We start from the raw sequence: 57,671 nt of genomic DNA on the forward strand, positions 1-57,671 counted from the left end.
TCGGCGGCGGTGTCCAGGATCTGGAGGGCAGTGCCCGCGTCCAGGTCGGCGCTGGAGAGCAGATGACGGATCATGCGCCGAGCCCCCGTCCGGCCGCGACCCGCAGGCGGCGCGTCGCCGCGCCCCGCGGGCTCACTGGTCGCCCCCGTAGAGCCGGACCTCGTCCACGCCGTCGGGCTCCGCCAGGGTGACCCGGACACTCTCCGCGAGGGCGGTCGGGATGTTCTTGCCCACGTAGTCGGCGCGGATGGGCAGCTGCCGGTGCCCGCGATCGACCAGGACGGCGAGCTGGACCGACGCTGGACGGCCGACGTCGTTCAGCGCGTCGAGCGCCGCCCGCACGGTTCGGCCGGAGAAGAGGACATCGTCGACGAGGACGACTCGCCGGCCGTCGATGCCGCCGGCGGGAACGTCGGTGGGGCCGACCGCACGGGTGCCGTGCTGACGCAGGTCGTCCCGGTAGAGGGTGATGTCGAGCACACCGACCGGGACATCCACCCCCTCAAAGGCGCTGATCCGGGCGGCGAGCCGCCGGGCGAGCGGCACTCCCCGGGTAGGGATACCGAGCAGCACGGTCTGCTGGGCGCCCTGGGTCTTCTCGAGGATCTGGTGGGCGATGCGGTCCACCACGCGCTGCACGTCGGCGCTGGTGAGTATCACCTTCACCGAGGGTTGTCGGGTGGTCGGCGAATGGGCAGCCGGTGGGTACGCCACGGCAGACCTCCTTCCCCGCCTCACGGGACGGGTCGTTAAAGGATGTCGGAGTGACCGGCGCGAACCGCGAACGGACCGGGCCGGGGCTTCGGGCAACGTTACCAGTGGTCACCGTCTCGACCGTGGCCGGCCGAGAATCCGACGACAGAACGGCGAAATTAGGACAACTCCCCCAGGATGAACCAGGAAAGTTCACGACCACTTGACCGGCTGTCGCAATCCCCGTACCGTCACGCTCCGTAGCGATCGACGGGAGAACCCCGAGCAGCACTGGGAGTGTCCGAATGCCCTCTGAGTACGCCAAGTCGCTGGGCGCCCGCCTGCGCTCCATTCGCCAGCAGCAGGGCCTGTCCCTGCAGGGTGTAGAGGAAAAGTCCAACGGACGGTGGAAGGCCGTCGTGGTTGGCTCGTACGAGCGCGGTGACCGAGCCGTCACCGTGTCCCGCCTCGCCGAGCTGGCCGACTTCTACCGTGTTCCCGTCTCCGAGCTACTGCCCGACGGCAGTGGCGTCCGCCACGAGCCCACCAGCAAGATCGTGCTGGACCTCGAGCGGCTCTACGACGAGGCCTCTGAGGACCTCGCCTACGTCGCCCGGTACGCCCGCGCGATCCAGCAGCAGCGCGGCGACTACAACGGCCGGGTGCTGTCGATCCGCGCCGACGACCTGCGCGCCCTGGCGATCGTCTACGACGCCTCGCCGTCCGGCCTGATCGAGCGGTTGAACGAGCACGGCGTCCTCGTCGCCGACCCCCGGGCGTTCTTCGCCTCCTGAGTAGCACCACCATCGAAAGGGCCCGTGCCGGTCGGCACGGGCCCTTTCGACTATCCGGTCTCGCTGCCGGCCATCTCGTTCTCGAGCCAGCGCCCCGGGTGGCGGCTACCGGGTGGTGTACTCCGCGATCCGGCCGAGGATGCCGTTGAGGAACCGCGGTGAATCATCGGTCGACATCTGCCGGGCCAGCTCCACCGCCTCGCTGATCGCCACCGCGTCATCGATCTCGTCCACGTAGAGCAGCTCGTAGACCGCGATCCGGGCGAGGTTCCGATCGACGGTCGGCATCCGGTCCAGCGTCCACCCCTCGGCGTAGCTGGCGATCAGCTCGTCAACCCGGTCCAGGTGGGCAGCAACCCCCTCAACCAGGCCAACCGCGTATCCCAGATGCTCCGGTCGGGGCTTCTCGATCCGCTCCACGTAGCCGGCGAGCACCTCGACCGGTGGACGGCCCCGCAGGTCCGCCTCGAAGAGCACGTCCAGCGCCCGTTTACGCGCCTTGCGACGCGCCGGCATCTGCTGCTTGGGCCCCTCGGCCATCAGGCGCGGCCGAGGTAACGGCCGTCGCGGGTGTCGACCTTGATCTTCTCGCCGGTGGTGATGAAGAGCGGCACCTGCACGGTCGCGCCGGTCTCGACCGTGGCCGGCTTGCTACCACCGGTCGAACGGTCTCCCTGGAGGCCCGGCTCGGTATATGTGATCTCGAGCACCACGCTGGTCGGCAGCTCCACGTAGAGCGGCACCCCCTCGTGGGTGGCGACAGTCGCCTCGGCCTCGGGCAGCAGGTAGTTCGCGGCCTCGCCGACCGTGTCGCCGAGCACATTGATCTGGTCGAACGTCTCCAGGTCCATGAAGACGAAGTCCTCGCCGTCGGCGTACAGGTACTGCATCGTACGCTTGTCGACGGTCGCGGTCTCGACCTTGGTGCCCGCATTGAAGGTCTTGTCGACCACCTTGCCGGAGAGCACGTTCTTCAGCGTGGTGCGCACGAACGCACCACCCTTTCCGGGCTTGACGTGCTGGAACTCGACGACGGCCCAGAGCTCACCGTCGAGGTTGAGTACCATGCCGTTTTTCAGGTCGTTGGTGGTGGCCATTTCCTGCCTTGATCATAAGGTGGCGGACAGACCCAGCAAGTCTACTAGGCCGCGTTTGGACAGGCTCGCCCGAGCAAGCCACAGCTCCGCCGACGATCAGCGGGCCCGGGCCGCCAGGTGGTGCAGCGCCAGGCGGTAGCCGTCCACACCCAGCCCACAGATCACCCCGGTCGCCACCGCCGAGACCACCGAGTGGTGCCGGAACGCCTCCCGAGCGTGGATGTTGGAGAGGTGCACCTCGACCAATGGGGCGCGCAGCAGGGCGCAGGCGTCCCGTACCGCGATCGAGTAGTGCGACCAGGCGGCGGGGTTGAGCACCACGCAAGCGCCCAGGTCAGCAGCTTCGTGCAGCCAGCCAAGCAACTCATGCTCAGCGTCGGTCTGCCGGATGACCACCTCCAGCCCCAACTCTCGCCCGGTCTGCTGGCACAGCTCAACCAGGTCGGCGTAGGTGGTGGTGCCGTAGACCTCCGGTTGCCGGGTGCCCAGGCGGCCCAGATTGGGCCCGTTGAGCACGTACACCCTCATTCGGCAATCTCCTCGTAGGCGGCGTACAGCAGCTCGTCGGAGGGTGCCTCGAGAATCGTCGGGCGGGCGAGTCCGGCCAACACCACGAAGCGCAGGATGCTACCGCGCGCCTTCTTGTCCACCCGCATCGTGGCGAGCAGGTCCGGCCAGGCATCCGCCCGATATCCGGTGGGCAGGCCGAGCGCGTCCACCACCGCCCGGTGCCGCTGCGCGGTCCGCGCGTCCAGCCGACCTTCGAGCTGGGCCAGGGTCGCCGCGTAGACCAGCCCCACCGCGACCGCGTGGCCGTGCCGCCAGCGGTAGCCCTCCACCTTCTCGATGGCATGCGCCAAAGTGTGCCCGTAGTTCAGTATCTCCCGGGCCCCCGACTCGCGAAGGTCACCCGCGACGACCTGTGCCTTGACCTGGATCGCCCGCTCGATCAACTCCCGGAGCACCGGCCCCGCCGGGTCAACGGCGACGGCGGGCTCCCGCTCGATCAGCTCCAGGATCACCGGGTCGGCGATGAAGCCACACTTGACCACCTCCGCCATCCCCGCGGCCAGGTCGACCGGGGAGAGGCTGTCCAGCGCGGTCAGGTCACAGATCACCCCGGCCGGCGGGTGGAAGGCACCGACCAGGTTCTTACCGGCGGAGGTGTTGATCCCGGTCTTGCCGCCCACCGCCGCGTCAACCATGCCCAGCAGCGACGTCGCCACCGGCACCCAGCGGACCCCACGCAGCCAACAGGCCGCGACGAAGCCAGCCAAGTCGGTAACCGCGCCGCCGCCCACCCCAACGACGGCGTCGGCGCGGGTGAAGCCCGCCGCACCGAGCCGTTCCCAACAGCTGGCGGCGACCTCGATGTGCTTGCCCGCCTCCGCGTCCGGCACCTCGACCAGCAGCGGCGTCACCCCGGCGGCCCGAGTCCGCTCCGCCAGCTGCTCGGCCCGGCCCTGCATCGGCGGCGCGAACAGCACGGCCAGCTGCTGCGCGCCCGGCAGCAACTGTGGCGGGTCAAACAGGTCCCGCCCCACCAGTACGTCGTACGGTCGGTCACCACCAACCACGATCCGGGTTATCTCGTCCATCGCGCGCAGCCTAGCTGAGCCGGCCGGGCCGACGGCGACGACGGGCAGCGCGTCCCGCAGCGCGGAACCGTTGCCCGCCTGGGCTGACCCACGGCGCCCGTCAGGAGGGAAGCAGCGCGGCGACCTCGGCTGCGAGCTGCTCCGGCGTCCGACCGTCCGTCACCACCGTCGCCGTCGCCACCGCCGCGTAGTGCGGCCGGCGCTGCTCCAGCAGATGTTTGAGGGTGGCCCGGGGGTTGACCGCGAGCAGCGGCCGCCCCGCACCGAGCCCGACCCGGCGTACCGCGTCGGGCAGCTCCACCGACAGGTACACGACGGTCTGGCCAACCAGCGCGGACCGGGTCTGTTCGGCGAGCACGGCGCCACCGCCGAGGGCAAGCACGCCGGGTGCGGCGGCGAGCGCCGTCGCCACCGCCGCCCGTTCGAGGGTACGGAAGTGCGCCTCTCCCTCGTCGATGAAGATCTCCGAGATCGGCTTGCCCGCCATCGCCTCAATGTCGAGATCGGTGTCCCGGAACTCCACTCCAAGCAAGTCAGCGAGCGCCCGCCCGACGGTGGTCTTACCGGAACCGGGTGCGCCGACCAGGACGCAGACCGGCGCCATCAGCGGACAACCAACGCGTCGAGGTAGCCGGCGAGGTTTCGGCGCTGCTCGGCCACTGAGTCACCGCCGAGCTTCTCCACCGCCGCCTCGGCCAGCACCAGCGCCACCATCGCCTCGGCGACGACCCCCGCGGCCGGCACCGCGCACACGTCCGAACGCTGGTTGATCGCGGTGGCCGGCTCGCCGGAGGTGATATCCACCGTCGACAGCGCGCGGTTCAGGGAGGAGATCGGCTTCATCGCGGCCCGCACCCGCAACGGCTCACCGGTGGTGATGCCCCCTTCCAGGCCGCCGGCCCGGTCGGTGACGCGCCGGACCCCGGTCGCGGTGGGGATGATCTCGTCGTGCGCGACGGAACCCCGGGAACGCGCCTGCTGCCAGCCGTCGCCGATCTCCACCCCCTTGATCGCCTGAATCGACATCAGCGCGGTGGCCAGCCGGGCGTCCAGTTTCCGATCCCACTGGACGTGGCTGCCGAGCCCCGGGGGCACCCCGTAGGCCAGCACCTCGACCACGCCGCCAAGCGTGTCGGCGTCCTTCTTCGCCGCGTCGACCTCGGCGACCATCCGGCCGCTCGCCTCCGGGTCCAGACAACGCAGCGGATCCGCGTCGATCCGCTCGGCGTCGGCCGGGCTGGGTCGCAGTCCCGGCTTCGTGGCGACTGTCCCCAGCTCCACGACGTGCGAGACGATCTCGATGCCCAGTGCCTGCCGGAGCAGGGCCTTGGCAACAGTGCCGACGGCGACCCGGGCCGCCGTCTCTCGGGCGCTGGCCCGCTCGAGGATCGGGCGGGCATCGGTGTGCCCGTACTTCTGCATGCCGGCGAGGTCGGCATGCCCCGGTCGGGGACGGGTCAGCGGCGCGTTGCGGGCCTGCCCGGCCAGCTCCGCCGAGTCGACCGGGTCGGGGGCCATCACCGTGCGCCACTTGGGCCACTCGGAGTTGCCGATCCGGATCGCCACCGGACTGCCCAAGGTCACCCCGTGCCGCAGCCCACCAATGATCTCGACCTCGTCCTGCTCGAACGCCATCCGGGCACCACGCCCGTAGCCGAGTCGACGCCGGGCCAGCTCACCAGCGATCTCCTCGGTGGTCACCTCGACCCCGGCCGGTACCCCCTCGAGCAACGCGACGAGAGCGGGACCGTGCGATTCCCCTGCAGTCAACCAGCGCAACACAACGGCCAGTCTGGCACGTCTGGTCGGCGCTACGTGCCACACCCGCCCCGTTCCGCCCAGCGGACACGACTGTCCGCGAGCCGGTCACGATCACGCCGTTGGCGGCGAATCCGTACGATCATGGCGGCCTCCCGGAAGTCTGGTCGACAACGACGTGGTTTCGACCCACCCCGGAGGCTCCGGTGCTGCTCCTCGCGTTCGCAGCCGTGCTGCTGCTGGCCGTCCTCCTCTCCAGCCTCGCGCACCGCAGCATCCTCTCCACCGCCGTGCTCTTCCTCCTGGCCGGCTTCCTCCTCGGTCCAGACACCACCGGTGTCCTGGAGATCACCGCCGACAGCGAGATCGTCGCCGGCCTCGCCGAGCTGGCGCTCTTCACCGTGCTCTTCACCGACGGCATGCGAGTCGGCTTCGCCGACCTGCGCTCGGCGTGGCGGCTACCCGGGCGGGCGCTCGGCTGGGGGCTGCCGCTGACCCTGGGGATCACCGCCGTGTTGGCGCACTACGTGGCCGGGCTCGACTGGCCGGAGGCACTACTGATCGGGGCGGTCCTCGCCCCCACCGACCCGGTCTTCGCCGCCGCGCTGGTCGGCAACGTGGGCGTTCCGCGCCGACTGCGGCACCTGCTCAACGTCGAATCCGGCATCAACGACGGCCTTGCGTTGCCGTTCGTCATCCTCTTCCTCGCAGTTGTCGAGGGCTCCGACGACCTGCACCTCGACGAGTTGGGCATCGAGCTACTCCTGGGCCTGGTGATCGGGGTGGCGGTGCCATGGCTGGCCCTGCGGCTGGAGAAGGGGCGGTACTTCTCCGCCTCCACCCAGTACGAGCCCCTCAACGGCGTGGCGATCGGCCTGTTGGTACTCGCGCTGGGGCTGATCACCCACGCCAACCTGTTCCTCGCCGCGTTCGCCGCCGGCATCACCGTGGCCACCTTCGGCGAACGACAGCGGGAGAGCTTCGAACACTTCGGCGAGCTGATCGCCGAAGTGTTCAAGCTCGCCGCACTGCTGGTGTTCGGCGCCCTGATCTCGGTGCAGTTCCTCAGTGAAATCAACTGGACCGGCTGGCTCTTCGCGGTGTTGGCCATCGTGGTAGCCCGCCCGCTCGCGCTCGCGGTGTCGTTCCTCGGCTCGAAGCTGAGCCGCACCGAGCAGTTCGCCGCCATGTGGTTCGGCCCAAAGGGTTTCGCCTCGGTGGTCTACGGTCTGCTCGTGCTCCAGGCCGGCATCGCCGCAGGAGACCAGGTATTCCACCTGGTGGCGCTGACCGTCGTGTTGTCGATCCTGGCGCACTCGTCAACTGACGTCCTCGTGGCCCGGATCTTCGACCCGGCGATGACCCCCCAGTGGTACGAGCGGCTGCGGGCGGCCTCCGCCGATCGGCGGGAACGCCGCGGCGACGGGGATCAGCCGCCCTGAGTCCGCTTCGCGGGATTCCGGGACGGCTACCGGAATGATCGGAGCTTTCGTCCACCAGAGCCCAGAGCACAGCCCGCTGTCAATCGGCACATGACAGGGACCTCATCGCGCCAAGATATCTCCGCGTTATTAGGTCCTGCACGAGCCGACCCACAGGACCAGCCATTCGCGCAGGGAGTGAATCTGGCCGCGAAAATGCACGCACCTCGAAATACACCTGGCCCCCGGCACCCCGACGAACCAGAAATGCCTCCTCGCCGCACTCCGGGTGCCCCGACAACGTACCGTAGGCGAACCCCGCACCCAAGCCCCCAGCAGGACATCTATACCCGACTCCGGTCTCATCGTCCCATACCTTCGCAGAGCCAGAACTCTGCGGCCGTTCTCCGAGTACCCCGGCCACAGAAACGATGCCTGCACCGCGACTAGCGAAACAGGCACCGCTACTGCAATCAGCTATCCGCAAAGCTACGAAGCACCCGGCGTAAAAGTTCTTCTTTGTCGAGACTTAGATTCGTCAGAAGCCGCGCGGCAGCACCGCCTTCTTGTAGCGCTGCCGCGAGGAGATGAGATGTCCCAGCGTCGTGGTGTCCGCATTCCCGAGCGATGCTGGTTGCCTGGTCCATATTGCGAACCGCCGCAGTACTCCACAGCGGGTCTCCGGGTCTACCGGTATCCCAGAATCGAGTAGCGGACTCGCTGACAGGTAGCGTCTCTCGCTCTACCTCGGCAAGCAATTCGGCCACCGACTGCGCCCTTGTAAAGTCGAAGCCGGCTTCGATCAACAGTCGGCCACCCTGATTGTGTGGCAGGAATGGTGTCCGCAACCGCTCACCGACGGCCCCCAGTTGTACGTCGAGATTTACGATCGCCAGCAACACGGAGCTACTCTGGACAACGTCGTGCCCGACAAGAACTGTCTGGCGCATCACCTCACGTTCCAAGCATGCCAGGATAGGACCGCCCCACCTGGCTTCCCGGCTCGTAAAGCGGGCCACCAGCGCCGGAATCCAGCGCACCAGCCAAGGCCCACGACTCTGGGCAGCCCCGGCCACCCGCATCGCATCGATCAGCGGAACGAAGGGCGCGGGCTCAACGCCGAGATCGGCAGCTCCGATCTGCCGCCGAACGGCTGCCACAGTTACACCGACACGTTCGGTGAGCGCGGTGACCGACGGTTCGGCCGGGTCGAGTAGCCCGAGCAGTAGGTGTGGTACGTCGAGTCGGCTCACCCCGGCTGCCCGGGCCAAGTCGGTAGACCGGACCAATGCCGCGCCAACCGACCCCGACCACACCGGCACGATGTCGCACGCGGGAGCCGGGTTGGCACGGCGCACCCACCAGCTGGCTTCTCTTAACACCCCGGCATATCCAGCTCCGCTGGACCCGGCTGCAACTGTGGCTTCCTGATCCTCGCGCATCGGTATCGCCGTGCGAGCCTCGGCGATTTTCGGGCCCAGAAGTCGGGCGGCCCGGTCGTCGTTACGTGCAGCTGCCACGAGCAGTTGGCTGGGCACCACCACTCTACGGCCATCGGTCAACGCGTAGTAGTAGGCGGCTCTAAGCACGTCGGCGACCTCCGCGCCCACGCCGACAGGCGGATAGGCATCCTCGGGCATCATGAGTACTTGCCCCTCGGGAAGCAACGCCACCTCGTTACTGCACCGAACACAAATCCTGCTGTAAATGCAATCGCCTTACTCCTATAACCACCATAGCGTACGTTACTCATCGCGGTATATAAGGCTCTTCCGCAATCCAAACCACGCTTAACCCGCTCGTTGGAGGAATAAACCTTTGCCTTGCCAACCGCCCACCAGTAGGCCCGCCACAGGTACCTTCCCGGTCTAGTAGCCAGGTACTTGAGTGCAGGCTTCCCGTCGCGCCCTTCGTTTGGCGCCAAACGAAGAAGGTGAGTCCACTAGACGAAATCTCAATGAATGAAGTGCCATCGAACGAACTCCTTATCTACTACGTCAACAGGGGTTGCTGCTCTCACGGCTGGTATGGGATGAGTGGGTGGGTCTGTGACCTAGATTCCCCGGCCGCGCTTGTGCAGCGTGCGCAGCACCGCGTCCGCCCGGACCACCCGCCCGGCCACCGCGAGCGCCAGGTAGGCCCGTGGCTCGCGCGGATTGAACCGGAGGGTGCGGTGGGCCCAGCTCAGCGCGCCCTGGCGGTCACCGGACGCGGCGCGCGCGAAGGCGATCTGCCCCGCCACCCGGGCCGCACCGGCCGGCTGGGTGCCGAACTCCGGGTAGCGCTCCAGCAGCCACTGCAACGCCTCCGAGATGGTGTCCCAGCGCTGCGCGAAGTACGACCGTTTGTGCCAACGCACCAGCACCAGCGGGGTGCGCAGATTGACCAACGGTGCGCTGCGGGCGGCCCGCAGCAGAAACTCGTAGTCCTCCGCGTAGCTGCCCGGAATCTCCTCGTCGACCAGCCCGAAGCCGTCGTGGAGAGCTGCGGCGCGGATGAGGAACGTCGACGGGTGCAGCTCGGTCATCCGATCCCGCAGCAGGTCGGCGAAGGTGATCCGGTCACGGGACAACGACCGATCAACGGTGTGTCCGTCGTAGCTCACGCGGATGCCACACGAGACGAACTCGGCGCCCGGAGTGGTGGTGAGCGCCGCAACCTGTGCCGACAGCTTGTCGGGCAGCCACTCGTCGTCGTCGTCGCAGAAGGCGATCAACTCGCCGGTGGCGGCCAGGGTGCCGGTGTTGCGGGCACCCGCGAGGCCGGGAGTCCGGCCGTTCTCGGTGATCCGGACCAGTCGACCCGGTCGGGACAGCTCGGTCAGGGTCGGATCCGGCTCCGAACGGTCGTACACGACGACCACCTCGAGCTCACCCGGATAGTCCTGGTCGAGGATGGTGCGGACCGCGGCCCGCAGCAACTCCGGGCGGTCCCGGGTGGGCACCACGGCACTCACCTTCGGCAGTGCGGTCACCTGCGGCAGTGCGGTCATCCTCGCGCTCCACTCCGGGGCGACCGTGACCACGGCCGCCACCATCCTCGTCGGCCGTTCGCCGCGACCACCAGGTCTTCCACGATCTCCCCGACCCGGGCCACGGCGGCCGCCCGCGCCCGGGCCGAATCGGGGTCGGCCCGGACGACGAACCGGGACGGCTCGGCCAGGCCAGCGGTGAGCGCCGCCACCAGCGCCGCCCGGGTCTCGCACACCACCACCAGGCCCGCCGCCCCGAGTCGCCGCGCGAACCGCAGCTGGTGGTCGTCAACGTGCTCGCCGTGGGACGGATCCCGGGGGACCACGATCGGCACCCGGCCATGCCGCCGCGCCTCCAGGATGGTGGCCGGGCCGCCGTGACAGATCACGAGGTCGGCCGCGGAGATCGCCGTTTGAAGCTCAGCGTGCCCCAGGAAGGGAACCGCCCCGGGAACGTCGTCCGCTCCGGTGTGACCATGTTGGACGGACAGCACTACTCGATCGGAGACTGTGGGTTGCCAACTCCGAAGCCAATCGACCAGCCGGTCAAACGGGTGCTTGTCGGTACCGACCATGACCAACACCTGCGCCCGACCGACACCAGACCGATTCCGTTGCCGGGGAACACGACCGAACTCGGACCCCACCGGCGCTACGACTCGCTCCGTACTCACCGAATCCCCCCTCCACCCGGGTTGACGAAACCTGGCATCGCGCGTCGTCGCGCCGCCCGCACTCTCCACGCTCACAGCAGCGGCCCCACCACAGTCGCCTCCGGGTAGTGCCGACGTTGCTCCTCCCACTGCACAAGCATCGCGGACAGGAACGGGCGACACAGGCGCGCGGTCAGGGTCGGGGTGTCGATCCGGTCGTACACCTCGACATAGACGGTGGGAATTCGCCGCAGCCAGGCGAACACCACGAACGGCACCGCAACCCCGGCTCCAGTCGTCACCACCGCCGCCACCCGACGCCGCCGCAGCACCCGCACCGCCAGGAGCGCGTTGCGCACCAGGTTGGGCACATTGCGGGTGGTCGGGTGGTGCGCCGAGACAACCTCTTCCCCCGCGAGCTGGGAGAGCGCGTCCGGGGTGTCGAAGGTTACCCAGCAGCGGTGCCAGCGCTCGTACCAGGAGCGCAGCGCCAGCAGCTGGGCCAAGTGCCCACCGCTCGATCCGACGAGCAGCAGGACCGGGGAGTCACCGCGACCCTCGGGGTACGTCTCCATGCAAGCTTCACCGTTCACTTTCTTTTGCATACGGCTCCATGCAAGCCTCATCGACTCTTTTCGCCTCAGATGCGATCGATGATGTGCGAAAGCAGATCACGTATCGCGCCGTGGGGGCATCGGGCAACCGGGCTGTCACCGGTGGTCCCGCTGCCCGAAAAGCTCCAGCAGAGCGGGGTGCAGCGCGGGGTTCCAACCCGCCCCGGCGTTGGCCAGGCGCCAGGTCCGCAACCACAGCTCCAGCAGGTACGTGTCAGCCACCAGACGCTGCCCGGCCCGGTCCAGGCCGAGCGCGTCGCCGTACCGTCGAAGTTGGAGGTCAACAGCGTCGGCCGCGACGGCGGCGGAGGAACCCCGCAGCACCAGGGCCCGCTGGAACGCGTCGTGCGCCAGGTCGAAGCCGAGCGGGACGTCCGGGGCGCTGTGCTCCCAGTCCCAGGCGACCAGCCGGCCGGCATCCCGACCAAGGTTCCACGGAACCCAGTCGCCATGCCAGTGCCCGAACTCGACCCGGGTCTCCCCGTGCCGCGAAGCGAGCCCGGCCACCGCCGCGACCACCCGGGTATCGGCCGGCATCGTGGCGGCGGCCCGGTGCGCGGTCCGGGTGAGGCGGGCCAGAAAGCTCGATCCGGCCAGTGGCCGACGCCGGGCGGGCGGGTGGCCCCGGCGAGCCACCGCGAGCACCGCGGCGACCTCGGGCTCGGCGGTGCTGGACAGCCCGCGGACCGCGGGCGGCAGCGGCTCCACCAACGCGACGGAGCGACCGGCCCACCGAAGCTCGGCCAGCAGTCGCGGCGCCACCGGGTGCTCCGGCACCCGAGCCAGCGCGGGAAGTTCCCGCAGGGCCGCCGCCTCAGTGGTCACCAGGGCCCGGGTGGCATCGTTCCAGCCGATCTTCGCGAAGCCCAGCGGACGACCTTCCGGGGCGAACAGTTGCAGCGTCGGCTTGTGGTTCGGATCCGGCGGTCGCACCCCACACGCCGCGTACGCGGGTCCCCAGCCCTGCAGGGCGGCGAGTCGGTGCACGAGCAGCGCCTCGTCCGCGGCGACCGCGTCGGCCGCTTCGGGCAGCGACACTGTCAGGACCGAGAACCGGGCCAACTCCAGCCCACCGAGCCGGGCGAACCCACCGAGAGCCGCCCGCGCCGCCCGCACCCGGGGCGGTCGCAGCGCGTTGTACGCCAACAGCGACGCAGCCGTTGCCCGCTTGGAGCCCAGCGGCAACAGAAACCGGGCCCGCTCCACAGAGGGCACAATCGCGTACCGCGCTACTGCCCGGTGCCCGGTCGGCGGCCGGCCGTCCACGGTGAGCCCGACCCGCTCAACACCGAAGACCGCCCGGGTGACCCAGCCCAACCCGTCAGTACGGGTACGCGGGTCGGCGGAGGCAGTGACCGATTCAGTCATGCGGCGCCGTCCGGCCAGTCGAAGTCCATTCCGAGCCGCTGCCGCAGCGCGTCGTTGTAGGGGCGGTAGTAGGCCGTCAGCTCCGCCTGAAGCTCCGGCTCCAGCGGCGCGGAGCGACGGTCGTTGTAGACCCGGAAACTCGCCAGGTCGTACGCCGGCAGCCCGAGGAAGGAGAGGGTACGGCCGTACGTTGACCGGGCGTCTCGATAGAGATCTTCGCTGCGTAGGAAGAGGAACTGCGTACGGTCGAACCGGTCCAGCCACGGCTCAAGGTGCTCGAGGTAGCGGCCCCGGGCCCGGTAGGTGTACCAGTCGTACGCCTCGCTGACGTACTCCGGCTCGGCAACCAGCCGCTCCCGCTCCCCCGCGGTGCGCTCCTGCTCGGCGCCGAGGGCGGCGGCGAAGTCCAGCGGCTCGATGCCGTGGGTGCGCCGCTCCTTCCAGTGCGAGTAGGCACGCTGCACCGGATCCCGCAGCAGCACGACCAGCTTGACCGATGGCATGAGCGCGGCGACCCGCTCGGCGGCGAGCGGGTGGAACATGTACAGCGGGGCGGCTTCACCGGCCCGGACTGGGCCCCCGTGCCGCCGCTGGAGCGCCGCCCGGTGACGGGTCGTCGGGAAGTGCGATCGGTACCACGCCTCGCCGCGCCGCCAGTGCTCCTCGAAGTAGTGCGTGGCCTTCGTGTTCCAGGCCGGGAAGAGCCGCGGCACCAACGGATGCTGGATCAGATAGTTCCACAGTGACGTGGTCCCACCCCGTTTGGTACCGATGACGAGGAAATCTGGCAGCGGCCGTCGGTCACTGGTCTGCACGCCGTAGCCGACGAGGGAGTCCCGTACTCGCTCGGTCACCTGAGTCGGCACGAGCTGCTTCACTCGATCACGCATCGCCGGCACGACGCACCTCACCTTTCCTTCTGCTCTGGTATGCCGGAGTCGGCCGGGACGGCCGGCTCCCGCTCACGGAGTTGCCTCAGGCTCGCCCGGAGTTCGGGCCATACTCGGGACAACGTCCCGGCACCACCAACGGCCAGCACCGCCACCGCCACCAGCAGGCCGGGAATGCCCCGCCCCCCGACCAGCACGCCCACCCCGGCGGCCACGCCCACCCCGGCGGCGGTGATCGCCGCCACGCGCAGCATCGCCGCGTCCAGCAGCGGATGCCGCACCACGAGCCAGGCGCACGTCGCGGCGGTGAGGTTCTCGGTGAGGATGCCCGCGGCCCAGGCCATCGCCGCGCCGGTGGCGCCGTGCCCGGGGATCAACACCAGGCCGAGCGAGACCGTCACCAGCAGCCCACCCAGAGTGGCGGCCAGGTGTAGGCCACTGCGGCCCCCCATCAGCAGCAGGCTCTGCACGTTGCCCGCTCCGGTACGCAGCAGCATCGCCAACGCGAGCACGGTCATCGCGGTGGCTCCGGCGGTGAAGCCGGGCCCGAACAGCTCCAGGAAGGCCACCCCGAAGACGGCGAGCAGCAGGTACACCGGCCAGGAGAGCACCAGCCCCCAGGTGGTCAGCTGCCGGTGCACGGCCGCCGCGAGGGCCGTCTGGCCCGCACCGAGCAGCCGGGACAACCGGGGGGCCACCGTCACCCGCAGCCCCTGCATGGCGAGCTGGCCAGCCAGGACGTACCGGCCGACAGCGCCGAACACCCCGGCCTCCGCCGCCCCGGCGAGCGCCGACGTCAACAGCACCCCGATCCACAGGTTGCCGGCGTCGATGGCGGCCGAGACGGCCCGGGGCAGCGCGAACCGCCAGAAGGTCAACCAGTCCCGCTGTCCGGGGCGAAGCCGGGCGCCCCGCCCGATGCGCAGCGGCCCCGCGACCAGGGCCAGGCAGACCAGCAGGGCGAGTGCGGCCGGAACCAGCCAGGCGGACACTCCGGCCACCAGGCCACCGCCGACCAGGACAGCGGCGCCGACCAGGACCGGCCGGGCCACCGGCAGAAGAAAGAACTGCACCGACACGTACGCCCGAATCGGCCGGAGACACCGCAGGGCGGCGAGTAGCAGCGTCAGAAGGACAACCACCGGAACGGCGGCGAAGCTCACCGCCAGCAGTTCGGGCCCGGCGGCCGGGCCGAATACCCGGGGTGCCAGTGAGTCGGCGGCGAAGAAACCGGCCAGCGCGACCACGGCGGCGACCACGAACGGTGGGAGTAGAGCCACCGGCAGCAACCGGGCGGCGTCCCCCCGCCCCCCGGCCGCGCGGCGGCGCGGCAGCGCCCACAGCAGACCGGTCTCGGCGCCCAGCGTGCACACGGCGGTGGCCACTGTGATCACTCCGATCGCGGCGAAGAAGACGCCGGAGCCGGTGGGGCCGTAGCCGCGGGTGATCACCACTGCGAGAAGAAAGCCGAAGAGACCGCTGGTGGCGGCGCCGAGCAGCCCAGCGATCCCGCTGCGCGCACTATCCCGGCGCTCCGCGTCGTCCGGCCGGTCAGACGACGCCGCCGCAGCGGTGGCGGCGGTCATTCGGCTACCCCCGGTAGGGCCGTCGGCAGCCGCAGGGGCTGCCCTTGTGCCGATCCAGCAGGGCCGGGATTCAGCACGGGTGTGGTCCGTCGGGCCAGTTCGCCTTCGGTACGTGCCATGGCGAAGGCGATCGCGTAGAAGGCGATGGCGAGGTTCTGATTGGCCATGCCGTAAAAGGGGATCTGCACCAGACACACCACCGGAACGATCGCCAGCCACTGCCCCGCCGGCGAGGCCGCCCGGGCACAGCAGCGGGCAGTCACGACGAACCAGGCCAGAAAGCACAGCAAAGCAGGGATCCCATGGCTGAACAGCACCATCCACAACTGCCCCTGGGAGCCGATCGGCGCCTGGGCCGAGACCGTATCGACGTTCACCGGAGCGCCATGGCCGAGCCACGGCGAGTCCCCGACCCGCCCGAGCACCGCACGGTAGAGGGCGAACCGGTCGGTGTTGGTGTCGCTGCTCCCCACCCGGTCCCCGATCAGCTCAGTGACCGGGATGAACACGGTGGCCAGGAGACCCACTAGCAACACGCCGACAATCGAGGTGGCGATCCGGGTGTTGCCGTGCCGAGCGGCCCGGACGCCAAGCACCAGCAGGCCAACACCGAGGCTGAGGAACATCGCTCGGTTCAACGTGAGAAACGCCGGTGCCAGGGAGAGCGGCAACGACCCGAGCAGCAGCCAGCGCAGTACCCCGCGCCGCCGCATCATGATCACCGCGACCACGCAGGGCAGCAATATCGCGTACGCGCTGCCGTAGTTATTGGTGTACGCGTACGGCGCCGCGGGACGGTAGATCGGGTTCAGTGACCGGGCGCTGTACTCGGCGGTGGAGAGGTGAACCATGTCGTAGACGAACGGTTCGGTGGCGATACCGCCGGGCAGCAGGGCCTCCACCGGGGTGGTCATGCCGAGCCGGGGTGCGAGCACGCTCAGCCAGCCCAACGCCACCAACCCGAGCCAGAACGCGCAGAGGGGCAGGAGCACCCCACTGCCTCCGGCCCGCTCCCGGGCCACCACGTAGACATAGACGCCGACCACCAGGGCTGTGGCGTAGAAGCCCAGCCGCAGCCCGAAGGTCAACACCGAGCTAGGCGACCCCAGCTGGGTAGCGCTGACCAGGACGACGGCGAGGAAGAGCAGCCAGATCCCAGCGCCCGGCGGCAGCGGAACCCGACCCCGGACCAGCAGCAGGGCCAGCAGCACGGCGCCCAGCAGCGGCCAGCCCAGGTAGAACGCGCCGGCCAGCCACCAGATCGGCACCAGGCCGAACATCACCGCCAGCGGCCAGATCGGTAGCCGCGGTGGTAGTGGCGACGGTGCGGGCGACGGAAGAACCTCAGTGGCCCCGTCCCTGGCCAGCTCGCTCGTCGCCGGGGTCCCGCCCACGGACACGGTCAACCCCGACCGCGGTGGGTGAGGACGAAGCCGAGGGGGGTCACGCCGGCCGCTCGCAGCCGCTCCGCCAACCGACGTAGGTCGCCCTGCCGGGTCCGGTCCTGCTCGACCACCACCACCGCGGCGCCCTGGCGGGCCGCCGCGACGCCCCGCTCATCGGCCTCGGCCGGTGGAGCGTTGAACAGCACCACCCCGCTGGCAGCCCGCTGCCGCCAGGTGCCGAACCGGATAGTGCCGGCGCCCGCCACGACCGTGTCGGTAGGCTCTCCGACCGCGCTCTTTCCGCTGCTCGGCGTGGTGGATGCGATTCGGGGCAGCGAGATCGTGCCATCCGGATCGTTGGGTGCCGGGCGGTTAGCGGCAGTGGGGTTGCCGGCCGCGGTCGCCTGGCGGGGAAGACTGGTCGGGCGAGGGGATGGCCGCCGGACAACGATCTGCTCGGTGACCTCATCAACAGAGGCCGGCCGCGGGCCCTGGCGCTGCTGCGGCACCACCGGCCGGGCGGAGGGCGCCGTTGCCGGCAGGCACGCCACGCCAGCCAGCACTTCGCTGCGCAACCGTCCCAGGCGACCGGTGTCATCGGCGAGGTACACCTCCCGGCCGGTCGCCGCGAGCGCCACCGCCAGCCCGGCGCTCATCGCGGTCTGATCCCCCCGGGTGGTCAACAACACGATCCGAGCCGGTTCGCGAGTCCGCCCGGCGATGGCCATCGCCACGTACCGCATATCGGCGTCCATGGCGTGCCGTGAGCCGCGCGGCTTCGGGCCGCGGGCGGTGCCGAGCAGGGGCAGGCCGGTAGCGTCCCGGCCGTCGTCAACCGATCGGATGCGCCGATCCACCGACTCCCATCCGTAGGCCAACACGACGCCGAGTAGCACACCGCCCAGCAATCCCGCGAACAGATGGAGCAGTCGGTTACCACCCGAGGGGACCAGGTTCGTCTCCGCCTCGCGGGTAACCCAACCGGGATTGACATCGACCGCCGCGATCTCGGTCCGGGCCGACCTGAGCTGCACCAGTTGATTGTTCACACCGGACAGTTCAGCCACCGCCGCATCCGCCTCGCCCTCCTGCGCACTGGCGATCCGACTTTGCAGCGCCGCCTGCTGGTCCTGCACCTCGCTGATGCTCTCGTCGTACGAGCGCAGGATGTCCGCCCGCTGCTGCTCGTACATGGTGCGGCGGACGTCGAGGTAGGCCGCGGCGGCGAGGTTGACCCCCGCCACCGCGTCCTGGGGTGAGTTCGCGGTGAATCGGAAGCGCAGGATCTGGCCCCCGGTCGGCACCTCGAGCTCGAGGGCGTCCTGCACGTCACGCTGGTCCCGGCCGGTGGCGTCCACCAGCCGCCGTACCACCTCGGTCCCGGTGGCGATGCCGCGCTCCACGTTCATGTTCACCGCACGGTCGGCCGACGCGCCGCTCGGCGTGAAGGCGTCGGTGACGACCGGTCGGACCGCCACCACGGCGTCGGCGGTCACCGCGCCCGGCACCAGCAGCACGTAGCCGATTGCGGCGAGCAGCCCGAACACGGCGGTGCCGGCCAACACCCGGATCCGATGCAGCGGCACGCGAAGCAGGTCGGTCAGGGTGACCGTTCGACCCGGTGTCCCCCCACCAGAAGCAGCGTTGGCGTCCAAGCCGCCACCAGCAACACTAGTCATTAAATTTCTTCACTATCTGTTGCGGATTTCCGATAACCACCACCCGGGGCGGGACATCCGTCCGGACCACCGTGGCGGCGCCCACGACACTGTCCTGGCCGATCCGCACCCCCTTCAGCACGAGTGCGTGTGCGCCAACCCAGACGTTGTCCGCTATGACGATCGGGGCTTTGGCACGGGGAGAGGGCGGGTCGTGTCGCACCTCGGGCCGCAGATTGTGGAAGTCGTTGTCCCGCACCTCACAGTCCGACAAGAGGCAACGGTCACCGACCGTAACCGAGGTCCAGACGCCGATCCAGGTCGCATTCAACAGACAATCGGCACCGATGTGGACCTCGCCCGGACCAGCGAACCGCACCAGCTTGTTGATCCGAGTCCGGTCACCGATGTGCACCCGCACGCCACGGCGTAGCCGGACCCGCCCACGGATCTCCACATCCCGGCCAAGACTCAGCCCCGGATAACGCAACCGGTACCAGCCGCGCTTCAACGCAAACACGGCTTTTACCCCAATTCCACGGCGGATATCTCTCAACGACCCCTCCCCACGTCAGGGGACGACAGCATAAGTCACCGCCAGCCAACGCGAATCATCCACCATAATCGACGGTACTCGATTGCCTTACTGTACGGCGAAGAACAGCCGCGGAGTGGACCACGTCAGCTCCGGGCTCGCGGTCGCAAGTAGGACACTTTCCGCGCCGTCCACCACCGGTTCTACCGCCGGCCGGAAGGGGACGCTGCGCAGGTTCCCGTCGGTGTTTCCGTGCACGATCTTGCCGTCCACCCAGGCCATACCCCGCACCGTCGACCAGTTGACCCCGGTAGTGGGCAGCGTGAACTCGGTGGCACCGAGGTAGTTCCCGTCCGTCTCGAAGTATCGGTAGTAGAGATCGTCGGCGCCGAGCCGGGTGTAGTAGAGGCGGCCGTCGAGAAAGAAGGCTCCACTCAGGTCCCCCGCGTCGAACCAGTCGTTGTACCCAGACGACTCCCAGGGGACGCCGACCACGCCCCCGGGGAACATGGAGATGTCAATCCGGCTGCCGGTCGGGGCGTCGGCGACGGTGCGTGCCCAGTAGATCCGGTCACTCATTCCCCAGGTCGCCCCGGCGCCGGTGTAGTTCGGCTGGCTGACCGTGGTCGGTGAACCGATGCCCGTACCGTCGAACGGGACCCGGGCCAGTTCGCCCTCCCCGGTACCCAGGTAGAGATTGCCGCTGGCCGCGGTCGGCGGGTTCTTCGGGGTGATCGTCCGACCACCGGAGCGGGGAAACATCCCGAGCCGGCCGTGGTACTCACTCCCCATGCCATCGGAGTTGTGCCCGAAGTGCAACCCGTCCTCGCCTCGCCAGAGCACCGGGACGGTGGTGCCCCACGAGCTGGCGCCAGGGGGCAGCGACGAGCCACCGCTGCGACGGGGATTCCAGTTCACCGGCATCCCGGTGGCCGGGGTGACGGCAGCGATACCGAGTCGATCAACGGCACCGTCGCCGGCCTTGTCGCTCCCGTTCGGGTTGTTCAGCCAGCGAAAGTGCCCCCCGAGATAGATGACGTTATCGGCCACCTCGACCGAGGTAATGGTGTCGTTACCGGTGTATTGCACCCACGTGCCAAGCTGACCACTGCCGCGGGCCGCGGTCTCGAACCGCACCAGCGCGTCGCAGTACGCGGCCGGCCAGCCCGACCCGCCGTTGGTGCCGACGACGAACCAACTGCCAGAACCACCGAACCTCACATCCTGTACATAGTGGACGAAGACGTCGGGTCGGCGGCAGGGCGCCACGAACTTCTCCGAGCTCCAGTCGAGAACACTCGGCGTACCCGAGAGGTCGACCAACACCATCTGGTTCCGCGACAGGCCATTGACTTCCATGAAATTACCGCCGGCCACGAGAGTGCCCCCGTCCGGCGAGACATCAATGGTCCAGACGTACGAGTTGGTGTCGTGTCGCCCCACGGTGGCGTTGATGGCGAAAGTCGAGTCGATCGCTCCCGTGCTGGCATGCAGTCGGGCCAGCCCGGCGTGCGCAGTGCCGTTCACCCAGTTGAAGGCGCCCGCCAGATAGAGCCAGTCGCCGTGCAGCACCATATCCCGCACGTTGCCACCATCGGAGCGGCCCACCCAGCTGTCGACGGTGGCGCCGGTGCTCGGGTCGAGCGCCACCAGATTCCGTCGGGCCACCCCGTTGGCGTTCCGGAAGGCCCCACCGACGATCAACATGTCGTTCGGGCCGGCGATCAACGAGTTGACCGCACCGTCGAGCACCGGCAGGAAGGTCGTCGAGATCGCCCCGGTGACCTTGTCATAGCCAAACAGGTAGCGCTGACTGACCCATGCCGCAGTCGGGTCCTGCCGGATCTGGGTGAAGGTGCCCCCGACGTACACCGTCGAGCCGATCTCCGCGAACGCGCGGGCCTCGCCGTCGCGGGCGTGCGGTGTCTCATCGACCGGATCGCTCGACACCAGGATCTGCGGCTCGGGCACCGGCGGGACGGTGGCAGCCGCCGCAGACGGTACGAGCATTGCTGCGACGACGGTTACCGAACAGATCACGGCCGTTCGAACAGGGCGAGTCAAAGTCCGCCAACGAAGCGAGAACCCAGGCACGCGACACCTCCCCAAGGTGAGAACTCGCGTAGCCTGCCTTGCCCACCTCAGAAGGAATATCCACCGATTGGTTGATATTTGACCAACTGTCGGCCGTGCCTAGCGGTCTGACCATGCTCGGCAGCCCCTGCTCGGCGCGCACGTCACCGCCGGTCCACCCCAGTGACACGCGACGAGTCGCCGCTACGGAATCAGCCAGCCCGAGCCGCGGTCAGCGCGGCGGCCATCGCCGCACGCGGCGCCGGCACCCCGGTGAACTGCTCGAACTGGCCAACTGCCTGGGCCAGCAGCAGATCGAGACCCGAGCAGACCCGGCAGCCGGCAGCCTGCGCGGCGGCCGCGAGCGGGGTCGGCCAAGGGTCGTAAAGGGCATCGAAGAGCACAGTGGAGGGCCGCCACGCCACCGCCGCGGCGAGCGGGTCGGCGACCCCGGCCGGCACGGTCGAAATCACCACGTCGGCGGCGCAGGCCGCGACAGCGTCAGCCCACGGAACACCGGTCAGCGAACCCCCCACCGCCGCAGCCACCGGACGCAGATCGGCGATGGCGGCCTTCCGCCGGGCCACCACGGTCACCGTCCGAGCCCGCAGCGCCGCCGCCGCGGCCACCGCCGCCCGGGCGGTACCACCGGCGCCGAGCACCGTCAGCGTCGACTCCGGGGCAACCCCGGCCGCGGTCAGCACCTCCACCATGCCGGCGACATCGGTGTTGTCCGCGTGCCAGGAGCCGTCCGGCTGGCGTACCAGGGTGTTGGCCGCGCCCACCGCGGCCGCGACCGGCGACGCCGTCGCGGCCACCGCAAGCGCCGTCTCCTTGCCCGGCATGGTGACCGAGAGCCCCGCCCACTCCGGCCCCAGGCCGGCGACCAGGGAGGGCAGCTGCGCCTGGGCACACCGAAAGCGGGTATACGCCCAGTCGTCCAGGCCGACCGCGGCGTAGCCAGCGTTGTGGATCACCGGAGAGAGGGAGTGCGCGATCGGGTCGCCGACCACCGCCGCCCGCACGCGCTCAGATGACACCCGCCTCCCTCGCCTTGGCCTCGTTGCGCAGCTGCTCCTCGTAGGTTTCCGCGAAGGCGGACTCCCCCTCCTTGTTGATCGCGACGAAGAAGAGCCACTTTCCCGGCGGCGGATCCATGGCGCCTTCCATCGCCAACTGGCCCGGGTTGTTGATCGGCGTGGGGATCAGACCCTTGAGCTGACGGCTGTACGGGCTCTCCGTATCGAGCAGCTCATCCCGCGTCATCTCGGCCGAGGTTTTGGTCTCCTTGCCGGTCAACTCCAGGTGGTAGTTGACCGTGACGTCCATCTGCAGGCAGTTACACGGGAAGTCGCCGTAAACCCGGTTGTAGGCGACGCGGGCGACCTTGCCGAGGTCCTCCGGAGTACCCGCTTCGGCTTGGGCGAGCGACGCGACGATCAGCGCCTCGTACGGCGCGATCTGACGTTCGTTCTGCACCCGGTCGACGAACTCCAACTCCTCGGCGACAGCGAGGAACCGCTCCACCATCAACGCGAGAATCGACTCAGCCGTGGGGTCCGGGGGAAACTCGTAGGTGTCGGGGAAGAGAAAGCCCTCGATTGACGGCTTGACCGTCCGGTCATCCGTCCGCTTGAACCACCACTCCGGGACCCCGAGCGCGAGCGGATCCTTCGCCGCCGCCTCGAATTCCTCAGCCGGGATCTCGGTCTCTTCGGCGAGCAGCTTGTAGATGTTCTTCGCCGTCCGCCCCTCGGGGACAGTGACCCCGTTAACAATCCGATTCTTCGGGTCCAGCATCGCGGCCACGGCGTACTCGCCACTCATCTGCTTACGCAATTCGTACTGGCCGGGCTGAATGCTCTTGCTCTGGCTGTTATCCTCCGCCGCATTGATGAACGCCTTGGTGCTCTTGATGACCCCGGCCTCGTAAAGTGTGACCGCGATAGCGGCGATCGGGGCCCCCTCTGGGATCTCGACCGTCACCGCCTCAGTCCCGGCGCCATCGTAGTCGGGCGTGCCGAGAAAATTCTGAATCCGGTCAAAGCCGTAGAACGCGCCACCGCCGAGGCCACCGAGCAGAGTCAGGGTCAGCAGCAGGGCCAACACGGTCTTGCCGCGCCCGCCGCCTGAGCCGCGCCTGCCGCCTGAGCCGCGCTCTCGCTGGCGCTGACGCTTACGCACGTAGCCGCGCCGATGCCGGCCCTTCTCTCCCCGATCGGTGTCGAACTCAGGGTCCAGATCCTCGATCATTGCATCCGCCTCCGCTGCGCATCGAGCCAGCTCTGCAGGATTTCCACCGCGGCCGCCTGGTCCACCACCGCCCGCTGCCGCCGCCCCCGAACGCCACGCTCAGCAAGCCTACGACTTGCCACCACCGTCGACATCCGCTCGTCGGCGAGCGTCACCGGCACAGGCGAAATCACCTCGACCAAACGGCCGACATAGGCCTGCACGTGTACGGCGGCGGGGCCCTGCCGACCGGCGAGATTCACCGGCAGGCCAACCACCACCTCGACCGCCTCATGTTCGGTCACCAGCGCGGCCAGCTCGGCCATGTCGCTGGGGGTCGCCTCCGGCGCGGCGGTGCGATCCCGGGCGAGGGTGACCAGCGGGGTAGCCAGGACGCCGTGTGGGTCGGACCGAGCCACACCAACCCGAACCTGTCCGACATCCACCCCGAGGCGTACGCCCCGGGACCACTGCGTCACGAATGGTCACCTCCTTGGGAGAACGAACGGGCTGCACCTGCGGCACCGGGTATCCCCCGGCACCCTACGCCCCAGCGATGGCATTCTCGACAGTCCGGAGCAACCCCGGCGCCTCCGCCGCCGGCAGGCCGCCCCCCTGGGCCAACTCGGGGCTGCCCCCACCCCGCCCGGCGAAGGCTACCTTGACCAGATCCGCCGCCGACAGCCCCTGACTCCGGGCGGCTGGGTTGACCGCCACCACCAGCGAAGCCTTGCCGTTCGCCCGGGCCGCCACCGCGACCACCGCGGGACGCGCCGGGTCAATCCGGCTTCGGATCTCCAGCGCGAGGGTCCGCACATCATTGCCGGCCGCGCCCTCGGGCGCCTCGGTCCCGACGTACGCCACCCCACGTACCTCGCTCGCCTGGGCGGCGAGGGCTGCCGCGCCACCGAGTACCAGCTGCGCGCGCAGCTTCTCCAACTCCTTCTCGGCGTCACGCAGCTGGGTAACGGTCTGCTCCACCCGCTCCGCGACCTGGTCGGATGGCACCCGGTACAGCTCGGCGAGGCGGGCCACGAGCAGGTGCTCGCGGGCAAGGAAGTTGAACGCGTCAATCCCGACCAACGCCTCGACCCGGCGAACTCCGGATCCGATCGATGACTCAGAGAGAATCTTCACCAGGCCGAGCTGGCCAGAGCGACCCACGTGGGTACCACCGCACAGCTCTCGCGCGTAGTCACCGACCTCGACGACTCGTACCTGCTCGCCGTACTTCTCGCCGAAGAGCGCCATCGCACCGATCCGCCGCGCCTCGGCCAGCGAAGTGACGAACGCACGCACCTCCAGGTCGGCCAGGAGCGCCTCGTTGACCTGCTGTTCCACATCCCGCAAGACGCTCGGCGCCACCCCGGTCGGGGTGTTGAAGTCGAAGCGGAGCCGCCCCGGTGCATTCAGCGAGCCGGCCTGGGTGGCGGACTCACCGAGGAAGTTGCGCATGGTCTGGTGCACGAGGTGAGTCGCGGTGTGCGACCGGGAAATCGCCCGCCGGCGATCGGTGTCGATCTCGGCGAAGCCGGTCTCGCCCACACGCACCTCGCCCCGCAGCACCCGGGCCCGGTGGACGATCAACCCCGGCACCGGCTGCTGTACGTCGAGGACCTCCACCTGCCCTCCACCGACGGTGATCACACCGAGATCCGGCTGCTGACCACCACCCTCGGCGTAGAACGGGGTGGTGTCGAGGACCAGCTCGACCGTCTCGCCCTCCACCGCCGCGGCGTGCGGGCTGGCCGCGCCGAGCACCGCCCGCACCGTCGACTCGCGGGAAACCTCCTGGTAGCCGGTGAAGGTGACCGGGCCACCCTCATCCAGCACCGTCCGGTACGCGGACAGGTCCACGTGCCCCGTCTTGCGGGCCTGCGCGTCGGCCTTAGCCCGCGCCCGCTGGTCGGCCATCAGCCGACGGAAGCCCTCGGCATCGACCTGCAGACCCTGCTCGCTGGCGATCTCCAGAGTCAGGTCGATCGGGAAGCCGTACGTGTCGTGCAGCTGAAACGCCTTCGCGCCGGAGATCGCCCGCCGGCCCGCGGTGCGGGTCTCAGCGATGGCGGTGTCCAGGATCGTGGTGCCGGCGCGCAGCGTGGACAGGAACGCGTCCTCCTCCGCGTACGCGTAGTCGGCGATCCGGCCGAAGTCCGTCGCCAGTTCCGGGTACGACGGGGCCATGCAGTCGCGAGCCACCGGCAGCAGCTCGGGCATCGCCCGTTCCTGCCAGCCCAACAGCCGAATCGAGCGGATCGCCCGGCGCATGATGCGGCGCAGCACGTAGCCCCGCCCCTCATTACTCGGGGTTACCCCGTCCCCGATCAGCATCAGTGCGGTGCGGACATGGTCGGCAACGACCCGCAACCGGACATCGTCCGGGTGTGACTCGCTAGCGACCTGACTGGAGTGCGCGCCATACCGCTTGCCGGTCAGCTCGGCAGCTTTGGCCAGGATCGGCCGTACCTCGTCGATCTCGTAGAGGTTGTCCACGCCCTGGAGGATGGAGGCCATCCGCTCCAGGCCCATCCCGGTGTCGATATTCTTCGCCGGCAGGTCGCCGAGGATCGGGTAGTCCTCCTTGCCGATGCCCGGCCCCCGCTCGAACTGCATGAAGACGAGGTTCCAGAACTCCACGTAGCGGTCCTCGTCCACCGCCGGGCCACCCTCCGGGCCGTACGCGGGACCGCGGTCGTAGAACAGCTCGGAGCACGGCCCGCACGGGCCGGGGATGCCCATCGACCAGAAGTTGTCGGCCTTGCCGCGACGTACGATCCGATCCGCCGGCACCCCGACGGACCGCCAGATCCCGAACGCCTCATCGTCGTCGTGGTAGACCGTCGGCCAGATCCGCTCCGGGTCGAGTCCGAGCCCCCCGGCGCCAACCGGCTTGGTGGACAGATCCCAGGCCAGCCGGATCGCCTCGTCCTTGAAGTAGTCCCCGAACGAGAAGTTGCCGTTCATCTGGAAGAACGTGCCGTGCCGGCTGGTCTTGCCCACCTCGTCGATATCCGGCGTACGGAGGCACTTCTGCACGCTGACGGCCCGCTTGTAGGGCGCGGTCTGCTGCCCCAGAAAGTAGGGGACGAACTGCATCATGCCGGCGGCGACGAACAGTAGGTTCGGGTCGCTGATCGCGGGCAGCGGAGCGGACGGCACCACGGTGTGACCATTCGCCTCGAAGTGCGCGAGGTACCGCCGCCTGATCTCCGCCGTCTTCATCGCTGGTGCTCCTCCGGGAAAGTCTCTCGGTCGCCGGTGAGCGGATATCCCCGCAGGTCGGCGACAGTGTCGTCGAACGCCTCGCCGCGGGCGAAGGCCTCGTGAATCTCCTGCTCGCGCTCGGCCATTCCGATCCGGACGTCCGACACGAAGCTACGTACCGACTCGGCCAGGCCGCCAGCGGATTCGGATAGCCCGCCGGCGATCCCGGCCGGCGTGTAGGCCTGGGCCGTCCGGGTGGCCTTGCGGACCACCAGCACGCCTACGGCCAGCCCGATGCCCAGCCAGAACAACCGCCTCATGCTCTCCCCCTCCTGCGCACCCGGCGCTGCTCAGCGGCGACCGCGCCGGCGGCCTCGCTGTTGCTGCTTGATGGTGTCCCGCACCTCACGTTCGGTCTCCGCATGCCGGCGGGCGGCCGTGGCCCGGCGCACGCCGTAGCCGAAGGCAGCCACTTTGACCAGCGGGCTCGCAGCGGCAGCGGAGACGATCGTGGCAAGGTTGGCGACGTTGGCGGTGATGTTCTGCGCGTGGTTGGTCATGGTATCGACCTTGGCGAGCTGGAGGTTCACCCCGTCCAACGAAGTCTGCACCTGATCCAACGCGGTGTTGACGTTCTTCACCGTGGTATTGACCTCACTGAGCAGCGGCGCTGTCCGGTCATTGACGTCATTGATCATCCGGGTGGCCGCGTCAACCGTGTGCCGCAGCCGCAGGATCGGCAACACCAGGATCAACACCAGCATCGCGAACGCGATCGCCGCGATCAGCGCCGCGACTTCACCAAGGTCCACGCCTGTCCTCCTCAAGCCGAATCAACGGGCACCGGACGTTTCCGAGCAAGCCACCATCGTCCCTACGCCCGTGCCGCCTGCCCCCGGCCGCTGGTCGACCGGGGGCAGGCGGGCCTGCCAGCCCAGACCCTACCGTCCGTGATGGAGACCGCCTCAGGATGGTGAGGGGGTCAGTTCACCAAGCGGGTCCTGGGACAAGGTCGGGAAGGGGTCCTCCCCGGTGAGCGACGGGTCGGTGCTCGGCTGCGGTCGCGTACGGTCATCGTCGATGGCGTTTCGCACCTTTACTGACACCAACGAGCCGGTGCACTCCTGCGCCTGGGTCGACGGATCCGGGGACGGCACGAGCGCCGGCTCACCGTCGACCGGTGGCGGCACACAGGCTGGCTCGCGTACCCACAGATCGAGGGTCAGCTCATCCCGCTGCCAGCAGGTGTAGCTGCCCTTCGCCGGTTGCTCGGGGCAGCGGTCGACCTGCCACGGCCGCCAGCCATCCCCGCGCAGCGACGCCTCGTAGGCCTGGGCAGTCTCCTCCGGAGAACGTTCCGACGCCACGGTGCGCTCGCGCAGTCGACAGTCCAGCAGACACCAAGGACTGCCACTGACATCGTCAACCGTCTCGGTCGCGGCCCAGCTAGGAACCGCCAACTGGTCGAGGGTGTCGAAGACCGGGTCACGGTTCAGCGTCTGCAGCCCGAAGACGGCCGGGACAACACCGAGCAGCACGATGATGGCCAGCGCCAGGGCTCCGGTCCGGAGCCGTTGCTGCGGTTGCCGGCGCAGGTACGAGCGGGCTCCGCCGGCCCTGTCCGGTGCCGTGGTGTCGGCTCCCGGTGGTTCTGCCCAGCCATGCGACGACCCGTCCGGCGCGGTGTCCAACGACGCAGGCGGGACGCCCGGAGGCGTGGCCCGGGCCGGCTCTCGAGGTGGCGGCAGCGCGCGACCCGACGGTCGCTCGTCCACGCTGGGACGGGGGCCGATAGGCCGGGCCGTCCCCGCCGCGGGTCGCGGACCGGCTGGCGCTTCGCCGGGCCGGCCGATGCCGGGCGGCGCCGCCATCCCGGGTGGAACGCCCGGGTCAACGCCGGGCCGGGCTACGCCGGGGGCCGGAGCTCCGCCCACAGATGGACTTGGTGTGCCGGCCCGGCGCGGGGCGACTGTGCCCGACGGCGGCCTGGCGGCGGCCCGTGGCGGCGGTTGATCTGGATGGCCCGGACGGACAACGCCCGCGCCGGACGGGGGCGGCTCACCGACAGCGCCGCTCGCGGCGGCGGACGGGCGGGGCCGCTCGGCAGCCGGTCCAGCGGGCGGGTGTGGCCGCGCGGGGCCAGCCTCCCCCGGGTGTGGACTGGCGGAGTGGGCGCCGCGCGGGCTGCCGGCGGGTCCGGGCCGCGCTCGCCCGGCGGCGGGACCGTCCCGGGGTGGTTCGGGTGCCGAACGCGGACCGTCCGTGGGTACTCGGCCGTCGGCGGACGGCACGCTACGCGGGGCTACCGGCGAACCTGGGGGGACCGCCGGTTGATTCAGGGAACGCAGCGTGGGATCGGTCTGATGGGGCGTACGGCCGGCCTGTCGTAGCCAGTCGGCGGGCCGCTTCGGTCGAGCTCGCCGCCCCTCGCTGGTGGCCGGGTCGGCGCTGTCGGTTCGCGGGCCCGGGATGTCGGTGTTCACCACGGGCGTGGCCCGCCCCGGGCCGCCCTCGGGGGCGGACGGGCGGCCCCGCGGTACCACGGTGTCCTCCTCCGGCGTCTCCCGTCGGCCATGCCGGCCGGCGCCACCGGGTGGCGGGGCGGCACGGTGGCCGGGCGGCCTGCCGCCCTCAGCTGCCGCACGGTGTCCACCTGCGACGGGCGGGATTCCACCGGTCGGCTCGTCGGCCCGACCGGGGACCGCCGGCGGGGTGCCCGGAACGCCCATCGACTCACCGGCGCTACGTCGTCCGCCCTGGCCGGCCGATGGAGCGCGGCCCGGGTGGGGTGCAGCGGTGGCCGGAGGGCGGGCCGGCGCTGCCGGGCGACCCTGGCCGACCTCGGAGGTAGGCGGGCCTCCCTGCCCATGGGCCCGCAGGGCCGCTGGGCCAGGAGGAGCGGGAGGCACAGAAGGGGCCGCGGACCCAGGAAGGGTGGGAGGCCCAGAAGGAGCGGGCCGCCGGTCAGCATCGGAACGCGGACGGGGTGCCTCGGGCACATCTCGCCGCACGGGCGGTACCGCCCCAGCGCCGCTCGGCCCTAGGTCGGCGCCGGACCGCTGCGGCGGCGTGGCCGGGCCGGGCCCGCCCTCCGGACCCAGCTCCGCCCGCTGTGCCTTGGCCGTACGCAGGTCGTCGATCCAGCCGAACTCCTCGCCACTGACCGGCTCCCCGGCCGCGGCCTCGGCCTTCCCCCGCCCCCAGCGGCGCCCCTTGCGCCGCTGGTCGGCGCTCTCCTCGGGCTGGTCCGCCCCTCGCGACCTCACTGCTGCCCCTCCTCAGTGGCGTCCACGCCACCCTCGTACGCCGCGTCGTCACCCGGTCTTTCGGGTTGGCGGCCGTTGCCCGCCTCAATGCCGCAAGGCGCCGCCGTCGGCCGACGGTCAGCCACCGGCGCCGGCCGGCGAATGATCCGGCGCAGCAGCGGCAGCCGGTCGGCGACGGCTCGCTCGGCCCCGTGCTGGCTGGGCTGGTAGTAGTCGGTGCCGACGAGGTCGTCGGGCACGTACTGCTGGTTGACCACACCCCGCCGGTCGTCGTGGGGATAGCGGTAGCCGGTGCCATGGCCGAGCCCCTTGGCGCCGGAATAGTGCGCGTCCCGTAGTCCACGCGGCACCGCCCCGCCCCGGCCGGCCCGGACATCGGCGAGGGCCGCCCCGATAGCGGTGGTCGCCGAGTTCGACTTCGGGGCCGTGGTCAGGTGGATCACCGCCTGGGCGAGGTTGAGCTGGGCCTCCGGCAGGCCGACGTACTCCACCGCGTGGGCGGCGGCGGTGGCCACGCCGAGCGCACCCGGATCAGCCATGCCGACGTCCTCGCTCGCGAAGATGACCATCCGTCGGGCGATGAACCGCGGGTCCTCGCCGGCGACCAGCATCCGGGCCAGCCAGTGCAGCGCCGCGTCCACGTCGGAGCCACGCATGCTCTTGATGAAGGCGCTGGTCACGTCGTAGTGGCTGTCGCCGTCGCGGTCGTAGCGGACGGCGGCACTGTCCACCGCCTGCTCGGCGGTGGACAGGTCGATGCGGCTGGCGCCGACCGCGGTGGCGGAGGCGGCCGCGGCCTCCAGGGCGGTGAGCGCCTTGCGGACATCACCGGCGGCGAGCCGAACCAGATGCTCCTCGGCGTCGGGGGCGAGAGCGGGCGTGCCACCCAGGCCGCGACCGTCGGCGACCGCACGACGGAGCAGACTGCGCACCGCGTCGTCGTCCAGCGGCTGCAGGGTGAGGAGCACACACCGAGACAACAGCGGCGAGATGACGGAGAAGTATGGGTTCTCGGTCGTCGCCGCCAGCAGCGTGACGGTACGGTCCTCGACCGCGGCGAGGAGCGAATCCTGTTGGGTCTTACTGAACCGATGCACCTCATCGATAAAGAGCACGGTCTGCGGTCCACCGGTGCGACGCTGCCGACGGGCGGCCTCGATGACGGCACGGACGTCCTTCACCCCGGCGTTCAGCGCCGACATCGCCACGAAGCGACGATCGGTGGCCCCAGCAACCAGGTGCGCAATGGTGGTCTTCCCGCTGCCGGGTGGTCCCCAGAGGATCACCGACATCGGTGCGGCCCCGGAGACGAGTTGGTGTAGCGGTGCACCGGGGGCACGCAGGTGGTCCTGGCCGATCAGCTCGTCGAGCCCGGTCGGGCGCATCCGGACGGCCAGCGGCGCATCCTCCCCGACCGGCGTGAACCCAGCCATGCCGGCAGTACCCGCGGGCGCGACCGCCGCGGCGGCGGGCTCGCCGAAGGAGAAGAGGGCGTCGGGATCCATCACGGGAACAGTACCGGGCGCGGCTGGGGTCAACAGAATCAGCGCCGCCGGGCGGAGCTGACCTGTCCCTTGCGGTCCGGCCTGTGCCACCGGCCGCGCGGTGCGGCCGGTGGCACAGTCATCAACGCCGAGCCGCGCCCGCACCGGCGCCGGTGGTCGGGTCACCATCGCGAGCCGGGGGCACGCCGGGCTGCCCGCTGACCGGTGCCGAGGGCTCGGGCGAGGCGGCGGCCGTCGGCGCACCGACCGGGGCGGGAGAACCATCGCGGCTCGCCCGCCAGGCGGGCAGGTACAGCGGCGCGGCGATCGCGAGCACGACCGCGCCGATCAGCATCGCGACGCTGACGCCGGCCCGGTCCGCGACCAGGCCGAGCAGGATCCCTCCAGCGGCACCGGCGGGCATGGCCACCATCGAGTTCAAGGAGACCACACTGGTTCGGTACGGCCCGTCGACCTGCCGGTGCACCAGCCCCATGTGCAACGGGTTCGAGGCACCGTGCACGACGTAGCACACGACGAAGGCGACCAGCACGCCGACCGGACCGGCGAGCAGCGCCATCCCGACCACGGTGATGCCCTGCGCGATCCGCAGCAGCGCCGCGGCGGGCGCGGCGCCCAGCCTCCGGGTGAGCAGCGGGGTCGCCGCCGCGCCGCCGGCATTCGCGAGCCAGGCCACCATGGTTGCCGGGCCGAGCAGTGCCCCGGCTCGTTCGGAGTCGCCGAGCACCTCGGCGAGCCGGACCGGCAGGAGAGCCTCAAAAGTAACCATGCCGAAGCCCCAGAAGAGCTCGACCGAGAGCAGGGCGAGCAGCACGCGGGAGCGGCGCAGCAGCCCCATCGCCTGGCCGATCATCCGGGGGGCCTCCGCGATCGACTCGCGCAACGCCGACGACCCGGAGGTGGTACGACGCTCGCGCATCAGCGCGAGCAGGGCCACCAGCCCGACGATCTGCAGCACCACGATGGCCACGATCGGCATGGTCAACGCGCTGAACGGGCCGACCGGGCCGAACGCGACCAGCCCGCCACTGAGCAGAGCACCGGCCGCCATGGCGATGCCGATGGCCGTCCCGCCCTGGCTCAGGCCCCGCTCGTACTCGGCATCGGGGTCGGCGGCGAGGGTGCTGTCCACGAACCAGGATTCGAGCGGGCCGCTGTCCAGCGCCCGATAGACCCCCTGCAACGCCCACACCACTACCAGGAGGGCGAACGAGTCGGCCACGACGAAGAGCGCCACGGAGGCGAGGTTGACCACCGCGGCGAGCACCAGCACCGGCCGGCGCCCCACGGCGTCGGCGAGCCCGGCGGTCGGCAACTCGAGCGCGAGGACGAGGACACCCTGGGCCGCGAAGGCCATGCCGATCTCGGCGAGGGTGAGGCCCCGCTCCTGCATCAGCAGGACGAAGACCGGGACCAGCAGGCCGACCGGCAGCCAGCGCAGGCTGACCAGGATGAGAAAGCGGTTGCGGACCTGTTGGATCGAGAGGGTGGCCATCACGCCTCCTTCGGTAGCGGGTAGGCGGCGAGGTAGACCTGGACCTGCTCGGCGCCGGGCTCCGGCGGGTCGGCCGCTTCTCGGTAGCGCTCCAGGACCTGCCAGAGTTCGTCGTTGAGCGCCTTCAGCCGGTCCACCGGGAGGGTCAGGAAGGCGTCACCCATCCCGAAGGCGTCCCGCCACTCCGACGACCACTGGCTCTGTGCCTCGTACCACCGCTGCGCATGCTCGGTCAGCAGGCGCACCTGGTGGCCCTGGATCCACTCCATGGCGGCGCGGGCATCCGGGTCGTCGTCGAAGTCGGTGGGCTCGAAGTCGCTGACCTCGTGCGCGGCCCGCCACCAACGCTGCCGACCGGCGCCCCGGTCGGGGTCCTCGGCGACCAGCCCCACGTCGGCGAGCTGACGCAGGTGGTAGCTGGTGGCACCGGTGTTGGTGTCAAGCAGTTCGGCCAGCATGGTGGCGGTCGCCGAGCCCTGCGCCCGCAGCGCCCCGAGGAGCCGAATCCGCAGGGGGTGCGCCAGCACCCGCACCTGCCGGTGGTCGATATGCACCGCGCGGGGCGTCGGCCCGGCCCGTTCCCGGTCATCAGTCATGCTTGCACACTATCTTTGCATAGTTTCTATGCACAACCTCTGCACAAGAATTATGCATAAAATTTGTGCAACGACTTCAGGTTCGACTGCCCCACGCCACCCAGCTCGACCCGGCACCGAACACGACAGCGGCGGCCCGGCAAAGCCGAGCCGCCACTGGAATGGCCAACGAGGGGCGGTCAGGTGGGGTCGGCCACCGGAGCAGCCGGACCGGCGGTGCCGGCCTGCGCCCGCGCCTCGGGCTTCGGCCGGGCGTCCACGCCCGCCTCCAGGCGCTGCGCCGCGGTGATCGGGGTCGGCGCCGCGGTCAACGGGTCGAACCCGCCACGGGTCTTCGGGAAGGCGATGACCTCACGGATCGAGTCGGCGCCGGCGAGCAGCATGCAGACCCGGTCCCAACCAAAGGCGATCCCGCCGTGCGGCGGAGCGCCGTACTTGAAGGCCTCCAGCAGGAAGCCGAACTTGTCCTGCGCCTGCTCGGGGGTGATACCGAGCAGGTCGAAGACCCGCTGCTGCACGCCCTCGCGGTGGATACGGATCGAGCCGCCGCCGATCTCGTTTCCGTTGCAGACAATGTCGTACGCGTACGCCAGCGCCCGGTCCGGCGCCTCCTCGAAGCGGTCCACCCACTCGGCGTTCGGCGCGGTGAACGGATGATGCACCGCGGTCCAGCCGCTCTCTCCGCCCTCCTCGCGGTCGGTGACCCGCTCGAACATCGGCGCGTCAACCACCCAGCAGAACGCCCAGGCGCTCTCGTCAATCAGGTTCGCCCGGCGGGCGATCTCCACCCGGGCCGCGCCAAGCAACTCCTGAGCCGCCCGGCTCTCCGCGCCGGCGGCGAAGAAGATCGCGTCGCCGGGCTTCGCGCCGACCGCGTCGGCCAGACCCGCCAGGTGCTCGGTGGAGAGGTTCTTGGCGACCGGACCCCGTGCCTCACCCGTCTCGGCGTCGAGCACCACGTACGCCAGGCCCTTCGCACCCCGCGCCTTGGCCCAGTCCTGCCAGCCGTCCAGCTCCTTGCGGGACTGCGCCGCACCGCCGGGCATCACGACCGCACCGACGTAGCCGCCCGCCTCGATCGCGCCGGCGAAGACCCGGAATCGGGTACCGCGCAGGTAGTCGGTCAGCTCGGTCAACTCCACGCCGTAGCGCAGGTCCGGCTTGTCCGAACCGTACCGGGCCATGGCCTCGTGCCAGGTGATCCGCGGGATCGGCCGAGTGATCTGGTGGCCGGCCAGTTCCCGCCACAGTCGGGACACGATCGCCTCGCCGAGGTCGATCACGTCGTCCTCGGTGACGAAGGACATCTCGATGTCCAGCTGGGTGAACTCCGGCTGCCGGTCGGCGCGGAAGTCCTCGTCCCGGTAGCAGCGGGCGATCTGGTAGTACCGCTCCATCCCGCCCACCATGAGCAGCTGCTTGAACAACTGCGGCGACTGGGGCAGCGCGTACCAGGTGCCGGGCTGCAGCCGGACCGGCACCAGGAAGTCCCGAGCCCCCTCCGGCGTCGAGCGGGTCAACGTCGGGGTCTCGATCTCCAGGAAGTCCCGCTCGTGCAGCACCGTACGGGCGATCTGGTTAGCCGCGGAGCGCAGCCGCAGGGCGCTGGCCGGCCCGCTGCGGCGCAGATCCAGATACCGGTAGCGCAGCCGGACATCGTCACCGGCCTCGACCTGGTCATCCACCGGCAGCGGCAGGGGCGCCGCCTCGGAGAGCACCTCCAGCTCCTCCGCCGTCACCTCGACCTCGCCGGTGGCCAGTTCCGGGTTCTCGTTGCCTTCGGGACGACGGGTCACCTCGCCGGTTACCCGAACGCAGTATTCGTTGCGGAGCACGTGGGCGTCCTCCTCGCGGAGGACGACCTGGGCCACCCCGGAACCATCCCGCAGGTCCACAAAGATGACACCGCCGTGGTCGCGCCGGCGGGCCACCCAGCCGGTGAGCGTCACCGTGGTGCCGGCGTCCGTCGCGCGCAGGCTTCCGGCGTCATGGGTACGGATCACGACGTGCGTCTCCCTCGTCTGCGGAATGAGTCTGCCCAGCAGCATCGCCGGGCCGCCCCGGGGCCGCATCCTCATTTCCAGCCAGTTCCGGGGCAGAATGTCTCTGCCCCGGCATTCTGTCAGGGCTACCGCACCGCCGTTTGCCGGGTACGCGGAAGGAGAGCCCGCCACGCGCCAAACCCGGGTGGGTGTCGGGCGCCGGACCCGGCGATGGCGTGCCCTGGGGCCGTCAGCCCCGGGCGGCCTGCCGGGCGCGACGGGCGTCGCGCTTCTCCTCGAATCGGGACGCGGCGAGCTCTAGGCCGTCGAGGTGGGCCGCGATCTGGTCCCGGGCCGCCTCGCCGTCCGTGTTCAGGCCCGACACCTCGAAGATGTCCCACTGCCGCAGCACCGGCAGCACCACCTCGTCCCGGTGCTGGCGCAGGTCGTAGATGCCGGCCAGGGCGATCGCGACGGACTTCCGGGCGAACCCCTCGATGCCGTTGCCCGGCATCTGGAACTCGGCCAGCACGTCGGCCACCGCCCGCATCGTCTGACTGGGAGCCAGCTCGAAGGAGGCAGCGAGCAGGTTTCGGTAGAAGAGCATGTGCAGGTTCTCGTCGGTGGCGATTCGGGCCAGCATCGCCTCGCAGCGCGGATCGCCGGTGGCTCGGCCGGTGTTGCGGTGCGCGACCCGGGTCGCCAACTCCTGGAACGACACGTACGCGAGCGAGTGCAGCATCTCCTCGTCGTGTGCGTTGTGGTAGCCGGCCGACATGTGCGTCATCCGGGCCCGCTCCAGGGCCACCGGGTCGACCGCCCGGGTCACCGTCAGATAGTCCCGGATCGCGATGCCGTGCCGCGCCTCCTCGGCCGTCCACCGGTGCACCCAGGTCCCCCACGCCCCGTCCCGACCAAAGAGCGTGGCGATCTGGTGGTGGTACGAGGGCAGGTTGTCCTCGGTGAGCAGGTTGACGATCAACGCGGTACGGGCGACCTCGGGCAGCTCTGAGTCGGCCGGCGTCCACGCCTGTCCGCCGAGCGGACCGTCGAAGGTCCGCCCCTCACTCCAGGGCACGTACTCGTGCGGGAACCACTCCTTCGCGATCGACAGGTGCCGGTCGAGGTTCTTCTCCACGACGACTTCCAGCTCGTGCAGGAGGGCGGTCTGACTGAGGACGCTCATGCGGTTCTCCCTACGGTGGCGTAACTTACGCCACCGTAGGTCCGATCGTCGGTACGCGCCAGTAGCGTCCCAGGGCGCGCCCCGGAACAGCGCCTTCCTGCCGAAACACCCACCCCGGGCCGAACGAGGGCCGGCGGTCGCGTGAGCTCAGCTCACCACCGGCCGCAGGTCCGCCGCGGGTGGCTGCCACACCTCGGCCCGCGCCGACACCTGCGCACCGGTACGGATGTCCTTGACCTCGTCCGCTCCCTCGTCCGTGCCGGGGAACCACACGTACGGGATACCCCGCCGCTCGGCGTAGCGAATCTGCTTGCCGAACTTCGCCGCACTCGGCGCGACCTCGGTGCAGATACCCCGGGCCCGCAGCGCCTCGGCGACCCGGTTGCTCACCGCCCGCTGCGCCTCGCTGGTCACCGCCACCACCACGCAGGTGGGGACCGGGCGGGAAATGGTCAACGCCCCGGCACCGAAGAGCAGGCCGAGCAGCCGGGTCACGCCGATCGAGATGCCCACTCCCGGGAACGCCACGGCACCGGCGCTGGCCAGGTTGTCGTACCGGCCGCCGGAGCAGATCGAGCCGAGCCGCTCGTACCCGATCAGCTGCGTCTCGTAGACGGTCCCGGTGTAGTAGTCCAGGCCGCGGGCGATGCGCAGGTCGGCGACGCAGAGGCCGGGCGCGTGCTCGGCGGCGGTCTGCATCACCTGGACCAGCTCCGCGAGACCCTCGTCGAGCAGCGGGTGACTGACCCCGAGCGCGTTCACCGCGTCGGCGAACGACGCATCCGGCGCCGAGATCTCCGCCAGCGCCAGCACGGCCTTCGCCTGCGCCTCGGTCGCCCCGGCCGTGGCGGTCAGGAGATCGGCCACCCGGGCCGGGCCGATCTTGTCCAGCTTGTCGACCGCACGCAGCGCCGCCTCCGGGTCGCTGATCCCCACCCCCCGGTAGAAGCCTTCGCAGATCTTGCGGTTGTTGACCTGGATCCGCACCGGCGGAATCGGCAGCGACCGCAGCGCGTCCCCGATCACCAGCGGCATCTCGGCCTCGTGGTGCGGCGCCAACGTGTCCCGGTCAACGATGTCGATGTCCGCCTGCAGGAACTCCCGGTAGCGGCCCTCCTGCGGTCGCTCGCCCCGCCACACCTTCTGGATCTGGTAGCGGCGGAACGGGAACTGGAGCTTGCCGGCGTTCTCCAGCACGTACCGGGCGAACGGCACGGTCAGGTCGAAGTGCAGGCCAAGAGCGTCGTCGCCGGCCGGTCCGTCGGGGTCGGCCTGCAGCCGCCGGAGCAGGTAGACCTCCTTGGAGGTCTCCCCCTTGCGCAACAACTGGTCGAGCGGCTCGACCGCGCGGGTCTCCAGTGGGGCGAACCCGTACCGCTCGAAGGTGTCCCGGATCCGCTCCAGGACGTGCTGCTCGATCATCCGCTGGGCGGGCGTCCACTCCGGGAAGCCGGAGATCGGCGTGGGCTTACTCATGGTGCTCCGTTCGCGAACCCCGCGCGGTCCACGCGGGGGAAAGAGGATGCGGCGGCTACAGGCCGCGGGCAGGGGCCGCCGGTCGCGCCGGCTCGCCCGCCACCTCGAGGAGGTACGGGTTGGCGGCGCGTTCCCGGCCAATCGTCGTGGTGGGACCGTGGCCGGGCAGCACGACCGTGTCGTCCGCCAGCGGGAGGATCTTGCTCCGCAAGCTGGCGAGCATCGTCGGATGGCTGCCGCCCGGCAGGTCGGTACGGCCGATCGAGCCGGCGAAGAGCACGTCACCGGAGAGGCAGAGCTCGTCCGCCTCCCAGCGGGAGCCCGCGCCGGGCAACCGGAAGAGCACCGACCCGCCGGTATGGCCCGGCGCGTGGTCAACGGTGATCTCCAGCCCGGCGAGGTCGAGGGTGCCGCCGTCGGCCAGTTCAGCGACGTCCTCCGGCTCGGTGTACGGCAGCCGGCCGCCGAAGAGCCCGGCCAGGTCGGCGGAGAGCCCCTTCGCCGGGTCGGCGAGGAGTTCCCGGTCGGCCGGGTGAACGTACGCGGTGACCCCACGCGCACCGCAGACCGGCGCGACGGAGAAGGTGTGGTCGAGGTGGCCGTGGGTCAACAGGACGGCGGCCGGATGCAGCCGGTGCTCGGCCAGCAGGGCGTCAAGTCGGTCGAGCACCCCGATGCCGGGATCGACCACCACACACTGCTCCCCCGGCGCCGTCGCGACCACATAGCAGTTGGTGCCGAAGGCGTCCGCGGGAAAACCGGCCACGAGCACGACGGCTCCCCTTCCCTCAAAGTGTCAGGTCGTCTGCTGAGCCTAGTCGCCGAAGCAACCGATCTCGCGCGGTGCAGCCCGGTCGCGGGTGCAGCGATGTCCGCGAGTCAGCACCGCGCCACCTCGTATACGACAATCCCCGCCACTGGCCGTACACTCTGGCGGGCGTGTGGCATGGCACACCTGACCAACGGTCGGGCCGCCCCGTCACGGAACCAGGGTAGAGGAAGGGGAGCGCGGGTGGCCTCCAGCAGGGATCGGCAGCGCAAACTGGCGCGGGCAAAACTCGACCGACAGCTGGCCCGGCGGGCCACTCGGGCCCGCCGCCGACGGCAGGTCCAAGCCGGGGTGGGCGTCGCAGTCGTCCTCGCCCTGATCGTGGCCGGCTCCGCCTGGGCACTGGGCGCCTTCGATCGGGAGCCGGTCGAGGACACCACGGCCCAGGAGATCTGCTTCTGGACCCCGGAGGACGCCAGCGCCAACACCAACCTGACCGACGTCGGCACCCCGGCCACCACCGGGCTACCGACCGAGGGGGTTCGGACGATGACTGTCGTCACGAACCAGGGCGCCCCGATCACCGCCGAGCTGGACACCGCCGCCACCCCCTGCGCCGTCGCGAGCATTTCTCACCTGGCGGCGAACTCCTTCTACGACAACACGAAGTGCCACGAAATCACCACCGAGGGCGCAGTGCGCTGCGGCGACCCGAGCGGCACCGGACTGGGCGGGCCCGCCTACTCCTTCTACGACGAGAACGTTCCCACCCCGGCGGACGCCCCGGCAAGCCCGGCGGAGGCATCGGCGAGCCCGGCAGACGCGTCGGCCAGCCCCACGCCCGACCAGCCTGCGACCTACCCGAAGGGCACGGTCGCGATGGTCGGCAACAGGCCCAGCGGCAACGGAAGCCAGTTCCTGATCTTCTTCAAGGACTTCACCACCGCCGACCCGGCGTACACGGTCATTGGCCGTGTCACCGGTGGCCTGGATACGGTCGAGAAGATCGGTGCGCTACCGACCGTGGAGAATGAAGGCGGGGCGAAGGTCAAGCCGAAGGACGACGACGTGGTCATCCAGAGCCTGACGGTCACCGAGCCGGCGGCGACGCCGACCGTCACCACGTCGGCCACCCCGGCGGTCGACTCGAGCGCCGGCTGACCGATCCCAGCCAAACCCCATCATGCAGGAGGACCCAGGCGTGACGTCCACCAGTGAGCGGCAACGCGCGGCGGCCCGCGCTCGGCTCGAGAAGGAGATGGCCGAACGGACCGCCCGGGCTCGTCGGCGTCGACAGACCCAGGCGATCGTCGGGGCGGGCGCGGCGCTCCTCCTGGTGGTCGCCGGCACTGTCTGGCTGGTGTCGAGCCTCGGCGACGACTCGGCGACCGACTCGACCATCACCGCCGGTGCCGGCGATTGCGCCTTCACCGAGGTCCCCGCCGACCAGCGGACCCCACAGATCAAGGACGTCGGCCTGCCGAGCAACCAGCAGCCGAACACCGGCACCCAGACCCTCACCATCGACACGAACCTCGGGCAGATCACGGCCAAGGTCGACCGGTCCCAGACGCCGTGCACCAGCGCCAGCTTCACCCACCTGGCCGAGCAGAACTTCTTCGACAACACCAAGTGCCACCGCCTCGTCACCGAAGGGATCAAGGTGCTCCAGTGCGGTGACCCGAGCGCGACCGGCGACGGCTGGCGGGAAACCGATGGCACCGGCGGTCCGAGCTACCGGCTGGCCGAGGAGAACCTGCCCACGGACAAGCGGCCCCCGTACCCGGAGGGCGTTATCGCGATGGCCAACTCCGGCGCCCCCGGAAGCACCGGCAGCCAGTTCTTCATCGTCTACGGCGACTCGCCGCTCGACCCGAACTACACCGTCCTCGGCACCGTCACCGGTGGGCTGGACATCGTCAAGGAGGTCGCGGCGGCCGGCGACGACGCTGCCTACGCGCAGATGGCCGGCGGCGGACACCCAAAGAAGGAGGTCACCATCACTGACCTCACAATGAGCGCGCCCCAGGGCTGACCGCCCCAGTGAAAGACCGCCACGCGCCCCCGGCTCCTGCCGGGGGCGCTCAGGTATCCCGACGGGTCAGTCAGGAGCCGGAGGTGACCCGGTAGGCGTCAAAAACGCCATCGACCTTCCGCACCGCGGCCAACAGGTGCCCCAGATGCTTGGGGTCGGCCATCTCGAAGCTGAACCGGCTCACCGCCACCCGGTCCCGCGTGGTCGTCACGGTCGCCGAGAGGATGTTGACCCGCTCGTCGGAGAGCACCAGGGTCACGTCGGTGAGCAACTTGTGCCGGTCGAGCGCCTCGACCTGGATGGCGACCAGGAAGGTCGACGCGCTGGTGAGCTTCCAGCCCACCTCCACGACCCGCTCCCCCTGCGCCTTGAGGTCCTCGGCGTTGGCGCAGTCGTCCCGGTGCACGCTCACCCCGCCGGAGCGGGTGACAAACCCGAACACCGAATCCGGCGGGACCGGAGTGCAGCAACGGGCCAACTTGATCCACACATCGCTGACACCCCGGACAACGACACCCGGGTCGTTGCTGCTGGCCCGGCTCCGCGGCGGGCGAGTGGCCACCGCGGTCTCGGCGATGTCCTCGACCGCGCCCTCCTCACCGCCGTAGGAGGCCATCAGCTTCTGCACCACCGACTGGGCGGAGACGTGACTGTCACCGACCGCCGCGTAGAGCGAGGCGACATCGGCCAGGTGCAGATCCCGGGCGATCGCCATCAAGTTGTCGGAGCTGAGCATCCGCTGCAGCGGCATGCCCTGCTTGCGCATCGCCTTGACGATCGCGTCCTTGCCGGCCTCGATCGCCTCCTCGCGCCGCTCCTTGTTGAAGTACTGCCGGATCTTCGTACGCGCCCGCGGGCTCTTGACGAACCCCAGCCAGTCCTGGGTCGGGCCGGCCGTCTCCGACTTCGAGGTGAAGATCTCGATCACGTCGCCGTTGGCGAGCGTCGACTCCAACGGCACCAACTTGCCGTTGACCCGCGCCCCGATGCACTTGTGCCCCACCTCGGTGTGCACCGCGTACGCGAAGTCCACTGGCGTCGACCCCGTCGGCAACGGAAAGACGTCACCCTTCGGAGTGAAGACGTACACCTCTTGGCTGGACAGGTCGAAGCGCAGGGCGTCCAGGAACTCGCTCGGGTCGGCGGCCTCCCGCTGCCAGTCCAACAGCTGCCGCAGCCAGGTCATCTCATCGATGTGCGCCGGCGGGCCCACGATCTGGGTGCCCTTGTGTTCCTTGTACTTCCAGTGCGCGGCGATACCGAACTCGGCGGTACGGTGCATCGCGTACGTGCGGATCTGCATCTCCACCGGCTTGCCGGTGGGGCCGATCACCGTCGTATGCAACGACTGGTACATGTTGAACTTCGGCATCGCGATGTAGTCCTTGAACCGGCCCGGCACCGGCTGCCAGTTGGCGTGAATCACACCCAACGCCGCGTAACAGTCCCGCACCGTGTCGACCAGGATCCGCACACCCACCAGGTCGTAGATGTCGTTGAAGTCCCGCCCCCGCACGATCATCTTCTGGTAGATCGAGTACAGGTGCTTCGGCCGACCGGTCACCTCCGCCCTGATCTTGGCCGATTTCAGGTCGGTGCCGACTTTCCTGGTCACCTGCCGCAGCAGCGCCTCCCGCTGCGGCTGGTGTTCCCCGATCAGTCGGTTGATCTCCTCGTACCGCTTCGGGAAGAGGGTACCGAAGGCCAGATCCTCCAGCTCCCACTTGATCGTGTTCATACCCAGGCGATGTGCCAGGGGAGCCAAGATCTCCAGCGTCTCCTTGGCCTTCTGCTCCTGCTTTGGCCGGGGCAGGAAGATCAGGGTACGCATGTTGTGGAGCCGGTCGGCCAGCTTGATCACCAGGACCCGTGGATCCTTCGCCATGGCCACGACCATCTTGCGGATCGTCTCCGCCTTCGCCGCGTCACCCAGCTTGACCTTGTCGAGCTTGGTCACCCCGTCAACCAGTAGTGCCACCTCGCCACCGAAGTCGGCCCGCATCTGGTCGAGCGTGTACTCGGTGTCCTCGATCGTGTCGTGCAGCAGTGCCGCGACCAGCGTGGTGGTGTCCATGCCCAGATTGGCCAGAATGGTGGCCACTGCGAGCGGATGGGTGATGTAGGGGTCGCCGGATTTACGGTACTGGCCAGAGTGCCAGCGGGCCGCCGTGTCGAAAGCACGTTGCAACAGCCGCGCGTCGGCCTTCGGGTGATTCTCCCGGTGACTTGAGATCAGCGGTTCCAGCACCTCGCTAACCTGCGAGGACTGCCAAGGCGCGTTGAACCGGGCCAGCCGGGCTCGCACCCGGCGCCCGGTCGGCGCGTTGGAGAGCGCGAATCCGCCGCCGGGAACGGTCTCGGGCGTCAGATCGCCCCGACTCGGAACGACCGCCTCCTCGCTCCCTGCGTCCGGGCTGACGCGGAGGGCGTCGGTCGCTCCGGCGCCACTGCCGGGACCTGCCCCGGATCGGGAGCTACCACTGCGGTCGGTCACCGAGCCGTCGCCTGTCGCGTGCACCGTGTCCTCCACCGGAGGGGCGACATCGTGAGACACCGGCCTCCTCACCGCTCGCCGGACGCGCCGGCCAAGCGGCCGACGCCGAATTCAACCGGCCGCACCGGGCCGGCGTTGTCGACTCAGCCGGCCACAGAGCCGGCGTTGTCGACTCAACCGGCCACAGAGCCGGCGTTGTCGACTCGACCGGCCACACTGGGCCGGCATGTCCCCGCCGGCCTCCGGGCCGCCAGGTCCCTCGCCACCGGACGATTTCACGCGCCCGGTCAGCAAAAGGCAATGCTACCCGCACTCAGGGTATGCCGCCGTCTCCCCGACCCGGGCCGCGCGGGGCCCTCCGCCCGAGCGGACGATCAAACGGTCAACAGGGCGTGAACCGGACGTGGCGCCAGCCGCTCGCGACCGCCCAGGAAGCCCAACTCCAGCAGCACGGTGAAGCCCGCCACCGTACCGCCGGCCCGCTCAACCAGGTCGAGGGTCGCCTCGGCGGTGCCGCCCGTGGCGAGTACGTCGTCCACCACCAGCACCCGGTGCCCGGCCGTGAACGCGTCCTGGTGCACCTCCAGGGTGGCCTCACCGTATTCCAGCGCGTACGACGCCGAGTAGGCCACCCGGGGCAGCTTGCCCGCCTTGCGCACCGGCACCACCCCGACGCCGGCGGCGTACGCGATCGCTGCCGCGACCACGAACCCGCGGGCCTCGATCCCGACGACGGTGTCGAACGAGTCCCGCCCGTGGTGGCGCACGATGCCGTCAATGATCTCGCGAAAGGTGTCCCCGTCGGCGAAGAGCGGCATCAGGTCCTTGAACATGACCCCGGGCTTCGGGAAGTCCGGTACGTCGAGCACCCGGCTGGCCACCAGTTCGGCCATCTCCCGGCCGCTGTCCCCCCGTACCCCGGTGGTGTGGGTCTTTGTCACGACAGCTCCGCTCCCTTGTTCCGACGACGGCGTCCTTCAGGCCGCTCGCGCAGCCGGAAGGACGCCGTCGTGTTCCGTTCCACTGGCGCGTCAGCGCCGCTTGCCACCCGGACGGTTGCCGCCACCGCCGGTGCGCCCACTGCGCGCACCGGCCGGCCGCTTGCCTGCCGGCCGTGCCCCTACCTTCGGGGCCGCCGCGACCGCGAGGGCCGGCGTCTCCGGTTCGATCTGCTCGTCGGCGCTCTCCGTCGGTCGCGGCGCGCTCTTCGCCGAACCCTCGCCGCGCTCCAGCGCGGCCCGCCGGGCCAGCACCCGCTTGTTGTGCGCCTGGATCCGCGGTTCCTGGTTCTTCAGCAGCACCAGCAGCGGGGTGGCCAGGGTGATCGAGGAGAAGAACGCCACCGCCATACCGACGAAGAGCACCAGGCCGAGGTCCTTCAGGGTGCCCGCGCCGAAGAGGCCGGCACCGATGAAGAGCAGGCCGCCGACCGGGAGCAGGGCCACGATCGAGGTGTTCAGCGACCGCATCAGGCTCTGGTTGATCGCCAGGTTGGCCGCCTCGCCGTACGTCTGGTTGTTGTTCGCGGTGATGCCGCGGGTGTTCTCCTGAACCTTGTCGAAGACCACCACCACGTCGTAGAGCGCGAAGCCCAGGATGGTGAGGAAGCCGATCACGGTCGACGGGGTCACCTCGAAGCCGACCAGCGAGTAGATACCGGCGCTGAGAACCAGGTTCATCAGCAGGGAGCTGACCGCACCGACCGCCATCCGCCACTCGAAGCGCAGCACCAGGTAGACCATCACCAGCACGAGGAAGATCACCAGGCCGAGCACCGCCCGCTCGGTGACCTGGCTACCCCACGCCTGGCTGACCTGTTCGCCGCCGACGTCGCTGACCGGGAGGCCGAAATCCTGGGCTACCGCCGCCTTGACCGCGTTGGCCTGCTCCGCGCTGAGCTGCGAGGTACGCATCTCGTAGAAGTCGTCACCGGTGCCGCCGACCTTCTGCGCGGTCACCACCTCCGCGCCGCCGCCCTCAGCGGCCAGCGCGGCGTCGACCGCCTCCTCGGCCTGCTCCAGGGTGCCGACGCTGGCGGGCACCTGGATCGAGTTACCGCCAGCGAACTCGATGCCGAGGTCGAACCGGAGGAACGCGAAGCTCAGCACCGAGATCAGGGCCAGCGCCCCGGCGACGCTGAACCACACCTTGCGACGGCCGACAATGTCGAGACCGGCCTCACCACGGTAGAGGCGACTCGCGAGACCAGCACCGGCCATCTCAGACCTCCTTCGCGCGCGGGTTGCGGGACTGGGCCGGCTTCTCCCGGGCCGGCAACGCCCGGCCGAGGCCGCTGACCCGCGGGGACAGGAACGCCCGAGTGCGGGCGAACATCGTCATGATCGGGTGTCGGAAGAGGAAGACCACCACCAGGTCGAGGACCGTGGCGAGGCCCAACGCGAAGGCGAAGCCCTTGACCACGCCGACCGAGACGGCGTAGAGCACCACCGCGGACATCAGGGTGATCGCGTTGGCGGAGATGATCGTCCGACGGGCGCGGATCCACGCCCGGGACACCGCGCTGCGGGGGCTGCGTCCTTCCCGGATCTCGTCCTTGAGCCGCTCGAAGTAGATGACGAAGGAGTCCGCCGCCACACCGAGCGAGACGATCATGCCGGCGATCCCGGCGAGGGTGAGGGTGAACCCGATCTGCCGGCCGAGGACCACCAACGCGCCGAAGACGAGCAGCGCGGAGAGGACCAGGCTCAGGAAGATCACGGAGCCGAGCAGCCGGTAGTAGAAGAACGAGTAGATGATCACCAGCAGCATGCCGATACCGGCCGCGAGCAGGCCAGCCCGCAGGTGGCTGGCGCCCAGGGTCGCGGTGACGTTCTGCTGCGCCTGCGGCTCGAAAGTCACCGGCAGCGCGCCGTAGCGCAGCGTGCTCGCCAAGTCACTGGCGTCCTGCTGGGTGAAGTTGCCGGTGATCTGCGAGTTACTGGTCAGCACGCCCAGGATCTCCGGCGAGGAGACGATCTGGTTGTCCAGCACGACGGCGACCCGGCAGTTGCCGCTGTCTCCGAGCGCGCTCGGGTCGCAGGCAGCCTCCTCGTTCCGGAACGCCTCGCCGGTCAGCGCGGTCCACTTCTCCTGCCCGTCGCTGGTGAAGTCCAGGCTGACCACCCACTGGCTGGTCTGGTCGAGCACGGCGTTGGCGTCGTTGATGTCGGTGCCGACGACCTTGGCCTGGTCGAGCAGGTACTTGATGCTGCCGAACTCGCAGGCGACGGCCTGTTGGTCGACGGCGGAGATCGACGCCGGCGGGCGGGCGTCAAGCTGGGCACAGGTGATTTGTGGGACGTTGAACTGCATCTGGGCCGGCAGCACCGCGATCTCACGGTCGGTCAGCGATGCGAACGGCTTAAGCTTCTCGACCAGCGACGGGTCGGCGGCCAGGTCGTTGGGCGACTGGAGCCCGTTCGCGGCCTCCCAGGCAGCCGCACCGACCTTCTGCTCGACCGCCCTGCGCTGCTCCTCGATGCTGGCCGGCACCGGGGTGGCGCTGTCGCTCGCCGCCGGTGCCGCGCTGGGCGAGGAGGACGCGCTGGGCGAGGCCGTGGGGGTCTCGCTCGGCGCCGCAGCACCACCGCCCTCACCTCCGGTCGGCGACGCAGTGACCTGGACGCTGCTCGACGGGGTGGGCGAAGCGCTGCCGGTCGCGGACGGCGTGGCAGAGCCAGACGGCGTGGCAGAGCCAGACGGCGCAGCGGAGCCAGACGGCGTGGCGGAGGGGGTGCCGGTCGGACTCGGCGCCGGGTTCGCCGCCGCACCACTACCGTCGGTTACCTGAAGCACCTTCCGGAAGCGCAACTCCGCGGCGCTGCCGACCTCGGTCAGGTCCCGGTTCTCGCCGGGAAGGGAGATCACGATGTTCCGGTCGCCCTCGGTAACGACCTCGGCCTCAGCGACCCCGAAGGCGTTGACCCGGCTCTCGATGATCTGCCGGGCCTCCTCCAGGTTCTCCGCGGTCGGTGCCTGGCCGTCGACGGTGTTGGTCGCCTCCAGCGTCAGCCGGGTGCCGCCGACCAGGTCGAGACCGAGCTTGGGCTCAAGCCGGTCCTGCCAGCTACCGCTCGCGCCGCCGCCGAAGAAGACCAGAAGATAGAGGACCACGAAGATGGCCCCAAGCACGGCAAGCTGCCGCCCGGGGCGCATCTGTTTTTGAGGTGGTGCCACGGCTGTCCTGTCTCCCTGTTGGGTCACGCCGCCACGCCAGCGGCGGCTGTCGGCCGGACAAGCCGGCCGAAGCTATGTGGGGGTCACCGCAACGGCGCACCGGCACCGGCGCGGAACGCCACCACACCCTGCACCTACCGCGGGTGGCGTATCGACCCGATTGTCAAATTTTCGTCCAACTCATGCACTGCCCGGCCCGCCGGAATGACGGACGGGGTGTCACTCCTTGATTGCGTCCGCGTCGTCGGCCGCCGCCTCCGCGGGCTGCTCCGCCTTGGTCACGACCCGCGCGATCGCGGGACGGGCGTAGCGGGTCTCCACACCGGGGGCGACCTCCAGCAGTACCGTCTCGTCGTCCACACCGGTGACGGTGCCATACAGCCCGCCGATGGTGACGACCTCGTCACCGTGCCCCAGCGAGGACTGCATGCTCGCCGCTTCCCGACGCCGCTTCTGCTGCGGACGGATCATCATGAAGTACATGACTCCGAAGAGCAGGACGATCATGAGGATGGGAGTGAAGTTGCTGGCGGAGTTTTCTTGTGCCAAAAGCACGGTGGTAAAACCTTCCCATTGGCCCCCATACCGGCACGAGGGCACCGGGGCGAAGGCGATTTCTTACATCTGTACAGACCGCGGCGAGTCTAGTCGCTTCACCTGGGAACACCGAATGCGGCACAGATCACGTTCGCATCACGGCTGATCAGGCTCCACCGAGAACAGGTCACGCGCGGGAGGAGTATCCAGGCCAAATGTACCATTCGGTGGTGTACGGCCCAGGTGGCGCCAGGCCGCCTCGGTAGCGACCCGACCGCGCGGCGTTCGGGCGAGAAGACCAGCCCGCACCAGGAACGGCTCACAAACCTCCTCCACGGTGTCCGGCTGCTCCCCCACCGCCACCGCCAACGTGGACAGGCCGACCGGACCACCCCGGAACAGATCCACGAGCGCGGTGAGCACCGCTCGGTCCAGCCGGTCCAGCCCCAACGCGTCCACGTCGTACACGGTGAGTGCCGCCTGCGCGGTCTCCCGGGTGACCACACCGTCGGCCCGGACCTCGGCGAAGTCACGCACCCGGCGCAACAGCCGGTTCGCGATCCGGGGGGTACCCCGCGCACGGCCGGAGATCTCGGCCGCACCGTCGGCGGTGATCGGCACGCCGAGGATCCGGGCCGAGCGGTTCAGCAGTGTCTCCAAGTCGGCCGGGGAGTAGAAGTCCAGGTGTGCGACGAAGCCGAACCGGTCCCGCATCGGGCCGGTGAGCAGCCCAGCGCGGGTGGTCGCCCCGACCAGGGTGAACGGCTCCACGTCCAGCGGGATGGCGGTCGCGCCGGGCCCCTTGCCCACCACCACGTCAACCCGGAAGTCCTCCATCGCGCTGTAGAGCAGTTCCTCCGCCGGCCGGGCGATCCGATGAACCTCGTCGATGAAGAGCACGTCCCCCTCGCCGAGACTGGTCAGAATGGCCGCCAGGTCACCGGAACGCTCGATCGCCGGGCCGCTGGTCACCCGGATGCTGGTGCCCAACTCGGCGGCGACGATATTGGCCAGGCTGGTCTTACCCAACCCCGGCGGACCCGACAGGAGGATGTGATCGGGAGGGCTGCCGCGACGTAGCGCGCCCTGGAGCAGCAAGTCGAGCTGGTCCCGGACCCGCTCCTGTGCGATGAACTCGGCCAGCCGACGCGGCCGGACGCTGGCTTCCGCGTCCCGCTCGGCGTCGCTCACATACGCCGAGACCAGATTGTCACCCGTCATCCCGACTCCTCACCCCGTGACCCGGATGGTGTCGACCGACGCACTCCGCCCACCCGTCATCGGGTCCGGCCCAACAGCCGAATCGCCTGCCGGAGCAGGACCGGCACCGGGGGCACCTCCCCGTCCACCGTCTCCGCCACCGCGGTGACCGCCTGATCCGCCTGCGCCGCCGTCCAGCCGAGCCCGACCAGGGCCTGACGCACTTGCTCCGGCCAATTGCCGGTCGTGACGCCGGCCGCGGCGTCGGCACCGACCGGGGCGGGACCGATCCGGTCCCGCAGCTCCAGCACAAGCCGCTCGGCGCCCTTCTTGCCGATCCCCGGCACCCGGGTCAACGCACCGATGTCGGCGTTGGCGATGGCCGCCCGGACCGCCTCCGGCGCGTGCACCGCGAGGACGGCCTGGGCCAGTCGGGGGCCGACCCCGCTGGCGGTCTGCAAGAGCTCGAACAGGGCCTTGGCGTCGTCATCGGCGAACCCGTAGAGGGTCAGCGAATCCTCCCGGACGACCAGGCTGGTGGCGAGGCGGGCCGGCTGGCCCACCCGCAGGTCAGCGATCGTGCCCGGCGCACACTGCACCGCCAGGCCCACCCCGCCGACCTCCACGACGGCGTGGTCGGGACCGATCGCGGTCACCACACCCCGGACACTGGCGATCATCGGCCTCCTCCTCGTCGTCGGGCCCGGTCGGCGGCGGTCGCCAACTTCGAGCGGGTGCCACCGCGCCACACGTGGCAGATGGCCAGAGCCAGGGCGTCGGCGGCGTCCGCCGGGCGGGGCGGGGCGGAGAGCCGCAGCAGCCGCGTCACCATCGCGGTCATCTGGGCCTTGTCGGCCTGACCGGAGCCGGTCACCGCCGCCTTCACCTCGCTCGGAGTGTAGGTCTGCACCGGCAGGCCCGCCCGCGCCCCGGCGAGAACGGCGACCCCGCTGGCCTGCGCCGTGCCCATCACCGTGCGGACATTGTGTTGGCTGAACACCCGCTCGACGGCCACGCTGTCCGGCTGGTGCTCGGCCACCAGGGCGGTGAGCGAGCGGTCCAGGGTCAGCAGGCGCAGCGGCAACTCGTCATCGGGATCGGTCTGGACGACGTGGTACGCCACCAACGTGCAGGGGCGCCCCGGCACGCCCTCGACCACGCCGACCCCACACCGGGTCAGCCCCGGGTCAACGCCGAGCACGCGCACGCCGCCTCCTCCCCAACCCACAGCAGTACGTGTGTTCGACACCCTATCGAGATCGTCGGAGCCGTAACCGGCGGGACACGCCGGAGCCCGACGGCAGTAACGGCACCGAGCGCGACGCCAGTGCCGGCACCGCCGGGATTCGCCCGATGTCGACTGCGACCACACAGCACCGGCGGTGAGTATGTGCCGCTACCCCATGTGCGCCTGGCCGTACAGGTCGTAGTTTCATGCGCCATGACGGCAGATCCGAGGACGACCCCCCACGTCGTACAGGTCGATCTCACCGGCCGAACCGCCCTGGTCACCGGGGGCGGTAGCGGCATCGGGCGGACATGCGCGCGACGACTCGGCGCCGCCGGCGCCACCGTGGTGGTGGTGGACCGGGACACCGCCGCCGCCCGGACGGTCGCCGCCGAAGTGGGTGGTCGGGCCGTCGGCGCCGACCTGGCGGACCCGGAGACGGTCAACCGCCTCGATACCAAGGTCGACATCGTCGTCAACAACGCCGGGCTCCAACACGTCGCCCCGATCCCGGAGTTCGCCGTGGAACGGTTCGAATACCTGCACCGGGTGATGGTGGAAGCCCCGTTCCTGGTCATCCGCCGGGCCCTGCCGCACATGTACGCCGAAGGCTGGGGGCGCATCGTCAACATCTCCTCCGTGCACGGGCTGCGCGCCTCGCCGTACAAGGCGGCGTACGTCTCGGCGAAACACGCGTTGGAGGGTCTGTCCAAGGTAGTCGCATTGGAGGGGGCCGCGCACGGCGTGACCGCCAACTGCGTCAACCCGGCGTACGTACGCACCGCGCTGGTGCAGCGCCAGATCGCCGACCAGGCCGCCAGCCACGGCATCCCGGAATCCGAGGTCGTCGAGAAGATCATGCTGGGCCGGGCGGCCATCAAGCGGCTGCTCGAACCGGAGGAGGTCGCCGAGTTGGTGGCGTACCTCTGCTCACCACCGGCGGCATTCATCACCGGCGCGTCCATCGCCCTCGATGGGGGGTGGACGGCGAACTAGGGCACCGGCGCACAATGACCGTCATGTCCTCGCCGGTGGAGTTCCTGGAACTGCTCGCCCGCGAAGCCGCGGCGGTGGAGTTTGAAGGCCCGCTGGTGGCCGCGCGCACCACCGGAGCACCTCCGGAGCGGCTGGCCGAGCTGGAACGGGCCAAGACGGTCGCGTTGCGGGTACGGGCGCTGCTGGAACGACGGCGACGCCGGGAAAGTGAACTCTCCGGGCTGTACGACACCGTCAGCGACCTGGCCGGGCTCCGCGACCTGGACGACGTGCTGCGGGCGATCGCGCGCCGGGCCCGGAACCTACTCGACGCCGATGTCGCGTACATGACGCTCAACGACGACACGCGCGGCGACACCTACATGCGGGTCACCGATGGCTCAGTGTCGGCTCGATTCCAACGGCTGCGGCTACCGATGGGCGCCGGCCTCGGTGGCCTGGTCGCCCAGTCCGGTGCCCCCTACGTCACCGCGAACTATCCGGCGGACGACCGGTTCCACCACACCCGCGAGATCGACGCCGGCGTCGGTGAGGAGGGCCTGGTGGCGATCCTCGGCGTGCCGCTGCGGCTGGGCTCGATCTCGATCGGCGTGCTCTACGCGGCCAACCGCTCGGCACGCCCGTTCGCCCGGGAGGAGGTGGCCCTGCTGGCGTCGCTGGCCGCGCACGCCGCCGTCGCGATCGACACCGCTCGGCTGCTCACCGAGACCCGCTCCGCGTTGGCGGAGCTGTCGACGGCCAACACCACCATCGGGGCACACAGCGCGTCAGTGGAGCGCGCGGCGGCGGCACACGACCGGATGACCGCGCTGGTGCTCCGGGGCGGCGGAGTGGAGGAGGTCGCCGCCGCCGTACCGGAGGTGCTGGGCGGAGCGCTCCTGGCCCTGGACGCCGAGGGGCGGCTCCTGGCCCGGGTCGGCGAGATCGACGAACCGAGGCGGGCGGAGATCGTGGCCGCGGTGGCCGCGTCCCGGGCCTCGGGGCGCAGCGTGCGTCGCGGCCCACTCTGGTACGCCGCCGTGGTCGCCGGCGCCGAGAACCTGGGGGCGTTGGTGCTTCGCCCGGACGACGAGTTGGTCGACGCCGACCAGCAAATCCTGGAGCGGGCCGCTCTGGTCACCGCGCTGCTGCTGTTGTTTCGACGGACGGTCGCCGAGGCGGAGGGGCGGGTCCGCGGTGAACTCCTCGACGACCTGATCGCCGACCCGCCGCGCGACACTGACGCGCTCCGCGACCGGGCCCGCCGACTCGACGTGGACGTGGACACCGCGCAGGTGCTGGTCTGTGTGCACGACGGCGCAATCGCCGCGACGGACTCGGCCCGGCAACGGACCCTCTCCTGGGCCACCACCTACGCCTGCACCCGCGGCGGGCTGGCTGCGGCCCGGGACGGGAAGGTGGTGCTGATGCTGCCCGGCTCGGACGCCGGCGGCGCTGCCCGCGCGGTGACGCGGGACCTGTCCCGACTGACCGGTCGACGGGTCACCGCCGGCGGCGCGGGTCCCGCCACCGGTCCGACCTCGCTGGCAGCGGCGTTCCGCGAGGCGGAGCGCTGTCTGACCGCACTCGGCGCGCTCGGCCGGGCCGGGCAGGGCGCCAGTGCGGACGAGTTGGGCTTCGTCGGCCTGCTGCTGGGCGCGGTCGATATCGGCGGCGACCGTGATGTCTCCCGGTTCCTGGCAGCCACCGTGGGGCCAGTGATCGACTACGATGCCCGCCGGGGCACCGCCCTGGTACGGACCCTGGAGGCGTACTTCGGGGTGGGGAGCAGCCTGACCCGCGCCGCGGAGCAGCTACATGTGCACGTCAACACGGTCACCCAACGGCTGGAGCGGGTCGGCCATCTCCTCGGCGTTGACTGGCAGCAGCCGGAGCGCGTGCTCGAGGTGCAGCTCGCACTCCGGCTACACCGACTCCGCCACCCGCCCGGTTGAGCCCGCCCCAGTTGAGGCTGTGTCCGCCCCGCGGCCGGGCCTCATTCCCGGCGCCCCCACCAGCGCCGGGCCAACGCGGACGCGGTGCCCCAGATGCCCCGCCGGAACAGCAGCACCACCACGACGAAGATGCCGCCGGTGACCAGCCCGATCGCTTCGAAGCCGGAGAACGACAGCCAGTCCTCCAGGCGGACCAGGATGCCGGCGCCGAGCACGCCACCCCAGAGGGTGCCGATGCCGCCGAGGACCACCACGATCACCGCCTTGCCGGAGGTGGTCCAGTGCAGAACCTCCAGCGAGACGAAGCGATGGCTGACGGCGAAGAGCCCACCGCCGAGGCCGGCGACGAAGCCGGAGAGCACAAACACGGTGAGCTTGTACCGGTGCACCGGGTAGCCGAGCGCACGGGCACGCGCCGGGTTATCCCGGATCCCGACCAGCACCCGACCGAACGGCGAGTGGACGATTCGCCAGGCGCCGGCCAGACCGAGCAACACGATCGGCAGGATCGCGTAGTAGAAGTAGTAGTCGTCGGTCAGGTCCAGCCCGAACAGCTCCCGCGGCACCCCCTGCAGGCCGTTCTCGCCCTGGGTCACCGACCGCCACTCGTTGGCGACGTAGTAGACCAGCTGCGCGAAGGCGAGGGTGACCATGGCGAAGTAGATTCCGGTTCGCCGTACCGCCAGGTAGCCGATCGGCGCCGCGAGCACCGCCGCGGCGAGCGCCCCGGCCAGCACCGCGGCCGGAAACGGCAGGCCCAGGTGGATCGCCACCAGACCGGTCACGTACGCCGAGACGCCCCAGAAGGCCGCGTGCCCGAAGGACAGCAAGCCGGTGAAGCCGAGCAGCAGGTCCACCGCGACGGCGAAGAGCGCCCAGCAGAGGATGTCCACCGCCACCGCCGGGTACAGGCCGTTCGGTAGCCAGAGCGCCACCGCCAGGCCGGTGACGAGCAGCGCGTACCGGGCCCAGCCGGGGGCCCGGGCCGCCGCGACCAGGCCACTGGGCGCCCCCCGCCCGGCCGGCTCGGACCTGCTCTCCACGGTGCTCGTCATGCTGGCGCCTCCGCCCGGCCGAAGAGTCCGGCCGGGCGCCAGAGCAGCACGGCGGCCATCACGATGAAGACGATCGTCTGGGCCACGATCGGGAAGGCGGAGAGGTAGGCCTCGGCCCACGCCTGCACCATCCCGATCCCGAAGCCGGCGGCGACCGAGCCGAAGATCGACCCCAGCCCACCGATCACCACCACCGCGAACACCACGATGATGAGGTCCGCTCCCATCAGCGGGTTGACCGCGCGCATCGGCGCGGCGAGCACCCCGGCCAGCCCGGCCAGCGCGATACCGAAGCCGAAGACCGGGGTGATCCAGCGCCCGACGTTGATGCCGAGCGCCCGGGTCAGCTCCGGCCGCTCCGTCGCGGCCCGAACGACCATGCCGACCCGGGTACGGGCCAGCGCCCACCACACCCCGACGCAGACCGCCACCGCGAAGCCGAGGATGAAGACCCGGTACGTCGGGAAGTCGAAGAGTCCGAAGTCGACCGAGCCGCGGAGCCCGGCCGGCGCCTCGTACGGGCTGGACTGCACCCCGTACCGGAGCTTCACCAGGTCCTGCAGAATCAGCGTGAGGCCGAAGGTGAGCAGGAAGTTGTAGAGCGGGTCGAGCCGGGTGAGCCGGTGGATGAACGCCCGCTCCAGCGCCATGCCGAGCAGCGCCAGGGCCAGCGGCACGACCACCAGGGCGGCCCAGAACGGCACTCCCGCCTCGGCCAGCAGCACGTACGCGCCGAAGGCACCGAGCATGTAGAAGGCGCCGTGGGCGAAGTTCACCACCCGCAGCATCCCGAAGATGACCGCGAGGCCGAGCGCGAGCAGGGCGTAGAACGCCCCGCTGACCAGCCCGTTGAAGGTGCTTTGGAGAAAAGCGGTCACAGCGTGCAGTCCGGGGACGGGGCTCGGAACGCCTCCTCGGCCGGGATGGTGTCGAGGATCCGTACGTAGTCCCACTCCTCGGTGACCTCGGACTGCGGCTTCACCTGGGCCAGGTAGGCGTCGTGGATCACCCGGTGGTCCTCCGCCCGAATCTTGCCGTTGCGCAGGAAGATGTCGTTGACCTCCTTGCCCTCCAACTCCGCGACGATCGTGTCGGCGTCGTCGGTGCCGGCCGCCTGGACCGCCTCCAGGTACTGGGTGGCGGCGGAGTAGTTCGCCGCGTGCGCGAACGACGGCCGGGTGCCCGTCTCCTGCTGGAAGCGGTCGGCGAACTCCCGGTTCTGCTGGTCGAAGTTCCAGTACCAGGCGTCGGTGTAGGTGGTGCCGGCCAGCGCCGCCGGGGTGAGCGAGTGAATGTCGGTGATGAACATCAGGCCGACGGCCAGACCCACGCCCTTGTCGCGCAGCTCGAACTCGTTGTACTGCTTCACCACGTTGACGAGTTCCGCCCCGGCCTGCATGGTGCCGAGGACGTCCGGCTTCGGGTCCAGCGTCGCCGCCTTGAGCAGGTAGCTGGAGTAGTCGCCGCTGGTGTTCGGGAACGGCGCCCCGTCCTTGCCGACCACCTGCCCGCCGGCGTCGGCGATGGCCGTGGAGAAGCTCTTCTCCATGTCCTGGCCGAAGGCGTAGTTCGGGTAGAGGATGTACCAGTTCCGGCCGACCTGCTCGGTAGTGGTCCGGCCCGTGCCGTTGGCCAGCATGTACGTGTCGTACGCGTAGTGGAAGGTGTATTTGTTGCAGCTTTTGCCGGTGAGGTCGGTAGTCGCCGCGCTGATGTTGAAGTAGAGCCTGCGCTTCTCCTTCGCCACGTCGGCGACCCGCAGCGCCGCCGACGAGGTGGGCACGTCCAGGATCAGGTCGACCCCCTGCCGGTCGTACATCTCCTGGGCCTTGCTGTTCGCCAGGTCCGGCTTGTTCTGGTGGTCGGCGCTGCGCACGCTGATGTCCGTGGTGACCGCCCGGTCGCCGTACTTCGCCTGGAAGTCGGCGATCGCCAGCTCCACGGCCGTGACCGAGTTTCGGCCCGACAGCTCGGAGTAGGCACCGGACTGGTCGTTGAGGACACCCAGCACGATCGCGCCTCCGGTCACCTTCTCGTCCCCATCGGATTGGGGACCCCCACCACCGCAGCCGGCGACCACGAGCGCCGTGGCCGTTGCCGCCGCGACCAAACCCACCGTCCTACGCATGACCATCCCTTCGTCCGCGCACCGCGCGGGATCGGTCCTGAGCTACTCAGATGCCGAGGTACGACAGCAGTTCGCGTTCCCGCGACCGCACCTCGGAGTTCTCCATCGCCGCCGTGACGCGCCCCTCGGCCAGCAGGTAGTGCCGGTCGGCGACGCTGGTGGCGAAGCGCAGGTTCTGCTCCACCAGCAGCACCGTCACCCCGTGCCGCTTGGCTTCCCGCAGCAGGTCCCCGACCTGCTGCACGAGCAGCGGCGCCAGCCCTTCGGTCGGTTCGTCGCAGAGCAGCATGCGGGCGCCCATCCGCAGGACCCGGGCCAGCGCCAGCATCTGTTGCTCGCCGCCGGAGAGCGTCGTGGCGGCCGAGTTGCGCCGCTGGTAGAGGGCGGGGAACGCCTCGTACACCCGCTCCAGCGACCACGGGTCGGGCCCCACGGTGGGCGGCAGGGTCAGATTCTCGGTCACGGTCAGGGTGGCGTAGCTACCCCGATCGTCGGGGACCCAGCCGAGTCCCAGCCGGGCACGCCGGTCCGCCGACAGGTTGCCGAGCTCTGTCCCGCTCAGCTCGACGGTGCCCCGCCAGCCGGTGTGCAGGCCCATGACGCAGCGCAGCAGGGTCGACTTGCCGGCGCCGTTGCGGCCCACCAGGGTGACCACTTCACCGGGGTCCACGTGGAGACCGGCGTCCCGCAGCACCTGCGCCTCGCCGTACCAGGCGGAGAGGTTCTCAATGCGCAGCATCGGCAGCTCCCAGGTAGGCGGTGATCACCCGTTCGTCGGCGCGAACCTGCTCGTACGGGCCTTCGACGAGGACCCGGCCGGCCTGCAGGACGGTGACGGTGTCGGCGAGCCGCCCGACGACGCTCATGTTGTGCTCGACCAGCACCACGGTTCGGCCCTGCCGAACCTGGGCGATCAGCTCGACGGTGCGGTCAACGTCCTCCAGCCCCATGCCCGCGGTCGGCTCGTCCAGCAGCAGCACCTTCGGGTCCAGGGCGAGGGCGATCGCCAGCTCCAGGGCACGCTTGCGACCGTAGGCCAGGGCCTCGGCGGGAACCGCCGCCAAGTCGGCCAGGCCGACCATC

At 70.1% G+C, this 57,671-nt stretch carries 52 protein-coding genes and 1 pseudogene (2 of these 53 cut by a window edge); 6 read left to right on the forward strand and 47 right to left on the reverse strand.

The features are described from left to right. Together B116_RS0118070 and pyrR are read right to left on the reverse strand one after the other, a co-directional pair. Positions 1 to 74, reverse strand: the start of a protein-coding gene (locus B116_RS0118070) for an aspartate carbamoyltransferase catalytic subunit (protein ID WP_018722799.1). The gene continues 853 nt to the left of window position 1, outside the view; the window shows 74 of its 927 coding nt (coding positions 1–74); its start codon is at positions 72 to 74; the stop codon falls past the left edge of the window. A 58-nt stretch (positions 75 to 132) separates the two neighbouring features. Continuing rightward, the gene (gene pyrR, locus B116_RS0118075; protein ID WP_018722798.1) at positions 133 to 714 is read right to left on the reverse strand and encodes a bifunctional pyr operon transcriptional regulator/uracil phosphoribosyltransferase PyrR; all 582 of its coding nucleotides are present in this window, start codon (positions 712 to 714) and stop codon (positions 133 to 135) included. 284 nt (positions 715 to 998) lie between these two features. Between pyrR and bldD the strand changes: the two genes are divergently transcribed. Next, on the forward strand, positions 999 to 1,487 hold the full coding sequence (gene bldD, locus B116_RS0118080) for a transcriptional regulator BldD (protein WP_011905744.1): 489 nt from the start codon (positions 999 to 1,001) through the stop codon (positions 1,485 to 1,487). Between the two features lie 105 nt (positions 1,488 to 1,592). Here bldD and nusB read toward each other — a convergent pair whose 3' ends face one another. The 6 genes from nusB to aroC form a co-directional block, all read right to left on the reverse strand. Then, positions 1,593 to 2,003, reverse strand: coding sequence for a transcription antitermination factor NusB (nusB, locus tag B116_RS0118085; protein WP_188115247.1), 411 nt, complete (start codon positions 2,001 to 2,003; stop codon positions 1,593 to 1,595). 23 nt (positions 2,004 to 2,026) lie between these two features. Beyond that, a complete protein-coding gene (gene efp / locus B116_RS0118090; RefSeq protein ID WP_011905742.1) occupies positions 2,027 to 2,584 on the reverse strand; it encodes an elongation factor P in 558 nt (185 codons plus the stop codon). 96 nt (positions 2,585 to 2,680) lie between these two features. Further along, a complete protein-coding gene (gene aroQ / locus B116_RS0118095; RefSeq protein ID WP_018722797.1) occupies positions 2,681 to 3,112 on the reverse strand; it encodes a type II 3-dehydroquinate dehydratase in 432 nt (143 codons plus the stop codon). Next, positions 3,109 to 4,182 carry a 3-dehydroquinate synthase gene (aroB, locus tag B116_RS0118100; protein WP_018722796.1) on the reverse strand — a complete coding sequence of 358 codons (1,074 nt, stop codon included), beginning with the start codon at positions 4,180 to 4,182 and terminating at the stop codon, positions 3,109 to 3,111. Before aroB ends, aroQ begins: the two co-directional genes overlap by 4 nt. Positions 4,183 to 4,282: 100 nt before the next feature. Next, on the reverse strand, positions 4,283 to 4,786 hold the full coding sequence (locus B116_RS0118105; protein WP_018722795.1) for a shikimate kinase: 504 nt from the start codon (positions 4,784 to 4,786) through the stop codon (positions 4,283 to 4,285). Then, a complete protein-coding gene (gene aroC, locus B116_RS0118110) occupies positions 4,786 to 5,964 on the reverse strand; it encodes a chorismate synthase (RefSeq protein WP_027660877.1) in 1,179 nt (392 codons plus the stop codon). Before aroC ends, B116_RS0118105 begins: the two co-directional genes overlap by 1 nt. 154 nt (positions 5,965 to 6,118) lie before the next feature. Here aroC and B116_RS0118115 point away from each other — a divergent pair. Beyond that, positions 6,119 to 7,382: pseudogene (locus B116_RS0118115) on the forward strand (cation:proton antiporter). Between the two features lie 79 nt (positions 7,383 to 7,461). Here B116_RS0118115 and B116_RS26895 read toward each other — a convergent pair. The 26 genes from B116_RS26895 to B116_RS0118235 all read right to left on the reverse strand — a co-directional run bounded on the left by B116_RS26895 (position 7,462) and on the right by B116_RS0118235 (position 38,808). Continuing rightward, the gene (locus tag B116_RS26895; RefSeq protein ID WP_223874608.1) at positions 7,462 to 7,785 is read right to left on the reverse strand and encodes a DUF1990 domain-containing protein; all 324 of its coding nucleotides are present in this window, start codon (positions 7,783 to 7,785) and stop codon (positions 7,462 to 7,464) included. Positions 7,786 to 7,834: 49 nt separating this feature from the next. Next, the gene (locus B116_RS26900; protein ID WP_155255762.1) at positions 7,835 to 9,034 is read right to left on the reverse strand and encodes a Clp protease N-terminal domain-containing protein; all 1,200 of its coding nucleotides are present in this window, start codon (positions 9,032 to 9,034) and stop codon (positions 7,835 to 7,837) included. A gap of 380 nt (positions 9,035 to 9,414) precedes the next feature. Continuing rightward, positions 9,415 to 10,353, reverse strand: a complete 939-nt coding sequence (locus B116_RS0118120; protein ID WP_397540806.1) for a glycosyltransferase family 2 protein — start codon at positions 10,351 to 10,353, stop codon at positions 9,415 to 9,417. Beyond that, positions 10,350 to 10,916 carry a glycosyltransferase gene (locus B116_RS0118125; RefSeq protein ID WP_223874631.1) on the reverse strand — a complete coding sequence of 189 codons (567 nt, stop codon included), beginning with the start codon at positions 10,914 to 10,916 and terminating at the stop codon, positions 10,350 to 10,352. The genes B116_RS0118120 and B116_RS0118125 overlap by 4 nt, the downstream gene beginning before the upstream one ends. Positions 10,917 to 11,077: 161 nt before the next feature. Beyond that, entirely contained in the window at positions 11,078 to 11,560 is a 483-nt protein-coding gene (locus B116_RS0118130; protein WP_018722790.1) for a glycosyltransferase family protein, read from the reverse strand. A gap of 135 nt (positions 11,561 to 11,695) precedes the next feature. Beyond that, positions 11,696 to 12,967, reverse strand: a complete 1,272-nt coding sequence (locus B116_RS0118135) for a hypothetical protein (protein ID WP_027660879.1) — start codon at positions 12,965 to 12,967, stop codon at positions 11,696 to 11,698. Continuing rightward, entirely contained in the window at positions 12,964 to 13,866 is a 903-nt protein-coding gene (locus B116_RS0118140; protein ID WP_026271351.1) for a sulfotransferase domain-containing protein, read from the reverse strand. The genes B116_RS0118135 and B116_RS0118140 overlap by 4 nt, the downstream gene beginning before the upstream one ends. An 8-nt stretch (positions 13,867 to 13,874) precedes the next feature. After that, a complete protein-coding gene (locus B116_RS0118145) occupies positions 13,875 to 15,443 on the reverse strand; it encodes a lipopolysaccharide biosynthesis protein (protein WP_027660880.1) in 1,569 nt (522 codons plus the stop codon). Then, the gene (locus B116_RS0118150) at positions 15,440 to 16,837 is read right to left on the reverse strand and encodes an O-antigen ligase family protein (protein ID WP_027660881.1); all 1,398 of its coding nucleotides are present in this window, start codon (positions 16,835 to 16,837) and stop codon (positions 15,440 to 15,442) included. Before B116_RS0118150 ends, B116_RS0118145 begins: the two co-directional genes overlap by 4 nt. Positions 16,838 to 16,845: 8 nt before the next feature. Further along, positions 16,846 to 18,507 carry a hypothetical protein gene (locus B116_RS0118155; RefSeq protein ID WP_027660882.1) on the reverse strand — a complete coding sequence of 554 codons (1,662 nt, stop codon included), beginning with the start codon at positions 18,505 to 18,507 and terminating at the stop codon, positions 16,846 to 16,848. Next, complete coding sequence (locus B116_RS0118160) at positions 18,500 to 19,042, reverse strand: acyltransferase (protein WP_155245745.1); 543 nt, start codon at positions 19,040 to 19,042, stop codon at positions 18,500 to 18,502. The genes B116_RS0118155 and B116_RS0118160 overlap by 8 nt, the downstream gene beginning before the upstream one ends. Before the next feature lie 87 nt (positions 19,043 to 19,129). After that, positions 19,130 to 21,031, reverse strand: coding sequence for a hypothetical protein (locus tag B116_RS0118165; protein WP_188116045.1), 1,902 nt, complete (start codon positions 21,029 to 21,031; stop codon positions 19,130 to 19,132). A gap of 275 nt (positions 21,032 to 21,306) precedes the next feature. Next, positions 21,307 to 22,134, reverse strand: coding sequence for a shikimate dehydrogenase (locus B116_RS0118170; RefSeq protein WP_027660884.1), 828 nt, complete (start codon positions 22,132 to 22,134; stop codon positions 21,307 to 21,309). Continuing rightward, a complete protein-coding gene (gene mltG / locus B116_RS0118175) occupies positions 22,124 to 23,347 on the reverse strand; it encodes an endolytic transglycosylase MltG (RefSeq protein ID WP_018722781.1) in 1,224 nt (407 codons plus the stop codon). The genes B116_RS0118170 and mltG overlap by 11 nt, the downstream gene beginning before the upstream one ends. Next, positions 23,344 to 23,805, reverse strand: coding sequence for a Holliday junction resolvase RuvX (gene ruvX / locus B116_RS0118180; RefSeq protein ID WP_018722780.1), 462 nt, complete (start codon positions 23,803 to 23,805; stop codon positions 23,344 to 23,346). Before ruvX ends, mltG begins: the two co-directional genes overlap by 4 nt. A gap of 64 nt (positions 23,806 to 23,869) precedes the next feature. Then, on the reverse strand, positions 23,870 to 26,548 hold the full coding sequence (alaS, locus tag B116_RS0118185; RefSeq protein ID WP_027660885.1) for an alanine--tRNA ligase: 2,679 nt from the start codon (positions 26,546 to 26,548) through the stop codon (positions 23,870 to 23,872). Beyond that, on the reverse strand, positions 26,545 to 26,850 hold the full coding sequence (locus B116_RS0118190; protein WP_018722778.1) for a hypothetical protein: 306 nt from the start codon (positions 26,848 to 26,850) through the stop codon (positions 26,545 to 26,547). The genes alaS and B116_RS0118190 overlap by 4 nt, the downstream gene beginning before the upstream one ends. A gap of 30 nt (positions 26,851 to 26,880) precedes the next feature. Then, positions 26,881 to 27,342, reverse strand: coding sequence for a DUF948 domain-containing protein (locus B116_RS0118195; RefSeq protein WP_027660886.1), 462 nt, complete (start codon positions 27,340 to 27,342; stop codon positions 26,881 to 26,883). Positions 27,343 to 27,495: 153 nt separating this feature from the next. Continuing rightward, on the reverse strand, positions 27,496 to 28,221 hold the full coding sequence (locus B116_RS0118200) for a hypothetical protein (RefSeq protein WP_050591887.1): 726 nt from the start codon (positions 28,219 to 28,221) through the stop codon (positions 27,496 to 27,498). A gap of 1,571 nt (positions 28,222 to 29,792) precedes the next feature. Beyond that, positions 29,793 to 31,301, reverse strand: coding sequence for a replication-associated recombination protein A (locus B116_RS0118205; protein ID WP_026321812.1), 1,509 nt, complete (start codon positions 31,299 to 31,301; stop codon positions 29,793 to 29,795). 121 nt (positions 31,302 to 31,422) lie between these two features. Further along, positions 31,423 to 32,796 (reverse strand): MFS transporter, encoded by a 1,374-nt coding sequence (locus tag B116_RS0118210; RefSeq protein WP_027660888.1) that lies wholly within the window; start codon positions 32,794 to 32,796, stop codon positions 31,423 to 31,425. Further along, positions 32,796 to 33,392, reverse strand: a complete 597-nt coding sequence (locus B116_RS0118215) for an ArsR/SmtB family transcription factor (protein WP_027660889.1) — start codon at positions 33,390 to 33,392, stop codon at positions 32,796 to 32,798. The genes B116_RS0118210 and B116_RS0118215 overlap by 1 nt, the downstream gene beginning before the upstream one ends. Before the next feature lie 179 nt (positions 33,393 to 33,571). Next, positions 33,572 to 35,395, reverse strand: coding sequence for an aspartate--tRNA ligase (gene aspS / locus B116_RS0118220; RefSeq protein WP_027660890.1), 1,824 nt, complete (start codon positions 35,393 to 35,395; stop codon positions 33,572 to 33,574). A 229-nt stretch (positions 35,396 to 35,624) separates the two neighbouring features. Next, on the reverse strand, positions 35,625 to 36,560 hold the full coding sequence (locus B116_RS0118225) for an acyl-ACP desaturase (protein ID WP_027660891.1): 936 nt from the start codon (positions 36,558 to 36,560) through the stop codon (positions 35,625 to 35,627). A 147-nt stretch (positions 36,561 to 36,707) separates the two neighbouring features. Continuing rightward, entirely contained in the window at positions 36,708 to 38,036 is a 1,329-nt protein-coding gene (gene hisS / locus B116_RS0118230; RefSeq protein ID WP_018722770.1) for a histidine--tRNA ligase, read from the reverse strand. Between the two features lie 55 nt (positions 38,037 to 38,091). Next, a complete protein-coding gene (locus B116_RS0118235) occupies positions 38,092 to 38,808 on the reverse strand; it encodes an MBL fold metallo-hydrolase (protein WP_018722769.1) in 717 nt (238 codons plus the stop codon). A gap of 240 nt (positions 38,809 to 39,048) precedes the next feature. Here B116_RS0118235 and B116_RS0118240 point away from each other — a divergent pair, with 240 nt between their 5' ends. Together B116_RS0118240 and B116_RS0118245 are read left to right on the forward strand one after the other, a co-directional pair. Beyond that, on the forward strand, positions 39,049 to 39,966 hold the full coding sequence (locus tag B116_RS0118240) for a peptidylprolyl isomerase (RefSeq protein ID WP_018722768.1): 918 nt from the start codon (positions 39,049 to 39,051) through the stop codon (positions 39,964 to 39,966). Positions 39,967 to 39,988: 22 nt separating this feature from the next. Then, complete coding sequence (locus B116_RS0118245; RefSeq protein WP_033665500.1) at positions 39,989 to 40,840, forward strand: peptidylprolyl isomerase; 852 nt, start codon at positions 39,989 to 39,991, stop codon at positions 40,838 to 40,840. 70 nt (positions 40,841 to 40,910) lie between these two features. On the opposite strand, the gene B116_RS0118250 is transcribed toward B116_RS0118245, so the two are convergent. From B116_RS0118250 to ruvC, 8 genes are all read right to left on the reverse strand, one after another. Then, on the reverse strand, positions 40,911 to 43,370 hold the full coding sequence (locus B116_RS0118250; protein WP_027660892.1) for a RelA/SpoT family protein: 2,460 nt from the start codon (positions 43,368 to 43,370) through the stop codon (positions 40,911 to 40,913). 338 nt (positions 43,371 to 43,708) lie between these two features. Beyond that, positions 43,709 to 44,275, reverse strand: coding sequence for an adenine phosphoribosyltransferase (locus B116_RS0118255; RefSeq protein WP_018722765.1), 567 nt, complete (start codon positions 44,273 to 44,275; stop codon positions 43,709 to 43,711). Positions 44,276 to 44,365: 90 nt separating this feature from the next. Beyond that, positions 44,366 to 45,553 carry a protein translocase subunit SecF gene (gene secF / locus B116_RS0118260; RefSeq protein ID WP_027660893.1) on the reverse strand — a complete coding sequence of 396 codons (1,188 nt, stop codon included), beginning with the start codon at positions 45,551 to 45,553 and terminating at the stop codon, positions 44,366 to 44,368. A gap of 1 nt (position 45,554) precedes the next feature. Continuing rightward, positions 45,555 to 47,489: a protein translocase subunit SecD gene (gene secD, locus B116_RS0118265; RefSeq protein ID WP_033667725.1), complete on the reverse strand. Its 1,935-nt coding sequence runs from the start codon at positions 47,487 to 47,489 to the stop codon at positions 45,555 to 45,557. A 240-nt stretch (positions 47,490 to 47,729) separates the two neighbouring features. After that, positions 47,730 to 48,065 carry a preprotein translocase subunit YajC gene (yajC, locus tag B116_RS0118270; protein ID WP_026321809.1) on the reverse strand — a complete coding sequence of 112 codons (336 nt, stop codon included), beginning with the start codon at positions 48,063 to 48,065 and terminating at the stop codon, positions 47,730 to 47,732. A 138-nt stretch (positions 48,066 to 48,203) separates the two neighbouring features. Then, the gene (ruvB, locus tag B116_RS0118275; RefSeq protein WP_027660895.1) at positions 48,204 to 49,268 is read right to left on the reverse strand and encodes a Holliday junction branch migration DNA helicase RuvB; all 1,065 of its coding nucleotides are present in this window, start codon (positions 49,266 to 49,268) and stop codon (positions 48,204 to 48,206) included. Positions 49,269 to 49,324: 56 nt separating this feature from the next. Continuing rightward, complete coding sequence (gene ruvA, locus B116_RS0118280) at positions 49,325 to 49,927, reverse strand: Holliday junction branch migration protein RuvA (protein ID WP_027660896.1); 603 nt, start codon at positions 49,925 to 49,927, stop codon at positions 49,325 to 49,327. Continuing rightward, on the reverse strand, positions 49,924 to 50,454 hold the full coding sequence (ruvC, locus tag B116_RS0118285; protein WP_018722759.1) for a crossover junction endodeoxyribonuclease RuvC: 531 nt from the start codon (positions 50,452 to 50,454) through the stop codon (positions 49,924 to 49,926). Before ruvC ends, ruvA begins: the two co-directional genes overlap by 4 nt. A 234-nt stretch (positions 50,455 to 50,688) precedes the next feature. Here ruvC and B116_RS0118290 point away from each other — a divergent pair, with 234 nt between their 5' ends. After that, on the forward strand, positions 50,689 to 51,471 hold the full coding sequence (locus tag B116_RS0118290; protein ID WP_018722758.1) for a 3-hydroxybutyrate dehydrogenase: 783 nt from the start codon (positions 50,689 to 50,691) through the stop codon (positions 51,469 to 51,471). Positions 51,472 to 51,485: 14 nt separating this feature from the next. After that, entirely contained in the window at positions 51,486 to 53,405 is a 1,920-nt protein-coding gene (locus B116_RS0118295) for a helix-turn-helix domain-containing protein (RefSeq protein WP_018722757.1), read from the forward strand. 41 nt (positions 53,406 to 53,446) lie between these two features. Here B116_RS0118295 and B116_RS0118300 read toward each other — a convergent pair whose 3' ends face one another. The 5 genes in view from B116_RS0118300 to B116_RS0118320 are tightly spaced (at most 40 nt apart) and all read right to left on the reverse strand, a layout consistent with a single transcriptional unit that may run on beyond the window. Further along, positions 53,447 to 54,460 (reverse strand): branched-chain amino acid ABC transporter permease, encoded by a 1,014-nt coding sequence (locus B116_RS0118300; protein WP_027660897.1) that lies wholly within the window; start codon positions 54,458 to 54,460, stop codon positions 53,447 to 53,449. Beyond that, positions 54,457 to 55,338: a branched-chain amino acid ABC transporter permease gene (locus B116_RS0118305; RefSeq protein ID WP_027660898.1), complete on the reverse strand. Its 882-nt coding sequence runs from the start codon at positions 55,336 to 55,338 to the stop codon at positions 54,457 to 54,459. The genes B116_RS0118300 and B116_RS0118305 overlap by 4 nt, the downstream gene beginning before the upstream one ends. Beyond that, positions 55,335 to 56,594 (reverse strand): ABC transporter substrate-binding protein, encoded by a 1,260-nt coding sequence (locus B116_RS0118310; RefSeq protein ID WP_027660899.1) that lies wholly within the window; start codon positions 56,592 to 56,594, stop codon positions 55,335 to 55,337. The genes B116_RS0118305 and B116_RS0118310 overlap by 4 nt, the downstream gene beginning before the upstream one ends. 40 nt (positions 56,595 to 56,634) lie before the next feature. After that, entirely contained in the window at positions 56,635 to 57,327 is a 693-nt protein-coding gene (locus B116_RS0118315; RefSeq protein ID WP_018722753.1) for an ABC transporter ATP-binding protein, read from the reverse strand. Continuing rightward, positions 57,314 to 57,671: the 3' end of an ABC transporter ATP-binding protein gene (locus B116_RS0118320; RefSeq protein WP_027660900.1), read on the reverse strand. 404 nt of this gene lie beyond the right edge of the window; 358 of the gene's 762 nt are visible here — the last part of the coding sequence; its start codon lies off the right edge, out of view — the gene reads right to left on this strand; its stop codon occupies positions 57,314 to 57,316. The genes B116_RS0118315 and B116_RS0118320 overlap by 14 nt, the downstream gene beginning before the upstream one ends.

The organism is Salinispora fenicalii (assembly GCF_000514815.1).
Classification (GTDB): domain Bacteria; phylum Actinomycetota; class Actinomycetes; order Mycobacteriales; family Micromonosporaceae; genus Micromonospora; species Micromonospora fenicalii.

Coding starts and splice junctions, on each gene's coding strand:
- bldD (WP_011905744.1), top strand. CDS start 999: ATGCCCTCTGAGTACGCCAAGTCGCTGGGCGCCCGCCTGCGCTCCATT.
- nusB (WP_188115247.1), bottom strand. CDS start 2,003: ATGCCGGCGCGTCGCAAGGCGCGTAAACGGGCGCTGGACGTGCTCTTC.
- efp (WP_011905742.1), bottom strand. CDS start 2,584: ATGGCCACCACCAACGACCTGAAAAACGGCATGGTACTCAACCTCGAC.
- aroQ (WP_018722797.1), bottom strand. CDS start 3,112: ATGAGGGTGTACGTGCTCAACGGGCCCAATCTGGGCCGCCTGGGCACC.
- aroB (WP_018722796.1), bottom strand. CDS start 4,182: ATGGACGAGATAACCCGGATCGTGGTTGGTGGTGACCGACCGTACGAC.
- B116_RS0118105 (WP_018722795.1), bottom strand. CDS start 4,786: ATGGCGCCGGTCTGCGTCCTGGTCGGCGCACCCGGTTCCGGTAAGACC.
- B116_RS0118120 (WP_397540806.1), bottom strand. CDS start 10,353: ATGACCGCACTGCCGCAGGTGACCGCACTGCCGAAGGTGAGTGCCGTG.
- B116_RS0118130 (WP_018722790.1), bottom strand. CDS start 11,560: ATGGAGACGTACCCCGAGGGTCGCGGTGACTCCCCGGTCCTGCTGCTC.
- B116_RS0118135 (WP_027660879.1), bottom strand. CDS start 12,967: ATGACTGAATCGGTCACTGCCTCCGCCGACCCGCGTACCCGTACTGAC.
- B116_RS0118145 (WP_027660880.1), bottom strand. CDS start 15,443: ATGACCGCCGCCACCGCTGCGGCGGCGTCGTCTGACCGGCCGGACGAC.
- B116_RS0118155 (WP_027660882.1), bottom strand. CDS start 18,507: ATGACTAGTGTTGCTGGTGGCGGCTTGGACGCCAACGCTGCTTCTGGT.
- B116_RS0118165 (WP_188116045.1), bottom strand. CDS start 21,031: ATGCTCGTACCGTCTGCGGCGGCTGCCACCGTCCCGCCGGTGCCCGAG.
- mltG (WP_018722781.1), bottom strand. CDS start 23,347: ATGATCGAGGATCTGGACCCTGAGTTCGACACCGATCGGGGAGAGAAG.
- alaS (WP_027660885.1), bottom strand. CDS start 26,548: ATGAAGACGGCGGAGATCAGGCGGCGGTACCTCGCGCACTTCGAGGCG.
- B116_RS0118190 (WP_018722778.1), bottom strand. CDS start 26,850: ATGAGGCGGTTGTTCTGGCTGGGCATCGGGCTGGCCGTAGGCGTGCTG.
- B116_RS0118205 (WP_026321812.1), bottom strand. CDS start 31,301: ATGGATCCCGACGCCCTCTTCTCCTTCGGCGAGCCCGCCGCCGCGGCG.
- B116_RS0118210 (WP_027660888.1), bottom strand. CDS start 32,796: ATGGCCACCCTCTCGATCCAACAGGTCCGCAACCGCTTTCTCATCCTG.
- B116_RS0118215 (WP_027660889.1), bottom strand. CDS start 33,392: ATGACTGATGACCGGGAACGGGCCGGGCCGACGCCCCGCGCGGTGCAT.
- B116_RS0118225 (WP_027660891.1), bottom strand. CDS start 36,560: ATGAGCGTCCTCAGTCAGACCGCCCTCCTGCACGAGCTGGAAGTCGTC.
- hisS (WP_018722770.1), bottom strand. CDS start 38,036: ATGAGTAAGCCCACGCCGATCTCCGGCTTCCCGGAGTGGACGCCCGCC.
- B116_RS0118245 (WP_033665500.1), top strand. CDS start 39,989: ATGCAGGAGGACCCAGGCGTGACGTCCACCAGTGAGCGGCAACGCGCG.
- secF (WP_027660893.1), bottom strand. CDS start 45,553: ATGGCCGGTGCTGGTCTCGCGAGTCGCCTCTACCGTGGTGAGGCCGGT.
- secD (WP_033667725.1), bottom strand. CDS start 47,489: ATGCGCCCCGGGCGGCAGCTTGCCGTGCTTGGGGCCATCTTCGTGGTC.
- ruvB (WP_027660895.1), bottom strand. CDS start 49,268: ATGACGGGTGACAATCTGGTCTCGGCGTATGTGAGCGACGCCGAGCGG.
- ruvA (WP_027660896.1), bottom strand. CDS start 49,927: ATGATCGCCAGTGTCCGGGGTGTGGTGACCGCGATCGGTCCCGACCAC.
- B116_RS0118290 (WP_018722758.1), top strand. CDS start 50,689: ATGACGGCAGATCCGAGGACGACCCCCCACGTCGTACAGGTCGATCTC.
- B116_RS0118295 (WP_018722757.1), top strand. CDS start 51,486: ATGACCGTCATGTCCTCGCCGGTGGAGTTCCTGGAACTGCTCGCCCGC.
- B116_RS0118300 (WP_027660897.1), bottom strand. CDS start 54,460: ATGACGAGCACCGTGGAGAGCAGGTCCGAGCCGGCCGGGCGGGGGGCG.
- B116_RS0118310 (WP_027660899.1), bottom strand. CDS start 56,594: ATGGTCATGCGTAGGACGGTGGGTTTGGTCGCGGCGGCAACGGCCACG.
- B116_RS0118315 (WP_018722753.1), bottom strand. CDS start 57,327: ATGCTGCGCATTGAGAACCTCTCCGCCTGGTACGGCGAGGCGCAGGTG.